At 31.1% G+C, this 57,671-nt stretch carries 62 protein-coding genes and 1 pseudogene (1 of these 63 running past the window's edge); 21 read left to right on the top strand and 42 right to left on the bottom strand.

What is annotated here, in order from left to right:
• The 14 genes from ssb to OWK30_RS04720 form a co-directional block, all read left to right on the top strand.
• A protein-coding gene (gene ssb / locus OWK30_RS04785; protein WP_423324095.1) for a single-stranded DNA-binding protein crosses the window boundary here: on the top strand, nucleotides 1-290 show its 3' portion. Its footprint begins 115 nt before the window's first position; only the last 290 of its 405 coding nucleotides appear in the window; its start codon lies beyond the left edge, outside the window; its stop codon occupies nucleotides 288-290.
• Nucleotides 291-317: 27 nt separating this feature from the next.
• Complete coding sequence (gene rpsR / locus OWK30_RS04780) at nucleotides 318-548, top strand: 30S ribosomal protein S18 (protein ID WP_423324093.1); 231 nt, start codon at nucleotides 318-320, stop codon at nucleotides 546-548.
• Nucleotides 549-581: 33 nt separating this feature from the next.
• Nucleotides 582-1,451 carry a DUF2232 domain-containing protein gene (locus OWK30_RS04775; protein WP_423324091.1) on the top strand — a complete coding sequence of 290 codons (870 nt, stop codon included), beginning with the start codon at nucleotides 582-584 and terminating at the stop codon, nucleotides 1,449-1,451.
• Nucleotides 1,444-1,713 (top strand): DUF1844 domain-containing protein, encoded by a 270-nt coding sequence (locus OWK30_RS04770; protein WP_423324089.1) that lies wholly within the window; start codon nucleotides 1,444-1,446, stop codon nucleotides 1,711-1,713. Before OWK30_RS04775 ends, OWK30_RS04770 begins: the two co-directional genes overlap by 8 nt.
• Nucleotides 1,706-2,620 carry a cation diffusion facilitator family transporter gene (locus tag OWK30_RS04765; RefSeq protein WP_423324087.1) on the top strand — a complete coding sequence of 305 codons (915 nt, stop codon included), beginning with the start codon at nucleotides 1,706-1,708 and terminating at the stop codon, nucleotides 2,618-2,620. Before OWK30_RS04770 ends, OWK30_RS04765 begins: the two co-directional genes overlap by 8 nt.
• Nucleotides 2,621-2,643: 23 nt before the next feature.
• Nucleotides 2,644-3,873, top strand: coding sequence for an LL-diaminopimelate aminotransferase (locus tag OWK30_RS04760; protein WP_423324085.1), 1,230 nt, complete (start codon nucleotides 2,644-2,646; stop codon nucleotides 3,871-3,873).
• A 47-nt stretch (nucleotides 3,874-3,920) separates the two neighbouring features.
• The gene (gene fmt, locus OWK30_RS04755) at nucleotides 3,921-4,853 is read left to right on the top strand and encodes a methionyl-tRNA formyltransferase (RefSeq protein ID WP_423324083.1); all 933 of its coding nucleotides are present in this window, start codon (nucleotides 3,921-3,923) and stop codon (nucleotides 4,851-4,853) included.
• Between the two features lie 68 nt (nucleotides 4,854-4,921).
• Nucleotides 4,922-5,779, top strand: coding sequence for a zinc metalloprotease HtpX (htpX, locus tag OWK30_RS04750; RefSeq protein ID WP_423324081.1), 858 nt, complete (start codon nucleotides 4,922-4,924; stop codon nucleotides 5,777-5,779).
• A complete protein-coding gene (locus tag OWK30_RS04745; RefSeq protein ID WP_423324079.1) occupies nucleotides 5,769-6,923 on the top strand; it encodes an RsmB/NOP family class I SAM-dependent RNA methyltransferase in 1,155 nt (384 codons plus the stop codon). The genes htpX and OWK30_RS04745 overlap by 11 nt, the downstream gene beginning before the upstream one ends.
• Nucleotides 6,924-6,993: 70 nt before the next feature.
• Nucleotides 6,994-7,242: a hypothetical protein gene (locus OWK30_RS04740; protein WP_423324077.1), complete on the top strand. Its 249-nt coding sequence runs from the start codon at nucleotides 6,994-6,996 to the stop codon at nucleotides 7,240-7,242.
• Nucleotides 7,229-7,891 carry an endonuclease III domain-containing protein gene (locus tag OWK30_RS04735; RefSeq protein ID WP_423324075.1) on the top strand — a complete coding sequence of 221 codons (663 nt, stop codon included), beginning with the start codon at nucleotides 7,229-7,231 and terminating at the stop codon, nucleotides 7,889-7,891. The genes OWK30_RS04740 and OWK30_RS04735 overlap by 14 nt, the downstream gene beginning before the upstream one ends.
• A gap of 2 nt (nucleotides 7,892-7,893) precedes the next feature.
• Entirely contained in the window at nucleotides 7,894-8,349 is a 456-nt protein-coding gene (locus tag OWK30_RS04730; RefSeq protein ID WP_423324073.1) for an Lrp/AsnC family transcriptional regulator, read from the top strand.
• Between the two features lie 38 nt (nucleotides 8,350-8,387).
• Entirely contained in the window at nucleotides 8,388-9,179 is a 792-nt protein-coding gene (locus tag OWK30_RS04725; RefSeq protein ID WP_423324232.1) for a glycosyltransferase family 2 protein, read from the top strand.
• Between the two features lie 15 nt (nucleotides 9,180-9,194).
• Nucleotides 9,195-10,787 (top strand): LysM peptidoglycan-binding domain-containing protein, encoded by a 1,593-nt coding sequence (locus OWK30_RS04720; protein ID WP_423324071.1) that lies wholly within the window; start codon nucleotides 9,195-9,197, stop codon nucleotides 10,785-10,787.
• A gap of 112 nt (nucleotides 10,788-10,899) precedes the next feature.
• Here OWK30_RS04720 and OWK30_RS04715 read toward each other — a convergent pair whose 3' ends face one another.
• The 12 genes from OWK30_RS04715 to nhaB all read right to left on the bottom strand — a co-directional run bounded on the left by OWK30_RS04715 (nucleotide 10,900) and on the right by nhaB (nucleotide 21,478).
• The gene (locus OWK30_RS04715) at nucleotides 10,900-11,262 is read right to left on the bottom strand and encodes a response regulator (RefSeq protein ID WP_423324069.1); all 363 of its coding nucleotides are present in this window, start codon (nucleotides 11,260-11,262) and stop codon (nucleotides 10,900-10,902) included.
• Nucleotides 11,252-12,079: a TatD family hydrolase gene (locus OWK30_RS04710; protein ID WP_423324067.1), complete on the bottom strand. Its 828-nt coding sequence runs from the start codon at nucleotides 12,077-12,079 to the stop codon at nucleotides 11,252-11,254. The genes OWK30_RS04715 and OWK30_RS04710 overlap by 11 nt, the downstream gene beginning before the upstream one ends.
• Nucleotides 12,076-13,998 (bottom strand): methionine--tRNA ligase, encoded by a 1,923-nt coding sequence (gene metG / locus OWK30_RS04705; protein WP_423324065.1) that lies wholly within the window; start codon nucleotides 13,996-13,998, stop codon nucleotides 12,076-12,078. Before metG ends, OWK30_RS04710 begins: the two co-directional genes overlap by 4 nt.
• A complete protein-coding gene (locus OWK30_RS04700) occupies nucleotides 13,995-14,702 on the bottom strand; it encodes a PSP1 domain-containing protein (protein ID WP_423324063.1) in 708 nt (235 codons plus the stop codon). The genes metG and OWK30_RS04700 overlap by 4 nt, the downstream gene beginning before the upstream one ends.
• Complete coding sequence (locus OWK30_RS04695; protein ID WP_423324061.1) at nucleotides 14,695-15,468, bottom strand: DNA polymerase III subunit; 774 nt, start codon at nucleotides 15,466-15,468, stop codon at nucleotides 14,695-14,697. The genes OWK30_RS04700 and OWK30_RS04695 overlap by 8 nt, the downstream gene beginning before the upstream one ends.
• A 21-nt stretch (nucleotides 15,469-15,489) precedes the next feature.
• Complete coding sequence (gene tmk, locus OWK30_RS04690; protein ID WP_423324059.1) at nucleotides 15,490-16,137, bottom strand: dTMP kinase; 648 nt, start codon at nucleotides 16,135-16,137, stop codon at nucleotides 15,490-15,492.
• Nucleotides 16,124-17,053, bottom strand: coding sequence for a molybdenum cofactor synthesis domain-containing protein (locus OWK30_RS04685; protein WP_423324057.1), 930 nt, complete (start codon nucleotides 17,051-17,053; stop codon nucleotides 16,124-16,126). Before OWK30_RS04685 ends, tmk begins: the two co-directional genes overlap by 14 nt.
• Before the next feature lie 231 nt (nucleotides 17,054-17,284).
• Nucleotides 17,285-18,187 carry an AEC family transporter gene (locus OWK30_RS04680; RefSeq protein WP_423324055.1) on the bottom strand — a complete coding sequence of 301 codons (903 nt, stop codon included), beginning with the start codon at nucleotides 18,185-18,187 and terminating at the stop codon, nucleotides 17,285-17,287.
• Complete coding sequence (locus OWK30_RS04675; protein ID WP_423324053.1) at nucleotides 18,188-18,838, bottom strand: hypothetical protein; 651 nt, start codon at nucleotides 18,836-18,838, stop codon at nucleotides 18,188-18,190.
• A gap of 14 nt (nucleotides 18,839-18,852) precedes the next feature.
• Complete coding sequence (locus tag OWK30_RS04670) at nucleotides 18,853-19,284, bottom strand: nucleoside recognition protein (RefSeq protein WP_423324051.1); 432 nt, start codon at nucleotides 19,282-19,284, stop codon at nucleotides 18,853-18,855.
• Nucleotides 19,266-19,700, bottom strand: a complete 435-nt coding sequence (locus OWK30_RS04665) for a nucleoside recognition domain-containing protein (protein ID WP_423324049.1) — start codon at nucleotides 19,698-19,700, stop codon at nucleotides 19,266-19,268. The genes OWK30_RS04670 and OWK30_RS04665 overlap by 19 nt, the downstream gene beginning before the upstream one ends.
• A gap of 236 nt (nucleotides 19,701-19,936) precedes the next feature.
• A complete protein-coding gene (nhaB, locus tag OWK30_RS04660) occupies nucleotides 19,937-21,478 on the bottom strand; it encodes a sodium/proton antiporter NhaB (protein ID WP_423324047.1) in 1,542 nt (513 codons plus the stop codon).
• A gap of 360 nt (nucleotides 21,479-21,838) precedes the next feature.
• On the opposite strand from nhaB, the gene OWK30_RS04655 reads away from it, so the two are divergent.
• Genes OWK30_RS04655 through OWK30_RS04645 form a run of 3 tightly spaced genes read left to right on the top strand, consistent with a single transcriptional unit; the run spans nucleotide 21,839 to nucleotide 24,546 of the window.
• The gene (locus OWK30_RS04655; protein ID WP_423324046.1) at nucleotides 21,839-22,606 is read left to right on the top strand and encodes an MBL fold metallo-hydrolase; all 768 of its coding nucleotides are present in this window, start codon (nucleotides 21,839-21,841) and stop codon (nucleotides 22,604-22,606) included.
• Nucleotides 22,607-22,621: 15 nt separating this feature from the next.
• Nucleotides 22,622-24,010: an ArsB/NhaD family transporter gene (locus tag OWK30_RS04650; RefSeq protein WP_423324044.1), complete on the top strand. Its 1,389-nt coding sequence runs from the start codon at nucleotides 22,622-22,624 to the stop codon at nucleotides 24,008-24,010.
• Between the two features lie 47 nt (nucleotides 24,011-24,057).
• Complete coding sequence (locus OWK30_RS04645) at nucleotides 24,058-24,546, top strand: DUF456 domain-containing protein (protein ID WP_423324042.1); 489 nt, start codon at nucleotides 24,058-24,060, stop codon at nucleotides 24,544-24,546.
• A 207-nt stretch (nucleotides 24,547-24,753) separates the two neighbouring features.
• Here the strand turns inward: OWK30_RS04645 and OWK30_RS04640 are convergent, their stop codons facing one another.
• Genes OWK30_RS04640 through OWK30_RS04625 form a run of 4 tightly spaced genes read right to left on the bottom strand, consistent with a single transcriptional unit; the run spans nucleotide 24,754 to nucleotide 28,088 of the window.
• Complete coding sequence (locus OWK30_RS04640) at nucleotides 24,754-26,019, bottom strand: nickel-dependent lactate racemase family protein (RefSeq protein WP_423324040.1); 1,266 nt, start codon at nucleotides 26,017-26,019, stop codon at nucleotides 24,754-24,756.
• Nucleotide 26,020: 1 nt separating this feature from the next.
• Nucleotides 26,021-27,010 (bottom strand): GTP 3',8-cyclase MoaA, encoded by a 990-nt coding sequence (moaA, locus tag OWK30_RS04635; protein WP_423324038.1) that lies wholly within the window; start codon nucleotides 27,008-27,010, stop codon nucleotides 26,021-26,023.
• Nucleotides 27,003-27,755 carry a twin-arginine translocase subunit TatC gene (gene tatC, locus OWK30_RS04630; protein ID WP_423324036.1) on the bottom strand — a complete coding sequence of 251 codons (753 nt, stop codon included), beginning with the start codon at nucleotides 27,753-27,755 and terminating at the stop codon, nucleotides 27,003-27,005. Before tatC ends, moaA begins: the two co-directional genes overlap by 8 nt.
• 15 nt (nucleotides 27,756-27,770) lie before the next feature.
• Nucleotides 27,771-28,088, bottom strand: a complete 318-nt coding sequence (locus OWK30_RS04625; protein ID WP_423324035.1) for a twin-arginine translocase TatA/TatE family subunit — start codon at nucleotides 28,086-28,088, stop codon at nucleotides 27,771-27,773.
• Nucleotides 28,089-28,396: 308 nt separating this feature from the next.
• On the opposite strand from OWK30_RS04625, the gene OWK30_RS04620 reads away from it, so the two are divergent.
• Genes OWK30_RS04620 through OWK30_RS04610 form a run of 3 tightly spaced genes read left to right on the top strand, consistent with a single transcriptional unit; the run spans nucleotide 28,397 to nucleotide 33,478 of the window.
• Nucleotides 28,397-29,503 (top strand): class II glutamine amidotransferase, encoded by a 1,107-nt coding sequence (locus OWK30_RS04620; protein WP_423324033.1) that lies wholly within the window; start codon nucleotides 28,397-28,399, stop codon nucleotides 29,501-29,503.
• Entirely contained in the window at nucleotides 29,491-31,131 is a 1,641-nt protein-coding gene (locus tag OWK30_RS04615; protein ID WP_423324031.1) for a glutamate synthase-related protein, read from the top strand. The genes OWK30_RS04620 and OWK30_RS04615 overlap by 13 nt, the downstream gene beginning before the upstream one ends.
• A 13-nt stretch (nucleotides 31,132-31,144) precedes the next feature.
• Nucleotides 31,145-33,478 (top strand): FAD-dependent oxidoreductase, encoded by a 2,334-nt coding sequence (locus tag OWK30_RS04610; protein ID WP_423324029.1) that lies wholly within the window; start codon nucleotides 31,145-31,147, stop codon nucleotides 33,476-33,478.
• Between the two features lie 232 nt (nucleotides 33,479-33,710).
• Here OWK30_RS04610 and OWK30_RS04605 read toward each other — a convergent pair whose 3' ends face one another.
• Together OWK30_RS04605 and OWK30_RS04600 are read right to left on the bottom strand one after the other, a co-directional pair.
• A complete protein-coding gene (locus tag OWK30_RS04605) occupies nucleotides 33,711-33,845 on the bottom strand; it encodes a hypothetical protein (RefSeq protein ID WP_423324027.1) in 135 nt (44 codons plus the stop codon).
• 24 nt (nucleotides 33,846-33,869) lie between these two features.
• Nucleotides 33,870-35,855 carry a hypothetical protein gene (locus OWK30_RS04600; RefSeq protein ID WP_423324026.1) on the bottom strand — a complete coding sequence of 662 codons (1,986 nt, stop codon included), beginning with the start codon at nucleotides 35,853-35,855 and terminating at the stop codon, nucleotides 33,870-33,872.
• A 235-nt stretch (nucleotides 35,856-36,090) separates the two neighbouring features.
• On the opposite strand from OWK30_RS04600, the gene OWK30_RS04595 reads away from it, so the two are divergent.
• Nucleotides 36,091-36,777, top strand: coding sequence for a DUF4412 domain-containing protein (locus OWK30_RS04595; protein ID WP_423324024.1), 687 nt, complete (start codon nucleotides 36,091-36,093; stop codon nucleotides 36,775-36,777).
• An 82-nt stretch (nucleotides 36,778-36,859) separates the two neighbouring features.
• On the opposite strand, the gene OWK30_RS04590 is transcribed toward OWK30_RS04595, so the two are convergent.
• From OWK30_RS04590 to OWK30_RS04470, 24 genes and pseudogenes are all read right to left on the bottom strand, one after another.
• Nucleotides 36,860-37,078, bottom strand: coding sequence for a hypothetical protein (locus tag OWK30_RS04590; protein WP_423324235.1), 219 nt, complete (start codon nucleotides 37,076-37,078; stop codon nucleotides 36,860-36,862).
• A 90-nt stretch (nucleotides 37,079-37,168) separates the two neighbouring features.
• On the bottom strand, nucleotides 37,169-37,813 hold the full coding sequence (locus tag OWK30_RS04585; RefSeq protein ID WP_423324022.1) for a nucleotidyl transferase AbiEii/AbiGii toxin family protein: 645 nt from the start codon (nucleotides 37,811-37,813) through the stop codon (nucleotides 37,169-37,171).
• Nucleotides 37,776-37,910, bottom strand: a complete 135-nt coding sequence (locus OWK30_RS04580) for a hypothetical protein (RefSeq protein WP_423324020.1) — start codon at nucleotides 37,908-37,910, stop codon at nucleotides 37,776-37,778. Before OWK30_RS04580 ends, OWK30_RS04585 begins: the two co-directional genes overlap by 38 nt.
• Before the next feature lie 557 nt (nucleotides 37,911-38,467).
• Complete coding sequence (locus tag OWK30_RS04575; protein WP_423324018.1) at nucleotides 38,468-38,740, bottom strand: AAA family ATPase; 273 nt, start codon at nucleotides 38,738-38,740, stop codon at nucleotides 38,468-38,470.
• An 86-nt stretch (nucleotides 38,741-38,826) separates the two neighbouring features.
• Nucleotides 38,827-40,143 carry an ATP-binding protein gene (locus OWK30_RS04570; RefSeq protein ID WP_423324016.1) on the bottom strand — a complete coding sequence of 439 codons (1,317 nt, stop codon included), beginning with the start codon at nucleotides 40,141-40,143 and terminating at the stop codon, nucleotides 38,827-38,829.
• 251 nt (nucleotides 40,144-40,394) lie between these two features.
• On the bottom strand, nucleotides 40,395-41,600 hold the full coding sequence (locus tag OWK30_RS04565; RefSeq protein ID WP_423324014.1) for an ATP-binding protein: 1,206 nt from the start codon (nucleotides 41,598-41,600) through the stop codon (nucleotides 40,395-40,397).
• 194 nt (nucleotides 41,601-41,794) lie between these two features.
• A complete protein-coding gene (locus OWK30_RS04560; protein WP_149266614.1) occupies nucleotides 41,795-42,925 on the bottom strand; it encodes an ATP-binding protein in 1,131 nt (376 codons plus the stop codon).
• A gap of 153 nt (nucleotides 42,926-43,078) precedes the next feature.
• Complete coding sequence (locus OWK30_RS04555; RefSeq protein ID WP_423324012.1) at nucleotides 43,079-44,293, bottom strand: ATP-binding protein; 1,215 nt, start codon at nucleotides 44,291-44,293, stop codon at nucleotides 43,079-43,081.
• A gap of 247 nt (nucleotides 44,294-44,540) precedes the next feature.
• Nucleotides 44,541-45,704 (bottom strand): ATP-binding protein, encoded by a 1,164-nt coding sequence (locus OWK30_RS04550; RefSeq protein ID WP_423324010.1) that lies wholly within the window; start codon nucleotides 45,702-45,704, stop codon nucleotides 44,541-44,543.
• A gap of 134 nt (nucleotides 45,705-45,838) precedes the next feature.
• The gene (locus OWK30_RS04545; RefSeq protein WP_423324008.1) at nucleotides 45,839-46,231 is read right to left on the bottom strand and encodes a four helix bundle protein; all 393 of its coding nucleotides are present in this window, start codon (nucleotides 46,229-46,231) and stop codon (nucleotides 45,839-45,841) included.
• A 69-nt stretch (nucleotides 46,232-46,300) separates the two neighbouring features.
• Nucleotides 46,301-48,472 carry a glycosyltransferase family 4 protein gene (locus OWK30_RS04540; protein ID WP_423324006.1) on the bottom strand — a complete coding sequence of 724 codons (2,172 nt, stop codon included), beginning with the start codon at nucleotides 48,470-48,472 and terminating at the stop codon, nucleotides 46,301-46,303.
• Nucleotides 48,473-48,796: 324 nt separating this feature from the next.
• Entirely contained in the window at nucleotides 48,797-49,210 is a 414-nt protein-coding gene (locus OWK30_RS04535; protein WP_423324005.1) for a putative toxin-antitoxin system toxin component, PIN family, read from the bottom strand.
• Nucleotides 49,201-49,419, bottom strand: coding sequence for a hypothetical protein (locus tag OWK30_RS04530; RefSeq protein ID WP_423324003.1), 219 nt, complete (start codon nucleotides 49,417-49,419; stop codon nucleotides 49,201-49,203). The genes OWK30_RS04535 and OWK30_RS04530 overlap by 10 nt, the downstream gene beginning before the upstream one ends.
• Before the next feature lie 503 nt (nucleotides 49,420-49,922).
• Nucleotides 49,923-50,255 (bottom strand): four helix bundle protein, encoded by a 333-nt coding sequence (locus OWK30_RS04525; RefSeq protein ID WP_423324001.1) that lies wholly within the window; start codon nucleotides 50,253-50,255, stop codon nucleotides 49,923-49,925.
• Nucleotides 50,256-50,366: 111 nt separating this feature from the next.
• Nucleotides 50,367-50,501: a hypothetical protein gene (locus OWK30_RS04520; protein WP_423324000.1), complete on the bottom strand. Its 135-nt coding sequence runs from the start codon at nucleotides 50,499-50,501 to the stop codon at nucleotides 50,367-50,369.
• A 63-nt stretch (nucleotides 50,502-50,564) separates the two neighbouring features.
• Nucleotides 50,565-51,308 carry a glycosyltransferase family 2 protein gene (locus OWK30_RS04515; RefSeq protein WP_423323998.1) on the bottom strand — a complete coding sequence of 248 codons (744 nt, stop codon included), beginning with the start codon at nucleotides 51,306-51,308 and terminating at the stop codon, nucleotides 50,565-50,567.
• The gene (locus tag OWK30_RS04510) at nucleotides 51,309-53,042 is read right to left on the bottom strand and encodes a carbamoyltransferase family protein (RefSeq protein WP_423323996.1); all 1,734 of its coding nucleotides are present in this window, start codon (nucleotides 53,040-53,042) and stop codon (nucleotides 51,309-51,311) included.
• Nucleotides 53,043-53,088: 46 nt separating this feature from the next.
• Nucleotides 53,089-53,562 carry a transposase gene (locus OWK30_RS04505; protein WP_423323995.1) on the bottom strand — a complete coding sequence of 158 codons (474 nt, stop codon included), beginning with the start codon at nucleotides 53,560-53,562 and terminating at the stop codon, nucleotides 53,089-53,091.
• Between the two features lie 84 nt (nucleotides 53,563-53,646).
• Nucleotides 53,647-53,748, bottom strand: a pseudogene (locus OWK30_RS04500) (glycosyltransferase); the annotation flags it as partial.
• Nucleotides 53,717-54,235, bottom strand: coding sequence for a glycosyltransferase (locus tag OWK30_RS04495; protein WP_479723458.1), 519 nt, complete (start codon nucleotides 54,233-54,235; stop codon nucleotides 53,717-53,719). The pseudogene OWK30_RS04500 and the gene OWK30_RS04495, both read right to left, overlap by 32 nt.
• Before the next feature lie 290 nt (nucleotides 54,236-54,525).
• Complete coding sequence (locus OWK30_RS04485; RefSeq protein ID WP_423323993.1) at nucleotides 54,526-54,939, bottom strand: glycosyltransferase family protein; 414 nt, start codon at nucleotides 54,937-54,939, stop codon at nucleotides 54,526-54,528.
• 109 nt (nucleotides 54,940-55,048) lie between these two features.
• A complete protein-coding gene (gene istB / locus OWK30_RS04480) occupies nucleotides 55,049-55,786 on the bottom strand; it encodes an IS21-like element helper ATPase IstB (protein ID WP_423323991.1) in 738 nt (245 codons plus the stop codon).
• On the bottom strand, nucleotides 55,786-57,336 hold the full coding sequence (istA, locus tag OWK30_RS04475) for an IS21 family transposase (RefSeq protein ID WP_423323989.1): 1,551 nt from the start codon (nucleotides 57,334-57,336) through the stop codon (nucleotides 55,786-55,788). The genes istB and istA overlap by 1 nt, the downstream gene beginning before the upstream one ends.
• Before the next feature lie 124 nt (nucleotides 57,337-57,460).
• Nucleotides 57,461-57,671 (bottom strand): AAA family ATPase (locus OWK30_RS04470; protein WP_423323987.1); only part of this gene is annotated, 211 nt, incomplete at its 5' end.

Raw genomic sequence — 57,671 nt, 5'->3', positions numbered from 1 at the left:
GATATAGACAGGGAGAAGAAACAAGAGAAGAAACCTGTTTTATAGATATAGTTGCTTTTTCAAAATTGGCTGAATTCGCTGGAGAGTATATTTCTAAAGGAATTTCAGTGCTTATAGAAGGGCGACTAACTTATCGTACCTGGGAACAAGATGGACAAAAAAGAAGCAAACATGAAATCGTAGCTGAAAACATACAACTTGTATGGAAAAAGGAAAAAGCTGCAAGCACATCAGATTTGCTTGATGACGTTACTGAAGATAGTTTCGACGAAGATGACATACCATTTTAAAAGAAGTATACAACAGGAGGTTAATAGATGGCTATTATCAGAAGAAGATTTCAAAGACATAAAGTTTGTAGATTTTGTACAGAAAATATTGAAATTGATTATAAAGATGCTAATCTTTTAAAGCAGTTTATCACAGAACGTGGTAAAATTATGCCAAGAAGGTTAACAGGTACCTGTGCAAAACACCAAAGAAGATTGGCAGATGCTATAAAAACAGCTCGTATTATGGCATTATTACCTTTTACATTAAATAAATAAGTTAAGGGGAATGTTTCCCCTTCTTTTTCATATATGGTAACTCCCATACCAATTTTACAACTTTTAATAAGTTTTATATTATTTACTTTTAATGTGTATAATCCATATTTTGGTTTATTCCTTGGATTAATTTCACCTATTTTTTTACTCTTTTATTTAAACACACTAAACAGATTCCCTTACGAACTTCTGATTGGCATTATTATTCATGCTTCTATATTCAAAATAGTCACTGTTTATTATATTTTCATGGTAGTTATACCATCATATGCTATCTTAGCAAAAAAAGACAAAGCTGAATTATTATCAGGTATACCAGCATTACTTGCTTCAATCACAATTTTATTATTATTACCAGACATAAAAACTTTACTAATAAAAAATTTAGAATTTAACCTCTCAAATTACTTAGAACTTTTAAGAAATAGTAGCTCAACAGAAAAATTATTTTATATTGAAAAAATTGAAAAAAATAAGACATATATAGCCACGCTTTTTGTATATCTGATGCCTTCACTCTCATATAGTTACATTTCTTTTATTACTTATATCAATAAAAGATTTTTTGATAAATCACAAAAAATTTCAAATACTCCCTTTCAAGTACCGCTTCAAATTATACCTATTTTTATAGTAGGTGGCTTTTTAATTTTAGCTAATTTTATTAGTGCCAAAATCATTTCATATAATACATTAATTATTTTCTTTACTCTATTTTTTATACAAGGCATTGAAATTCTTGAGTTTTGGTTAAAAAAAATAAACGTTCCTCCAATCTTTAAATATATAATTTTATTTTTCATTTTACTAGAACCTCCTCTTACTATAATCTTGAGTATCTTTGGACTTTTTGATATTTGGATAGATTTTAGAAAACTGAACAAAGGGGGAAAAAATGGATGAAAAAAAATATTTCGAATCCCTTTTCATCTCCCTAGTAGCAACTTTTGAAACAAATGCATTAATAGCAATGGGTAAACTCTCAAACCCTCTAAGTGGTAAACTAGAAAAAGATTTAAATTCTGCTAAAATGAACATCGATATCCTAAGGATGTTAAAAGAGAAAACTAATAATAATTTAAGTGAACAAGAATTAAAACATCTAACCTCTACTATAACAAATTTAGAACTAAATTATGTGGAAGAGATAAAAACTGATGGGTAAAGCAAATGCTCCAAAAGTATCTATAATAATCGCTACTATACTTGCCATAGTAAAAATAATTTTTGGATTATTTGTCAATTCAATGGCAATCATCGCTTCAGCAGCTGATTCAATCTTTGATATTATAGCCTCTGCTATAAACTTTGTGGCAATAAAAAAATCTGAAGAACCACCGGATGAAAAACATCCTTATGGGCATGCAAAATTTGAATCACTTGCTACTTACATCCAGTCATTGATCATACTTTTATCAGGAGGTTTTATTTTTTATAAAAGTATTATTAAAATTATTCGTAAAGAATCAGTAACAGATTTAAACACAGGGATCTACATAATGGCATTTTCATTAATAGTCACTTTTTTTCTGGTTATTTACTTAAACTACATGGCTAAAAAAACAAATTCCTCAGTTATAGAGGCAGACGCCTTACATTATAAGGTGGATTTATTAAGTAACGGTGGCGTCATATTAGCATTGGTTTTAATTAAATATACTAATTTACAGATAATCGACCCTATTATTTCTATTCTTACAGCATCCTATATAATTTATTCTGCAATAAAATTAAACTTAAACGTAAGTATGGAGCTTCTAGACACTGAGCTCCCCAGAGAAATAAAAAATGATATTATTAATGTATTAAAACAGTTTGATGAATATCATCTAAATACACATAGAATCAGAACAAGAAAAGCTGGTAATAAAAAATTTTTAGATATGCACATAACTCTTTGCAAAAATCTTACATTAGAAGATGCACACAAAGTTACTCAATTGATTGAAAATGCATTAAAAAAAGAAGTAAAAGACTTAGATGTTACTATTCATATGGATCCTTGTAATGAAAAAACATGTCCAGGATTTGAGGCTTGCAATAAAAATAAAATCCGTTTAGATAATAAATAAATCAAAGATTGAAGGAGGATGTGGTGAGAGATTTTATGGAAAATGTTATTGCTGAACGTTTAGGCGGAAAAATGTTTGGCAAAGATACGAAAATCTACAAATTTGAAAAAATAAAAAGAGCAAAAAGAGCTGCTTTAGAAGCAAATCCAGGGAAGGAACTTATAGATCTTGGAGTGGGTGAACCTGATGATATGGCAGATATGAGTATTGTAAAGGTACTGCAAGTTGAAGCCGAAAAAAAAGAAAACAGATTTTATGCAGACAATGGAATTCAAGAATTTAAAGATGCCGCTGCTGAATATATGAAAAAAAGATTTGGTGTCGATATAGATCCTGTTAAAGAAGTAAATCATGCAATTGGTTCAAAACCAGCCCTTGCAATGCTTCCATTCTGTCTAATTAATCCTGGTGATATTGCTTTAATGACAGTACCTGGCTATCCTGTTACAGGTACAATCACAAAATACCTTGGAGGAAGTGTATATAATTTACCTTTAACAAAAGAAAACAACTTTTTACCTGACTTAGACTCTATCCCTGAAGATGTTAGAAAAAAAGCAAAAATTCTGTATTTAAACTATCCAAACAACCCAACAGGAGTTCTTGCACCTAAAGAATTTTTCGAGAAAGTTGTAAAATTTGCTAAAGAAAACAATATAACAGTAATCCATGATGCAGCATATATTGAACTTACCTATGGAGAAAGGCAACCTTCCTTCTTAGAAATTGAAGGAGCAAAAGAAGTCGGCGTAGAAATTCATTCATTATCAAAATCGTATAATATGACAGGTTGGAGAATGGCCTTTGTATGCGGAAATGAGCTGCTCGTACAAGCATTTGCTACAGTAAAAGATAATAACGATTCAGGACAGTTTATACCAATACAGAAGGCAGCAACTTATGCCTTACAACATCCAGAATTAATAGATAACGTTAGAGAAAAATACCAAAGAAGATTACAAGCTTTGGCAAAAGTTTTAAAAGATCTTGGTTTTTACGTCAATGAACCCAAGGGAACATTTTATCTTTATTTTGAAATACCAAAAGGTACTAAAAGTGGCAAAGAATTCAAAAATGCTGAGGAATTTTGCGATTACTTAATTAGGGAAAAACTCATATCTTCTGTTCCTTGGGATGATGCAGGACATTATCTAAGATTTACTGTAACTTTTGAAGCTAAAAACATTGATGATGAAAAAAGAATAATTGATGAAGTAGCAAAAAGGTTATCAGAAGAAGAATATATTTTTTAGAGCCTATTAGGCTCTTCTTCTCTTGAATTTCAACGGAGTGTAGTATTATGAATATCGTTTTTATGGGAACACCAGAAATAGCTGTACCTACCCTTGCGAAACTTTTAGAAACAGGATTCAATGTTAATCTTGTTGTTTGTCAACCAGATAAACCCAAAGGAAGGGGGAAAAAACTCAAAGCCCCCCCAACAAAAGAGTTTGCCCTCAAACATGGTATTGAAGTATTTCAACCAGAAAAACTTAAAAATAATGAAGAAGCATTTTACAAGATTGCAGAAAAAAAACCGGATTTTTTAGTAGTTGTAGCTTACGGTAAAATTTTGCCAGATAAAATATTAAACATTCCTAGCAAAGCACCAATAAACGTTCATTTTTCTCTTTTACCAAAATATAGAGGCGCTGCACCTGTTAATTGGGCAATTATTAATGGAGAAGAGAAAACTGGTGTAACCACCATGTTGATGGATACAGGACTTGATACTGGAGATATTCTTTTGACGGATGAAACAGCTATTGACAAAAAGAATGCTGTAGAACTTTCAAAAGAATTAGCTGATACTGGAGCAAACTTGCTCATTGAAACAATAACAAATTTTGAATATATCACTCCTAAAAAACAAGACCACTCTGCAGCAACCTATGCACCCATATTAAAAAAAGAAGATGGATTGATTGACTTCAATGAATCAGCTGAGGTAATAGAACGAAAAATAAGAGGATTACAACCTTGGCCTACTGCATTTACGTATTATAATGGAAAACTAGTAAAATTTTTTAAAGCAGATGTTACAAATGATGAAAAGGACATAGTTAAAGGTACAATTTTTGATGTTACAAAGAAACATTTTAAAGTAAAATGTGGCAGTGGTTCACTTATTGTTAAAGAAATTCAGTTTGAAGGGAAAAAAAGAATGCCTGTTGTTTCATTTCTTGCAGGATTTTCAATTAAAGAAGGTGATAAATTCGAACCGAAAATTTGAACCAAACCCTTGAAAAATTATCTATCTCGTAGATATTATAAAAAAATGACTAATGGAGGTTTAACCATATGAATTTAAACACTTTAAAAACAGCCTTTCTACTTGGGTTGTTAACTCTCCTTTTCATATTTATTGGAGGATTATTAGGTGGTAGAACAGGAATGATGTTAGCTTTTATATTTGCTCTAGGAATGAATTTTATATCTTATTGGTTTAGTGATAAGATAGTACTAGCAATGTATAGAGCTAAAGAAGTAACCGAAACAGAAGCACCAATGCTATATTCAATAGTAAGAAGGCTTACTCAAAAAGCTGGCATGCCTATGCCAAAAGTATACATTATTGACAATCCCACTCCTAACGCTTTTGCTACAGGAAGAAATCCAAACCATGCAGCAGTAGCTGTAACTACAGGAATACTAAATTTATTAAATGAAGATGAATTGGAAGGAGTATTGGGGCACGAGCTAGCTCATATTTACGGCAGAGATATTCTTATTTCAACAATTGCTGCATCCGTAGCTAGTGCAGTTATGTTGTTAGCAGATTGGGCTAGATGGGCATTTATTTTTGGAGGATTTAGATCTGATGATGATGAAAATGCCGGTGGTGCCATTGGAGCTTTTATTGCAATGTTAATAGCCCCTATTGCAGCCATTCTAATTCAAATGGCTATATCTCGATCAAGAGAATATCTTGCTGATGAACGGGGTGCTAAACTTTCTGGAAAACCATTAGCTCTTGCAAGTGCACTTGAAAAAATAGCTTATGGTGTACAAGCGGTACCAATGAATGCTAACCCTGCTACAGCACACATGTTCATTATGAATCCATTACGTGGTAAAAGTATCTTATCACTATTTTCCACTCACCCCCCAATAGAAGAACGAATTAAAAGACTTAGAAAATTAGCATATGGCGGATAAAACAAGGAGAAGGCTTTACAACCTTCTCCTTAATTTTTTTAATGGTCAAATAAAAGAAGATTTTTTCACTGACAATCCATACAAAAAGTTTTACAGAAAAATATATTTTGAGATTTTCAGACATTTTGGGTTTATTCAATACATTTTAACAAAATACCTTAAAAAGGATACTCCCATAGAATCTATGGCTGCTCTTACATTGGGGGCAGCACAAATACTCTTTTTAAATGATATCCCAGATTATGCTGCAGTAAATGAATCTGTAGAGTTAACCCCTAAAAAGCAAAAACCTCTTGTCAATGCGGTTTTAAGAAACATAGTAAAAAATAAAATAAATCTGTTAAAAGAATACCACATATATTATGACTTTCCCCATTATTTTTTTGACAGGTGGCAAAAAAGATTTAAAAACAAAAATGAATTTGAACTTTTCTTACAATCTTTACACAAAATTCCAAAATATTATTTAGTATCTACCAGTAACTTATCTATATATGAATATAAAAACGGGTATGATGATAGTATCTATTATCCTATGGATATTAACTCTTTCAAAATTCCACTATTAAAAAAATTACAAAATGTACAAAACATCCTAGATTGCTGTGCAGCACCAGGAGGAAAAACTATCTTGCTATCAAAACGTTATCCTAATGCTAAAATAATAGCTATTGAAAAAAATCCTGATAGACTAAAAGTTTTATCGCAAAATTTAAGAAAATATAATTGCAACAATGTAAAAGTAATTAAATCTGATTTTTTTCACTTCAATGACAATACGTTGTATGATTTCATACTTCTTGATGCTCCATGCACAGCTCTTGGAACTATTAGAAAACACCCTGAAGTTTTGTGGTTAAAAAATGATAGAGATATTAACAAAATGTCAAACTATCAAAAAAGATTTTTAGAAAAAGGGGTGTCACTTTTAAAAAAAGGTGGATATTTAATTTATAGTGTTTGTTCTCTAGAACCTGAAGAAGGTTTTGAAAATATCCATTGGCTTTTAAACAAATATGATAACATTAAACTTATCTCACCAGAGATAGATAAAAGTCTTGTACAAGATAACTGCTTTTATACATTACCTCACAAATCAGAGGGGGATGGATTTTTTGCTGCAATCTTACATAAAAAAGATTAACTAACTTTTATTGTAATATTATCTTAAGAATATTGTTGAAATTTTGTAAAATATTTGTAAAACACAAAACATGAAAGATAAACGTAAATTAATAAAAGAATTAGAGGAAATAGCATACAAACTAAATATTTCTGTACGATATGAAGCCACTAAGGCAAAAGGTGGACTTTGCAGAGTGAAAGATAAATATTATATTATTATAGATAAAAAATCTACACCTGAATACAAAATTTCAATACTGGTAAAATCATTAAGAAAGCTTGATCTGAATAATATCCACATAAAACCAAAGTTGAGAGAATTCATTGAAAACTACTGACAAAGTAGACAAAATTTATCAGACACTTAAAGATATCTATAAAACCTTATCTGAACCCTCTGTAACTAAAATATCTAAAGAGACAAAAAATGATCCTTTTAAGGTGCTGATCAGTTGCCTAATTTCATTAAGAACCAAAGATGATGTTACTATTGCTGCCTCCAAGAGGCTCTTTTCTGTTGCAGATTCCCCACAGAAATTGTACAAACTTGAAGAAGCAAAAATTGCATCTTTAATATATCCCGCAGGATTCTACAAAAAAAAGGCAATAACTATAAAGGAAATTTCAAAAACTATCGTAAATAAATATGGTGGCCGTGTACCTAATACTTTAGATGAACTTTTAAAATTAAAAGGGGTAGGTAGAAAAACTGCAAATCTTGTTCTTGTAGAAGGGTTCAACAAATATGGCATTTGTGTAGATACACATGTTCATAGAATTTGTAATAGACTTGGTCTAGTTAAAACAAATACACCAGAAAAAACAGAAATGGAATTACGTAAAATTTTGCCAAAGAGTTACTGGAAAAAATGGAACGAAATGCTGGTAAGCTTTGGTCAGAAGATATGCACCCCAATTTCTCCAAAGTGTTCAACTTGCAAACTATACAAATTGTGTGATAGAATATCCGTAGAAAAATGGAGGTAAAAATGAAATTTATAGACGAAGTTGACAAGCAAATAATAAATATTCTAATTAAAGACGGAAGAACTTCTTATGCAGACATATCAAAAGCTGTGGGAATGAAGCCACCTTCAGTTATTGAAAGGATAAAGAAACTTGAAAAAGAAGGTATCATAAAACAGTACACCACCAAAATTGACTATAAAAAATTAGGATATGATATATTAGCTTTTATAGGAATCTCCATCGATAACGCTCAACATATAGAAGACTTCGAAGTAACACTAGCGAATTTTGACGAAGATATCATAGAATGTCATCATGTAACAGGTGATTTTACAATGATTTTAAAAGTTGTTACAAAAAATACTGAAACTCTTTCTCAGTTAATAAAAAAAATAAGAAATATTACAGGTGTTAGGCAAACCAACACAATACTAGTCTTTTCCACAATTATGGATAACCTAAGAAATGTAGATTGATTATTTTTTAGATATTTTCGAACGTTGGTTTAGTGACAATGGTATCAGTAATTATACCAGTATATAATCGTATTACTGTCTTAAAAGATGCAATAGAATCTGTTCTTTGTCAGACATTTAAAAATGTTGAAATCATTATAGTTGATGACGGTTCCAGTGTAGACATTGCCATAGCGATAAAACCTTATAGAAATTTAGTAAAATACGTTCGCTTTGAAAATAACAAAGGTGTCAGTGCAGCAAGAAATGTAGGAATACGACTCGCAAAAGGTGAATACATAGCTTTTTTGGACTCTGACGATATTTGGCTACCTTTCAAACTTGAAAGACAAATAAGTTTTATGAAACAAAACAACTTTAATGTATGCCACACTGATGAATTCTGGTACAAAAATGGTGTATTTATCAATCAGGGTAAAAAGCATAAAAAGTTTGGAGGAAAAATTTTAACAAAAATACTTGACCATTGTAGAATCAGCCCTTCAAGTTTCATCGCAAAAAAAGAAGTTTTTAACAAGGCAGGAATTTTTAACGAATCATTACCTATTGCGGAAGATTATGATCTTTGGCTACGAGTTGCACTATTTTACCAAATAGGATTTTTAAACCTAAAAACCATTATAAAAAGATTTTTTTTAAATGACCATCTCAGCCATTGTGTTAAAAATATAGAATATTACAGATTACTTGCCTTACTAAAATTTTATAGTAAATACAAAACACATTTTAATCATGAAGAAAAACTAAAAATTATTCAAACAATTAATAAAAAAGAAAATATTGTAGCTTCAGGTTTATCCAAAAAAAGATTGAAAGAAAAGAACATTTAGTTTACTATGCCCACCATGAAAAAGCTATTGTTATTGTTTTTTTTATCTCTTTTATTCATTTCATGTTCACTTATTGATTTAAAAACGCAAACAAAACAAAATATTCACAATATTCAAAGCAATCCTCCTGTAAAAAAAGTTGAAATAGTAAAAAAACCTATTGTATCGCCACTAAAAAATGATGAATTTAAACTTTTCTCACCCAATACCAACTTTGAAACCTCCTTACTTTTCGATAAATCGTTAACCCTTAATTTAACTTCAGAAACTTTCAACCAAAAAGATTACGACATTCCAATTGTGGTTAATGCAAGGGTTAAATATTTCATAAAACGGTACACAAAACTTTATCCTATCACCTTTCAAAGGTGGTTAAACAATGCAAATAAGTATATCTACATTGTAAAAGATATTTTTAGAAGAATGGACCTGCCCACAGATCTTGCTTGTTTACCTTTTGCTGAAAGTGGTTTTGATGTATATGCTTATTCCTGGGCCGGGGCTGGTGGAATGTGGCAATTTATGGAATCCACAGGGAAAATTTATGGTTTAAAAAACAACTTCTGGGTAGATGAAAGACGGGATTTTGAAAAGGCTACTATTGCAGCTGCAAAATACTTAAAATATTTACATAAATACTTTAATGACTGGTACTTAGCCATTGCAGCTTATAATGGTGGTTTTTATAAAGTATTAAAAGCAACACAAAGATACAAAACTAAAAACTTTTTTAAAATATCTAAATATAGATTTTTAAAGCAAGAAACTAAAGATTATGTCCCAAAATTTATCGCCTTAACTATAATTTATAAAAATTACCTAGAATATGGTTTTGAACCCCCACAAACTGATCCATTAATCTTTGATAAAATCAAACTCAACCAACCAGTGAATTTATACGTAATAGCTGATTTGCTCAACACTGATTTCAAAAAACTCAAAGAACTTAATCCGTCCTTAAAAAAACCAATTACCCCCCCAAATGATAATTTTGAACTACGAATACCTTATGGAACAAAAATGTTTTTAGAGAAAAAAATAGCTGAGTTGTCACCAGAAGAACTATTACAGGTAAAAATCTACTATGCAAAGAAAAAAGAAAAACTTTATAAAATCGCAAGAAAATTCAGAGTTTCTGTTGCATCTATTAAAAAGTTAAACAATTTACGGTATGATTTTATACTCTTTTCGGGTCCTATTTTTATTCCTTTAAAAAAATATGCAAAATCTCTCGCAATGCAAAATTTTGCAAATGATATCAACGCAGTAACACCAAGAATCTACATAGTCAGAAAAGGTGATACTCTATATAACATAGCACATAAATATGGATTATCCGTTTATGAACTCATAAAACTCAATAAAGGAATTAATCCAAGGCTTATTAGACCAGGTGATCCCATTATTGTCTCAAAAAAATATAACTACAAAAAGAAAAGATATAAAAGATATACCCTTACAAAAAGTAGAAAATACCTTATTAGAAAAGGTGATACACTATGGAGTATTGCAAATAAGTTTAACACCTCAGTAGAAAAAATAAAAATAACAAACAAATTGAAAACTACACTTTTAATTCCTGGTACATATATAAAAATCCCAAATTAATTTTCACTAGCAAATTACAATTTGAGAGACATTACAATCTATACACATCATGATAAAAACTCATAAGATGATACAATCATGAATTTGCAGAAACCTTTACGATTATAACGCCTTAAATTGACAAAACCTTTTTAATACATCTTAACAAATCATCAGGATCAAAAGGTTTTTCAATAAATTCTACAGCTCCTAAATCAAATGCTATAACCATATTTTCTATATTACTATACGCAGTAATTACAATCACCAACATATCTTCATTCAACTTTCTTATCTTACTGAGAAAATTTAGACCATCCATAAAAGGCATATTAATATCTGTAATTACTACAGAGTAATCACCATCTTGTAGCAAGATATACGCATCTTTTCCATTATCCGCAATATCTACACAGAAACCTTCATTCTCAAGAAAAGTCTTTAACCCATGCAAAGTATTAAGATCATCCTCAACAAGTAATACCTTACAAGGCATTTAACCTTCCAAACAACCTTGAAATATTATTTTCAGTAATTTTTGCCAGCTCATTAAGCGTAATCCCATACAATTCTGCTAAAAATTTTGCAGTGTATATAGTATATGATGGCTCATTTGTTTTACCTCTTTTTGGTACAGGGGCTAAATACGGTGAATCTGTTTCCACCAAAACACTGGTAAGAGGTATATCTTTAGCTGCAATCCTTATTTCAACTGCACTTTTATATGTCACAGAACCAGCAAACGATATAAGAAATCCATTGTCCAATGCCCATTTTAAAATAGTTCTATCTCCATTAAAACAATGGATAATCCCTTTTAATTTTCCATTATTATTCATTTCATTCAAAATCTTTACAATATCTTCACTTGACTCTCTGTTATGTATAATAACTGGTTTATCAAGAGATAATGCAAAATCAAGAAATATCCTATAAACATTTTTTTGAATATCAGCAGGAGCATAGTTTCTATAATAATCAAGTCCTATTTCGCCTATTGCCAAAACTTTCTCATCTTGAATAAGCTCCTCAAAATATCCAAGATCTTCTATTCTAAAATCTGCAGAATCATGAGGATGCACACCCACAGCAGCATAAATAAAAGGATATTTCTTTGCAACAGTCAAAGCTCTTTTTGAATCATTGAGGTTAATACCAATATTTATTATTCTACCAATACAGTTTCTTTTACAATTTTCAATAACTTTATCAAGTTTTGAACTCAACGGTTCAAAATGGATATGAGCATGAGTATCTGTAAAATACAGCTTCTCTTTTTTTAACTGCTCAATTGATGTTTCCAAATCAATCATTTAATTACACTCCCAGCAGGTACCTCATCAGCCAACTCAACCACCACATGTTTATCACCAACCCAAGCAGCAAGTATCATACCTTCTGATTTCACTCCCATAAGCTTTGCAGGCTTTAAATTGGAAACAACAGCAACCGTCTTACCCACAAGTGCACCTGGCTCATAACTTTTTGCCACACCTGCCACAATCTGTCTGATATCACCATTTCCTAAATCAACTTTTAATTTTAATAATTTCTCAGATTTCCCAATTTTTTCTGCTTCAAGTATCTTCCCTGCTTTAATTATCACTTTTGAAAAATCATTAATCGTTATCTCTTCCACTACCTTTTCTGGCTCACTCTTCTTATTCTCAGCTGTAACCCTGTCAAGGAATTCTTTCTCGTCAATTCTTGGAAAAAGTTGCTTTACCTCACCTATTTTATTGCCAGATTTAAGTAGTTTCACTTTCTTTAGATCTTCAAAACTTTCTTTAAATATATCTATTTTAATATTAAGTTGATTTCTAATCTCTTCTGAAGTTTTAGGCATAAAAGGATAAATCAGTAGAGACAAAATGCGAATCCCGTCAAGTACTACATATAATACCGTTTCAAGTCTATCTCTTTGACTATCATCCTTTGCAAGCATCCATGGTGCATTTTTATCAATATATTTGTTTAACTCTGCCACAAGTGTCCAGATACTCATAAGAGCCTTATTAAATGCGATTGAATCAATGTGTTTATCTACTTCATTAAATACTTCTTCCACTTTCTTAAACAGCTCAATATCTGTTTCATCTTCTACCTTGTATTCAGGAATAATACCTTTGAAATATCTTTTTACCATCCCAAGAGTCCTATTCAAAAGATTACCTAAATCATTTGCCAAATCACCGTTTATCCTATGAATAAGAGCTTTAAATGAAAAATCTCCATCAAGTCCAAAAGGTACCTCTCTCAACAAAAAGTACCTAATAGCATCCACACCAAAAGTATCCACAAGCCAGTTTGGATCTATAGCATTACCAAGAGACTTGCTCATTTTTTGCCCTTCTACTGTCCACCAACCATGAGCAAAAACCTTTTTAGGTAAAGGTAAGCCGGCACTCATCAACATTGTAGGCCAATATACAGTATGAAATCTCAAAATATCCTTTCCTACAAGATGAACATCAGCTGGCCAAAACTTTTTAAATTCCTCGTTTTCATCAACATAACCAATTCCAGAAATATAATTAGTAAGAGCATCTATCCATACATAAATCACATGTTTATCATCGCCAGGTACAGGGATACCCCATTTAAATGATACACGACTTACAGATAAATCTTTCAGTCCTTCCTTAATAAAAGATACTATCTCATTTTTCCTTGAGGGTGGCTGTATAAAGTCAGGATTTTCTTCAATATATTTCAATAGAGTATCTTGATATTTAGACATCCTAAAAAAATAGCTTGGCTCTTTCAATTTTTGCGTCTCTCTGCCACAAGATGGACAATTATTACCATCAAGGAGTTGAGTCTCTGTCCAGTAAGTCTCACAAGGTGTACAATACCAACCTTCATATTCACCTAAATATATGTCACCGTTTTCCTGCATTTTCTTAAAAATCTTCTGCACAGCTTTCTTGTGAGATTCATCAGTGGTTCTGATAAATTTATCATTTGAAATATTAAGCTTAACCCACAAGCTTTTAAAGCGTTCCACTACAGAGTCTGCTAGTTCTTTAGGAGTAATCCCTTTTTTTAAGGCAGCCTGTTCGATCTTTTGTCCATGTTCATCTGTACCTGTAAGAAAAAAAACGTCATAACCACACATTCTTTTGTATCTAGCCAAAACATCTGCCGCCACAGTTGTATATGCATGCCCAATATGAGGAACATCATTTACATAGTAAATAGGGGTTGTAACATAAAATGTTTGTTTACTCATATTTTTCCTCCGCTTTGTTCGTCCAAAATATCTTGAAATTCTATAAATTCACCTTCCATCAAATCATCTTCATATGTTTCGTACATAAGACAACACATTAATCTACCACAAACACCCGAAATCTTTGACGGATTCAAAATAAGATTTTGATCTTTAGCCATCTTAATAGATATATTTTGAAAAGTTCTTAAAAAGGATGCGCAACAAAGCTCTCTGCCACAAACACCAATTCCACCTAATATTTTTGTAGCATCCCTCACACCAACCTGTCGCATTTCTATTCTAGTTCTAAAAACTCTTGCAAGATCTTTCACAAGCTCTCTAAAATCTATCCTTCCATCAGCTGTAAAATAAAAGGTTAATTTCTTTCTATCCAATGTGTATTCAGCTTTTAAAAGCTTCATATCATGTTTATGTTTTTTTACAAATTTCTTACATATAGCCAACGCTTTTATTTCATCTCTTCTATTTTGTGCCAGCTGTTCAAGATCCTCGCTAGTGGCAGCTCTTAAAACCTTCTTCATTACAGATATATCTTCTATTTGAATTTTTCTATCAGGAATAACAACAGTAGCTATATCTTCACCTTTCTCCGATTCTACAACAACAAAATCACCCCTTTTTGCATCCACATTATTAGTTAAAAAATCATAAATTTTCCCAGCTCTTTTAAAAGCCACACCTATCGCATTTATCTCAATCACTTGCTACCTCAATAATTTTTGTAATTAAATACCCTTTTGCTATATCAAGATTTATATTATAGTCAACACTTTTCAAAATATCCAGCAGATAATCAGAACAATAAAGATATTTTTCATTTAAACTCTTAAAATATAATTTTTTGAAATCTTCATAAATTTTTTTTAAAATTATCTTAAATTCATCTCTCTCTTTAATCTTGCTTACAAGATTTATAAACTCTAAAAGATCAAAATATTCAAAATCAATATTATAAGTTTCTTCTTCATCTTTTACAACATTATACACCTGCCTCATCTCGTTTGAACTCAATGGATGGAACATAATTTTGATACTCCGAGACAATATCGTAGGAATTACCATTTCATAATTATGTGTTATCAAAATAAATGTAGTATCCAAAGGAGATTCTTCGAGAGTTTTTAGCATAGCATTGGCAGCTTCTCTTTTTATTTTATGGAAATTGTCCAAAATAAAAAATTTTCGTTTTCCCGTAAAAGAGGATAAAAAAGCTTTCTCATTAATTTCTCTAATATTATCAATCTTTAGCTCATCCTCTTCTAAAATCACAACATCAGGATGACTTTTATTATCAATCTGTTTACAACTTCTACAACCGCAATCCTCAAAAAATATTCCATTTTCACAGTGAACACTTTTTGCAAGATAAAGAGCAAATAACCTTTTACCTATTCCTTCATTGCCATAAAATATATACGAAGTATGAAATGTATTGTTTTCAGCTATAACCTTAAAGTACTCTTTCAAGTGATTGTGTCCAAACAACATCTATAACCTAGCCTTTATTTCGTATTTGATACTTTCAAATATATCATTAATACTTTTGTTACCATCAATAACAACTACATTTTTAAAATTCTTAGCATACCATAAAAAACCTTCTCTAACTTTTCGATAAAATTCAATACCAGATTTTTCGAATTTACCCTCTTTCTCAACTTTTCCAGCCATCTTTAATCTCTCTAAAGCCCTATTTAAAGCAATTTCAGGTTTAATATCAATAATAAAGGTGATATCTGGCCACCACATGACACTAATTTTCTCTAACATTTTAAGTACATCAATACTTAATCCTCTTCCAAATATTTGATAAGCATAAGTTGATGATATGAACCTATCACACACAACTATATTTCCATTTAAAATATTTGGTCCAATAACCATTTTTTGATGTTCAAGCCTATCGGCACTATACAATAATAGCTCTGTTTCAGAAGTCATCTCAAATTCAGTAGAAAGAAGGATATTTCTTAAAACCTTACCAATCGACGTTCCACCAGGCTCTTTTGTTAACAATACATTTTTACCTAAAGACTTTAAGTAATCCACAACCAACTGAGTTTGTGTAGTCTTCCCACATCCATCGATACCATCAATAACTAAAAACAGTCCTTTTTTTAAATCAGTTTCTTGCACAATCCTCTTTGTCCCCTTGTAACTTTTTGATTGTATGAGGGATAGCATCTATTACCACTTCCAGGTTTTCAATAGCCCCTTTTGGGCTACCAGGTAAATTTAAAATTAAAGTATCTCTCCTTGTACCAGCAAGAGCCCTTGAAATAATAGCGTGTGAAGTTTTTTGAAAACTTGCCATTCTCATAGCTTCACCAAACCCAGGCAATTCATTATCAATAACTTTCTTAGTAACATTTGGTGCTATATCCCTAGGAGAAATACCTGTTGAACCGTTTGTTATAACAAGGTCAAAACATTGTAAATCACAAAAATCTACAAGCATATTTTCAAGCATCACCTTCTCATCGGGTATCATCTCATACCTGATAAATGAAATATTCATTTTCTCTTGCAAGTATTCTTTAATTCTTAAACCTGTAATATCTTCCCTTTCCCCTTTGCTACCCTTGTCACTCAAAGTTATTATTGCAACACTAAAACCATCTTTAGGCATAATCTCTATTTCATCACCCACTTGAATGTCACCATCATTCTTAACAACAGCAAATATTCCTTCTTTTGGCATAATGCAGTCACCAGCTTGATAATAAATCGCACATCTATGATGACAAACTTTCCCTATCTGAGATATCACAAACTCTACACCACTTATTATTATTCGCTCACCAACCTTCATCCTACAGAGCTCTACACCTTGAGTAGTTATATTTTCAGCGAAATCACCACTTTTCACATCAAGACCAAGCTTTCTCATTTTTTCAATACTTTCTATAGCCAAAAAACTCACCTGTCTGTGCCAATCTCCTGCATGAGCATCTCCCACTATTCCATGCCCCTTTTTAATCTGAACTTTATCAACATTACTTTTTCTTGTACCTTTTTTCTCACTTATAGAAATTGCATAAACTTTTCCCATACAACACCTCTCTTTTGAAAACTTTTATAAGATTTTACCTCCAAAGTCAAATAGTAGGATTTCTGCAATTTCTCCAATTTTCCACAACTCTTCACAATGTTTATCGAAACCCCAACAATTGCCGCAAAAGATTGCTTTGTAGCATCCATCCATCAAAATAATGTAAAAAGACTATCTTTGAGTATATCAGTGAGATAATCAATTGTTTACCACAAAATTAGTTTCTTTTTTTTAGCTAAAACTAATTAAAACAGTTAATGTAAAACCTGACAAAAGTGTCGAAAGAAAAATTGCTGTAGATAAAAACTCAGGTGATTTATTAAATTTGATAGCATACATCAATGGTAATAAAGCGCTTGGCGCTGATGTTTGAACCACAGCTACATTTTTTTCCACTCCCTTTATCCCCAGTAAGTAAACTATAAAAAGAGCAATCACCGGTGAAATCACCAGTCTTAAAAAAGAAGCTATTAATGCTGGCTTTAAAAACCTAACAGAAATTTTTATGCTAGAAAGCTGTAACCCAAGAATAAAGATTAAAAGTGGGATTGCAGCCATAGACAACAGTCCAACAGTTTTATCTAAAAAATTTGGCAATTGTATGTTAAATATAGAAAACAATATAGCCACAATAAATGCATGAATGAGTGGAATTTTTAATACATCCTTAATAGCATAAAAAAAATTTTTTTCATTAGATGAAAGCATTATAGCAAGTGTTGATAATGGAATATTGAAAACAACAAAATAGATTATGGAATAAAAAACCCCCTTCTCACCAAAAGCAAAACTAATCAAAGGAAGCCCAAAATTTCCTACATTTATCATTGAAACAGAAAGTATAAATGGGATTTTATACTGTTCATCAATTCGCAACAGTTTAAACACAACAATAGCTACAAAAATAAGAATTATAACAAGCAATACCATAAAAACGAATGGCCTATAAAGTAACTCTATAGAAACCTTATTTGTAGTTAAAGAATGGAAAACAAAAAGGGGGGCAAATATAGTCAATGTAACATCTGTTAAAGATTTAAGCTCGATATGCTTGAATCTGTTATAGATAAAAGCCACCAATATGATAATGAATATTGGTAGCACACTTTTTAAGAAAATGAAAAAAAGATTCATCTACTCACAAATTTTTTTGATTTCTTCTTTTGTAAGCCCAATCTCTTTCATTTTCAATATTTTATCCACACTACACTTGTTTTCACTAATACTCTTCTTTTCTGTTTCCTCATTTCTAATTTTTTCAAACACGCCAGGCTCTTCTTGATACTGCATTAATAAAAAGCTCAAAGCTTTAGCAAAGTGCTTTGCATCACTTTTGTTGTTAAAAGGAATCTTTATAGACTGATCACAACCTTTCCTATCAAAAATATTCCAATCAACTTTTATCTCTTTAAAACCTATTTCTGGTTCATTAACAGATGTCCCATAACACCCATAAACAGTTCCTCCAGAAATCTTTACAAAATACTTTCCAAAAGTTTTAATTATATAAATTTTTGGTTTTTTCCCATAAACTTCAGCAGTTTTTATATAAAACTTATCTTTTTTCTTATGAACCCAAACGAATGCTAACAGTCTAAAATTATCAGAGTAAATGGTTTTATAATATTTATAATCTTGCGAAGGAGAATTCTTATTTAACGTTTCTTTGATAATTTCCAAGCTCTTATCAATTGAGTTTATATCACTACTACCGACAACAATCCTTTTTGTACACCCTACAACAAATAAAATCAGAATAAACAAAAACATTAGCAACCTTTTCATAGAAATATCCTCCATTACAATTTTATATACCTTGTTATTATTAAAGCAACAGCTACAGCCAGAAAAATTCTTGTACCAAGTATAATAACACCGTTTCCACCAATAGCAACAAAAAGAAGAGTGTCTTCAAAAACTGCATGACAAACAGACAAAAAAAGGCTTGACAACAAAACTTCCTTACTACTCATCTTACCACTCATTGCATTCCTTACTAAAATTCCAGCTCCATAGGCTATCCCCAAAACTAATCCCACAACCATTGTTATGGAAGAGTTTGGAGTAAACCCTACTTTTCCTAGAGGTCTTTCCAAAAAAGATTGTAATTTTATATATAACTTTGAATTTTCAAAAAACTCATAGAAAATCATCAACAGAGTTATTACCAAGATTAACTTAAAAGACAATTTTGCCGCATTTATGAAAGAATCTAAAAAAGAAAATTCCATATGATATTAACCCCTATCCCTGTCATAATTGCCAACATCAATCTAAATAATACCGTAATATAAATTTTTACCCCCGACTTTGATAAAACAATCCCTTCTATTACTAAATTATGAGCAATACCCAAAACTATCCCTATTATTGTAATCTGCTTTACAGTTAACTCCATAGCAGCCATGGATGCAATAGCAGGATAAAGATTTATCAAAAAACCAGAGAGAAGAATAACTGTAGCTTCACCTGGTAATCCCATCAAAGCTGTTATAGGCTCAAAAAAATCACCAATTCTGACAAGGAAACCGCTTTGCTTCAATAAATCTATGAGAATATAGAAAGGAAACGTATAAATTACAATTTTACCACTAATATTTATCCCTTTTCTAAGACCTTCTAAAACATGCTTTATAAAAATATTCATCCCTTGTTAATAATTTAAATTATCAAAATTTTCAACCAAAACAATAAGAACGTTCTAACGTTTTAACGTTCACACGTTTATTAAATTGTAAAGCGTAAACCGTGAAATAACTATAAATAACAACAAATATTCATTTTCCCCTTCCCCTCAACCTCAACCTTAACCTTTTTCAAACATTGAACTTTGAGCTAAAAAGAGTTCAGGTGTAAATTAACACCTGAACTCCAATATCTTAATTATAAGAAATATATAGTGGCCAAAAGACCGGTTATAGTCATTGTAACAGTATATGGAAACGCAAGTTTTACCATTTCCATATAAGATAACCTAATCACCGGTGCAAGAGCAGATGTTAGAAGAAATAAAAACGCTGCCTGCCCATTTGGTGTAGCCACTGAGGGTATATTTGTCCCCATATTTATTGAAACAGCAAGTTTCCATAATTGTTTAATCTTTTCAAGCTGCTCAGGTGTAGCTTTGTGTAAGTTTTCCCCAATCAAAGGGATTACATCTTTAAAATAATTCACAGTTTCACTCATATAAACTGTTGCCACAAAAACATTATCACTAATTGCCGATAATGCACCATTTGCCAAATAATATGCAGCAAGCTGTTTTGTCCCCTCAAGTCCAAGCACATAATCTATAATTGGCTGAAAAAGATGATTAGTATGAATAACTGCAACAATTGTAAAAAATACTACCAACAGCGCTGTAAAAGGTAAAGCTTCCTCAAAGGCATGCCCGATTTGATGCTCATCAATAATACCATTAAAAGCAGTAAGGAGCACTATCACCATCAAACCGATTAATCCTACCTCTGCTAAATGCAACGCCAAAGCTATAACAAGTATTACACCAGTAATTGCTTGGACAATAAGTCTCATTTTCATTTTCGTATCAAAACTTTTATTCTGCTCTTCCACATAATCTACAAGAATTTTTCTAACATTTTCAGGCATCTTATGTCCATATCCCAATATTTTAAATTTCTCCAATAAAAAACATGTTGTAATACCAACAATCAATACAGGGATAGACACAGGAGCACAGTTTATAAAAAAATCTTTAAAATGCCATCCCACCATATTACCGATTAAAAGATTTTGTGGCTCACCCACTAAAGTTGTGGCTCCTCCAAGAGCAGTACCAACCGCTCCATGCATCATAATATTCCTTAAAAAAGCTCTAAACTCTTCTAAATCTTTTCTATGCTCATCTTTAACCTGCACATCATCTTTTATATTAGATTCATCATTAAAATGTTTTCCTGAAGCAACTTTATGATATATATTATAAAAACCGTATGCTACGGTAATTATAACCGCTGTCACTGTTAAAGCATCCAAAAAAGCCGATAAAAAAGCCCCTAAGAATGAAAAAAGTAATGAAATAGCTATTTTTGAGCGTATTTTTGTTAATAGTCTTGAAAATAAAAAAAGTAAACCTTCACGCATAAAATAGATACCAGCTACCATAAACATCAACAATAAAATCACAGGAAAATTAAGAACTACTTCTTTATATACAGATTTAGGATCAGTCATTCCAATTACGACAGCTTCTAAAGCTAAAAGACCACCCGCAGGTAGAGGATAACATTTAAGCGCCATTGCTAGAGTAAAAATAAATTCAAGAATCAATAGCCATCCCGTAATAAAATGTCCTACTGTGTAATACAATATTGGATTAATCACAAGAAACACCAATATAGTATTTTTGTACCAGCGCGGGGCATGTCCTAAAAAGTTATTCGTAAAAGCCTTACTTAAATTCATTTTTTCCTCCTTCTGATTTTTGGCTATATCATATAACCCAACATTCAATCTAATTCAATTAAAACAATATTTTAAAAGTAATTTTTTATGTTTCTTTACTACATTACATTAAGATGATAAATACAATTGTTACTTAGTCAGCAGGTTAACATATTGGCAACAAATAAGATTAATTTTCAATTAATACTTTTGACCTGTGATAACAACAGACTTATCACTAGCAAACATTACCAAACAATATCCTGTTAATCATATATATACATATTCACAGACATGGAGTCACAAACATCTTGCAAAATAGAGCAACTTAAAGCCATAATAAATGTTGATTTTCAATAAATTTCAAATTAATATCATCTCATGGCAATTTTGAACGTAATTTCATCTGGTAGCAGAGGAAATTGTTACCTTATAGAACACAACAAGATTGCAATCATTGTTGATATAGGTGTAAGTAAATCAAAATACGAATCTTTTTTTCAAAAAATTTTCTCAAAATCAAATGAAATATTTCTTTTTATAACTCATGAACATCACGACCATACAAAAGGATTAAAAACTTTTTTAACCAATTATCACGCAAAAATTTTTTGCAGTATGGGAACTGCATTGCAGATTTCAAAAAAATATGATTTAGACGTATCAGATTTTTATATATTAGAAGATAAAAAAATTTATCAAATAGATGGATTTGAAGTAGCACCGTTCAAAGTTATTCATGATGGTGCTGAACCATTTGGCTTTCATTTTATTTTTGAAGGAAAAGGATTAACTTTTACTACCGATTTAGGTGTTGTCACCGATAATATCATCGACTTCTTAAAAAGCTCAAAAGTAGCCATATTAGAAGCAAACTATGAAGATAATTTGCTTAAAAACGGTAGCTATCCAAAATTTTTAAAAAAAAGAATCGAATCCATCAGAGGACATTTATCCAACAAACAAGCCATAAACACACTTAATATGCTTGATAATTCTGAATTAGAAACAGTTTTATTGGGTCATATAAGTGAAGAAAATAATACCTACGAAATTGTGGAAAAATATGTATCATACTGTAATACCCATCTCCCATTCTCTACTAAATATCTGAAACAACAAGAAACAATATATGGAATTAAAATTTAGCATGAGGAGGATTTTATGGATGCTCAAGTAGCTCACGAAGCTGTAAGTGGAGGAAACCAGTTAATTGTTGCATCAATCATATTTTTTTCTGCATATGCAATTATAGTATCAGAAAAAATCCACAGGACAATTGTGGCGCTTCTTGGTGCTGGTCTTATGATTTTCCTAGGAATATTACATCAGGAAGAAGCCATTTACGGACTTCTCCAAACAGATGCAGCTGGCAATATCCATAGAAGTGGTGGAGTAGATTTTAATACTTTAGGTCTTCTTACAGGGATGATGATAATTGTAGCGATTACTAAAAAAACAGGTGTATTTCAATATACAGCAATAAGAGTAGCAAAATGGGCAAAAGGGGAACCCTGGAAAATATTAGTAGGCCTTTCTGTAGTAACGGCAGTTTTTTCTGCTTTTCTTGACAACGTTACAACTGTTTTATTGATTGCACCAGTGAGTTTATTGATTGCAGACGAACTAGAAATTGATCCATTCCCAATCTTATTTGCAGAAGTGCTTGCATCTAATATTGGTGGCACCGCAACACTAATTGGTGACCCGCCAAACATTATGATTGGTAGTGCCACACACCTCACTTTTAACGACTTTATCTTAATGCTTACACCTGTAGTCGTTGTAATTTTTATTGTAACAATTTTTCTTTTAAAACTAATCTTTAAAAAGAAAATGAGTGTTAAAGAAGAAAACAGACAGCGTATACTTGCTATGAATGAAAAAGAATCTATAACTGACTCAACCCTTTTAAAAAAGTGTGGAGCTGTTTTAGGGCTTGTAATATTAGGATTTGTAATTGCCCACCCTTTAGGTGTTGAACCAGCAACTATTGCCATTACAGGAGCTGCACTTCTCTTTCTTATTATGCATGCAGAAGGAGAAGACATGCATCACATCTTTGGAGAAGTAGAATGGGTCACCATTTTCTTCTTTTTAGGGCTTTTTATTCTAGTTACAGGTATCGAAAAAGCTGGTTTGATTCGATTAATGGCTGAAAAAGTACTTGAATTTACTCAAGGAAGTAAAACCATTGCCGGTATTCTCATTCTTTGGGTTTCAGCTGTAGCTAGTGCTATAGTGGATAATATTCCATTTGTGGCCACAATGATACCTCTTATCAAAAATCTTGCTCCTCATCTTCAAGGAGCCCCCACTGATCCGGAGCAGTTCAAGCTATGGACAGAAGGCCTTTGGTGGGCATTATCTTTAGGTGCTTGTCTTGGAGGTAACGGTTCTCTAGTAGGTGCAAGTGCAAATCTAATCGTGGCAGGCTTTGCTGAAAGAGCTGGTAGACCTATAACTTTTATGAAGTTTACAAAACTTGCTTTCCCTTTAATGATTGTATCAATTATCATTTCTACGGTTTACTTATTGATATTTTTCTTATAAAAGAATGTCAGGGGTTACCCCTGATATTCTTTAAAATAAGAATTTAGATGTTTTTATTTAAATTATTAATTATCATCTTTCAGAGCATTGCTGTTTTGACTAACTTCTTTGGGTTGCCAGGAAATATCATTTCATTTATCTTTCCACTAATTGCATACTTGTTTCATTGGATAGAATTTAAAATACTTGCCATTATTACGATTTTCATAATTTTTGGTGAAATCATTGAGTTTATTGTTGGATATTTTAGTACCAAATCTGAAGGGCTTGAAAAAGGAACATTCACTGTATCTCTGATTGTTAGCATTATCTTCAGTATTATTATGGCTCCTATATTTTTTGGATTAGGAGCCTTAATAGGAGCGTTTTTAGGAGCTTTTGTAGGAGCTGTAATATACGAATATATTAGACATGCTGATTTCAAAAAATCATTAAAAAGAGGGATTATAGTTTTTAAAGGCAGATTATTGGGTACTGTATTTAAACTTTTGATAGGAATTAGTACAATCGTAATCAATGCTATTAATCTATTTTAAAATTTACTTTAAGAGTATATTGATCACAAGGATATTTTACTTCCAAACAACTCATAAATGTGATTTTATGATAACATTAGATTGTTTAGCCAGTGTTCAGAGTAGCGAAACCACAAATATTATTGCAAAAAAGGATAACCGTGAAATAATCTTTTAATCATTAATACGCTATGTGTAAGATTTAAATCTATGAAAAAATCAAAATGTTTACATTTGAGATTCAATATCAAAAAATACACTATAAGCATCTGGAACAACAGCAATCTTGCTACTCTTTTCCACTAACTCATCTATTTGTGACAAATCGTTTAGCTTCTTAAATCCCATTCTTTTACAATCAGTTTCAGCAAATTTAGAATAAAGAAACACGTTAAATTTTTCCGTATTAACCCTTAATGAATAAGCAGTTTGTCTATTTATTTGATAATCATCTACCAATTTTTGAAACATATCACTTGTATTTTCTATATCAAAAAATTTCTCAAAATAATCGTTTCCATAACCATCCTGGCATTCTGCAAAAAAGATAAGACTTGCTCCATCCTCAGTAATACTCGTCACCCTATCCAAAGATTTTTGGGCTTGTACCATATTTATATCTTTTGGAAACCCTCCACAGGAAACAAAAAGCAAATCATATTTTTTATTCACTTTTATCAATGTATATTTTTTCAACAACTCTGTAGCAGTTATATGTGACATAAAAAGATCTCCACAAGTAAGATCTATTATTTCTCCTTTGTCATTTAAAATAGTATTTACAGCAAAAAATATTTTTCCCCTTCTTGCTATCATCACCGCTTCCACAATATCATCATTTACAGGATTCTGTTTTAAATTACCGGATGTAGCTAAAGGATGCTTTCGCCCATTCCTAATATCAAGTACTAACTTATGATTGTTTAGCGCACTCTTTCTGGAAGCAATACCCGGCAAAATCATCTTTCTACCGCCACCAAAACCTGCAAAATAATGATAACTCACTGAAGCAATGGGAATAACTGTATCATGCTCTAAATAAGCCTTATTCAACAATATCGGTGTTCCATTCTTTGTTTTTCCAAAATACTCCAACTTTTGAGGATCATCAGGATCATGATCTATCAGTCTATCTTTATATTTGTCATAAACCTCCTCGGTAATTATCCATTTTTTCTCTTCTTCAGTTACTTTTCTATGCGTACCTGTGGCAAAAATTATTGAAAAACTAACCCCTGCCTTTTCAACATACTTTATCAATTGCGGGAAAAAAAAGTTTAAACCGGATTTTCTAGTAATATCAGGTACAATAAAAAGGATTTTTCTGGCATTTTCTAAAACTCTGCTAAAACCTTCACTATAAACAGGTGCCTCTTCTAATTTTAAAAATATTTCATCTATACTCAAAGGCTCTTTATCGATACTTATATTTAAAAGATCGAAATCTTTCTTTATATTTATATCCACATAGGACTTACCGTAAGGTAATTTCATATTATCCTCCAATTTCAGACATATGCCTGCCAAACCTTTTGTTTGCAAGGTCACAATCCACTGGATGTTTTTCAGCCTTTAAATGTAAAGAATCCTGAATAAGTTTTAAAAGCAATTTTGCATCAGAATTAATTATGGCAGGTTTTAAATTAATTTCATAATCACTAAGTAAACATGGTCTCAATTTACCATCTGCCGTTAATCTAAGCTTATCACATGTAGCACAAAAATGGTTAGAAATCGGTGTAATAATACCAATTTTCGCACCATTGGATAAAAGATAATTATCCGATGGACCAGAAAGGTTCTCTTTTTCAAGATGTTTTAACTCGTATTTTTTAGAAATTATTTCTAAAATTTCTTTTCCAGTAATTATATTTTCTTTTTTCCATTCCATAGAGCTTTCTAAAGGCATAAATTCGATAAATCTCACATTCAGACTATTTTCTGCAGAAAATTCACAAAAATCTATAATTTCATCATCATTAAACCCTTTTATTGCAACCACATTAATCTTTATTGGATCAAACCCTATCTCTTTTGCATATTTTATCGATTCAATTATATCTTCCAAATCAAAACCACCGGTAATAAACTCGTACCTATCCTTTTTCAAAGAATCTAAACTAATATTTATACGTCTTACACCAGCATCATAAATTCCTTTGGCAAACTTCTTTAAAAGTGAACCATTTGTTGTTAGCGTAATATCTTGGATACCTTCTATTTTCCCTAATTCTTTAAAAAGATAAGTTATATTTTTTCTAACCAGAGGTTCACCACCTGTAACTCGTACTTTTTTAATCCCTACATCAGCAAGAGTTTTTACCACGAATAGAATATCCTCATAACTTAAAATATCATTGTGGGTCAGCATTTTAAAACTATGCTGTGGCATACAATATTTGCACCTAAAATTACATCTATCAGTTACAGAAATTCTCAAATACTGATATCGTCTACCGTATTTATCCAACAATATATTATTCATAAATGTCTTCTTTCTTTATTTCTTCTTTTCTACCAAAAATCTTAGCAACAAATATACTTATCTCATAAAGAAGAATAAGTGGACCAGCCATCATCAGCTGAGTAAAAACATCAGGAGGAGTAAGTATTGCAGCTGCTATAAAAATTACCACAATAGCATATCTTCTATACTTTTTCATCATTGAGGCTGTAACAATCCCCATTTTTGCAAGAAATAAAGTGAAAACAGGTAGTTCAAAAATTATCCCAAACCCCATAATCAATCTCACAACAAAAGATAGATACCACTGTATAGAAAGATTAGCTATTACATACCCTTTCGCATAACTTAAAAAAAACTGAAAACCAAAAGGGAATACTACATAGTATGCAAAAACAGCACCTGTAAAAAACAAAATAGATGACACAATAACAAAAGAAACCACATATCTTCTCTCATGAGCATAAAGACCAGGAGCTACAAATTTCCATAATTGATATAAAATAAAAGGCATACTGAAAAACAACGCTGCCATCAAAGAAAGTTTAAGCTCTGTGAAAAAACCCTCCGTAAGCTTAATCATTGCAAGAGAAGATTTTTCTGGTAACACTTTTATCAAAGGTGCTGTTACAAAATCAAAGATATATTTACTCTGGGAATAACACACGATAAAAACTAATACTATAACAATGATACTTTTGATAAGCCTGCTTCTAAGCTCTTCAAGATGGGCTGTTAAAGGTAATTTTTCATCCACATTTGCCATAATCAACCTAATTTATTATGAATTTTTTGTTTCATCATTATTTTTTTCTTCGTCTATAGATGTATTATCAGAAGAATAAACTTTCCCATCATCTAAAATTACTTCTTCCCATTTTGATTTATAAATTTCTGTCAGAGATTCCTTTTTATTTGATTGTGTACCTGTTTCTTCTAAGTCAATATTAACAGCTTCTTTAAACTCGTTTAATGCTTTTTTAAATTCAGCATAACCTTTTCCAAGGGCTTTTGCTACCTCAGGCAATTTCTTTGGCCCAATAACTATTAAAGCTATCACCATAATCAAAATCAGCTCAGACATCCCAAAACCAAACATTTACCACCCTATAAAAAATTTTTATCTTTTTAAAAATACTATATTTTTCAAATAAAAAAATCAAGAATATAATTGAGATCTGGTATCACCCCATTTTTTGTAAGACCTTATTTAAAATTGTTTGCGGAAAAACACTGTTAGTTGTACCTTAATTTAACCTATTTTAACATCGAACATAGAACCTCAATAATCAGCATTTACAGCATACTAATCCATCTAAATTAGGCAACAAAAAAATATTTCATTAAAAAATTAGGCTTGACATGAGTTTTATCTAATATTATAAGGTTTATCAGGAGGTGTATACAATGTGCAGAATTGGAGCCATCAAATCAAAAAACTATCTACACCCTTCTAAGGCATTGTATTTAATGCGATCTCAACAAAAAGGGCATGATAATTCAGGCTTTGCCATGGTTATGCAAGATCTCGGGGGAGTATTTGAGAATTATAAAGACTTACCCATTCTTTCTCTTGCCTGTACAGATAGAGGTATGAAAATAGCTGATGATATACTTCATGAAGCCGGATTCGTAAGAATGATGCAATGGACACCCGAAGTAACCCCACAACCTGGTCTTAAAATTGAACCTATGCCAAACTATATTTTTGAAGTAGTCCAATACCCAAAAAGTTATAAATATGCACCCAAAGACGAAAAAGAAGAACTACTTGTAGATATGCGCCTTAAAATCAGGCAAGCATTGGAAGAAAATAGTGAAGGATATGTCTATTCTTTCTGGCCAGATGTAATAACACTTAAAGAAATAGGTGACCCTACAGATATTGGTGAATATTTTGGTCTTTGGGAAGAAAATGATGAATTAAAAGCAAAAATTATTACTGCTCAATGTAGGCAAAACACAAACTATGACATAGTAAGGTACGCCGCACATCCTTTCTTTCTACAAGGATATACAGCATTAGCAAACGGAGAGAACACATTTTATGAAAAAAATAAAAACTTCCAAGAAAAACTCTACAAAGGATATATCGGCTTTGAATCAGATTCACAATGTTTTCTATACACATTACATTATATTCACAAGATTTTAAAATGGCCTTTAATTTATTACAAACATGTTATTACACCCCTACCATTTGAAGATATTGAAAAGCGCGAAGATAGAGAAGTTTTGAAGAAAATAAGAGCTTCATTAGCTCATCTTGAAATAAACGGTCCAAATACAATCATTGGAGTATTGCCAGATGGTACACTTTTTACTTGTTGTGACTCAAAAAAATTACGACCTGTAGTTGTAGGACACACAGACGACACAGCAATAATAACCTCCGAAGTAACTGGAATAAATGAGCTTTTACCAGATAGGGATTGGGAAAAAGATATCTATCCACATGAAAGAGAAATGGTGGTGATTAACAACAATCTGGAGGTTGAAAGATGGCAACAATGAAAGTAAATGAACTAGCAAAAGATGATCTTTTCTGGCAAATAGAATATAAGCACGACAGATGCACTCTTTGTGGTAAATGTGTTGCATCATGCCCTTTTAGAGCCATAGAAGCTGGAGTTGAACGTAGACGAAAGGTAGTAAGTGATGATATTACTCCAAATCCAAAAGTAATTTTTCAAACTATTCCTGTAATAAAACAGGTTGTAAACGAATATAATTTTTGCCGTGGTTGTGGTATATGTGAAAAAGTATGCCCCAATGATGCGATCAGACCAGTCAGAAATCCAGATCATAGATTTCAAGCAAAATATAGATCCGTTACAGGTGATCCATTTAAAAGAGGCGGAAGAAACAACCTTGTAACATCTGCCAGAACACTTGATAGAATTAAAATCGGACGTATATCTCAAATGACAGACCCTTCCCTCGATGCTCAAAGACATACTTTTGACCTGCTTGCACCTTTTGGTAGAGTGTTACCTCCTCAGGAGATACCATTCGAAATAAAAAATGGTAAGCTCGTGGAGAGAGAATACACCCCACCCGTAAGATGGATATATCCCATTATAATCGGGGATATGTCCATCGGGGCTCTCTCCTGGAGAATGTGGGAAGCTCTTGCCATTGCCACCGCATATTTAAATGAAGAAGCAGGTATCCCTATTCGTATGTGTACTGGTGAAGGCGGAGTACCTGTAAGACTTTTGAAGTCCCGTTATTTAAAATATATGATTTTACAAATAGCATCAGGTCACTTTGGATGGAATAGAATAATCAATGCTATGCCAGAAATGGTAGAAGATCCAGCCGGGATACTCATAAAAATAGGTCAAGGTGCAAAACCTGGGGACGGTGGTTTACTTCAAGCTAAAAAGGTGGCTAAACACATTCAAGAAATTAGAGGAGTACCAAAAGCAGATCTGTTAAGCCCTCCAAACCATCAGGGGCTATATTCTATAGAAGAAAGTGTGCAAAAAATGTTCTTATCTTTTAATGCTGCCTTTAAATTTAAAGTCCCTGTTGCAATAAAAGTTGCTGCGAGCGCCACCAGTGTATCTGTTTATAACAACTTATTGAGAGATCCATACAATATTGTAGGCGGATTCTTCCTAGATGGCATTGATGGTGGTACAGGCGCTGCCCATGAAATTTCACTAGACCACACAGGACACCCTATTGTCTCAAAGTTAAGAGACTGCTATCTTGCTGCGGTACACCAAGGAAAACAAGGACAAATCCCTCTCTGGGCAGCTGGTGGTATGGGTAAAGGTTGGAATCTTGCTGCTGATGCTTTTAAAATGATATGTCTTGGAGCAAACGGTATTTTTACAGGAAAGCTCATGCTCCAGCTTGCTGGATGCGTAGGAAATGATAATGGAAAATGTAATGCCTGCAATACAGGTTTATGCCCAGTAGGTATATGTACGCAAAACCCAATACTTGTAAAACGTCTTGATATAGATAAAGTGGCAGAAAATATAGTAAACTATTTTCTCTCAGTTGATCACGAATTGAAAAAACTTATGGCTCCTATCGGAAACAGCTCTTTACCTGTTGGTCGCTCAGATGCCCTCATTGCCACAGATAAAGCTGTAGCAGACAGACTAAAGATTCAGTATGCATGTTAAAAAGGGGGGAATTATGAGTAAAGTGGCTAAAATAAATGGAATAGTTAACGGCAAAAGAATATCTACCCAAAAATTACTTCAAGAAATATACAAAAAACTAGATGAAGGATATACAGAGTTTGAGGTCCTTGGCTGCGGTCATCATGATATTGGTGGACCACTCTGGGACAATGAAGGTCGCCCTTTAAAATTTAAAATTACCAATCCAGGCCAACGTGTGGGCTCAATGGGGATGCTAGGAACTCAAATCATAATAGAAGGTTCGGCTCCCGCTGATGTGGGATGGTTAAATGCAGGTGCAGAAATCATCCTAAAAGGTGATGGTGGTGATACCACAGCACATTGTGCAGCCACAGGTAAAATATACGTTGCTGGACGCGTGGGAACACGCTCTGGTGCTTTGATGAAACACGACCCTAAGTTTCCCCCACCAGAATTTTGGGTTTTGAAAAACACAGGTTCGTTTAGCTTTGAATTCATGGGTGGAGGTATAGCTGTCGTATGTGGTTACGACTGTGAAGAATACGAATCCGTTTTAGGAAAAAGAAGTTGCGTAGGTATGGTAGGTGGCACTGTTTATGTAAGAGGTCCTGTAAAAGACTTAAGTGATGATGTTTGGCTAATGGATTTGAACGACGCAGATATAGATTTTTTGAGCAAAGGTCTCAAAGATTTTCTGTCAAAAATTGACAGAATGGAACTTTACAGTGAACTGACCGACTTCTCAAAATGGCAAAAAATTGTCGCAAAATCATATGAAGAACGTCAATTAAAACTTCTCATCCCTGTAAAAGATTTTAGAGAACATAAATGGGTAGAAGGCGGGATTTTCGGTGACCTTATAGACGAAGATTATTACGTGGCTGATTTTGTAGAAAAAGGAGATTTAAGATTAAAATACCCAGAATGGAGAAATGCAAAATATTCAGCTCCATGTGAGTACAATTGTCCAACATATATACCTACACAAAAAAGAATTTCGCTTCTCAGACAAGGAAAAACCAAAGAAGCACTTGAGCTAATTCTTGATTATAGTCCATTCCCAGCTTCTGTTTGTGGACAAGTTTGTCCAAATCTTTGTATGGATGAATGTACTAGAAAGTATGTTGACGTTCCTGTTAGAATAAAAGAGCTCGGATTACTCAGTAAAGATGTGGGTTTTGATTTAACACCAGCAGAGGAAAAAGATAAAAGAGTAGCTATAATCGGCTCTGGTGTAGGTGGTCTTACCGCTGCATGGCATTTAAGAAAAATGGGTTATAAAGTGGATATCTATGAAAAAGATAAAGTGATCGGTGGAAAACTTAAGCAGGTTATTCCTTCAGACAGACTAAATCAAGAAATACTAGAGACCGAATTAAAAAGAATCTTGAGCACCGGTGTCAATGTAAAAACTGAAATAGATGTAGACAAAAAGCTTTTTGAAAAACTCACAAAGGAATACGATGCTGTAATAGTCGCTGTAGGTGCACACAATCCAGTTATTTTGCCTGTGGAAGGCAAAGAACGTCTTGTTAAAGGTCTAGATTTCTTAAAAGCTGTAAATAGAGGAGAAACACCAAAAGTTGGTAAAAAGGTAGTTGTTATAGGTGCTGGTAATGCAGGGATGGATGTAGTACTCACAGCTTATAAACTTGGTGCAGAAAAAGTGGTAGCGTTAGATATCCAAAAACCAGCTGCTTTTGAAAAAGAGATAGAGCATGCCAAAAAATTAGGTGCTAAGATTTTATGGCCAGCATATACTGAAAAAATCGATGAAAAAGGGGTTTACCTAAAGGATGGAAGATTTATTGAGGCAGATATGGTCATTGTATCCATTGGAGATAGACCAGATTTCTCATTCCTCCCTTCAGAATATCTTGATGAAAAAGGAAAAGTAAGACTAAACCAATATCTACAATCAGAGGTAAATGAAAAAGTTTTTATAGCTGGCGATGCTATAAAACTTGGTCTTTTCACTCATGCCATAGGAGATGGTAGAAAGGTAGCACTAAATATAGATAGATTGTTTAACGGTTTACCTCTTGATGACTTCAAAAAATCACCAATGATACCTCAAGACAAAGTTAAAAAAGAATATTACTCTCTTTTTAATCCAATGGCAGTAATGGAAAAAGAACCAGAATTTGAAAAAGATAGATGCATGAGCTGTGGTTTCTGTAGAGATTGTGAAATGTGCAAAGATGTTTGCCCAGAGCAAGCCATTGCTAGAATTCAAAACAAAGATGGTACTTTTGAATACTACAGTGACCCAACCAAATGTATAGGGTGTGGAATCTGTGCAGGAATTTGTCCATGTGGCATCTGGACAATGATTGATAATGTAGAAAAATACCTAGAAGCCTGAACGGGGTTTAATGTTTAATGTTTAATGTTCAACGTTCGATTAAAGGTTCAATGTTTGAATAATTAAAACCGCTCAAGGCTTTTTATGAGGCCTTGGGCGGTTCACTTTAGCATGATCTTGATGAGTTTCTTAAGTATTTAATAAACCCATTATCTAAATTTGCTATTTTATTACAATGAGTGAATAAAATCTTTATTCTAATGTCTATCAAACCCCTCAGCAATATTAGACATTATTGAAACAGCAGCTCGCTGTATTTGACTTTAAAACCATAGTCTTTAATATCTTTAAAATTCTCATAAACTATTTTCGCAAGTTCTCTTGCCTCTTCCCACGCTTTAATATCTTCTAACCTTTCAATCTTCATATTTTACTAACCTTGAACATTGAACTATTTCCTTACTCGAAAAACTCTTGCAAAAGGAAAATTATTGTACACCTCTTCAAATAGTTTTTTATCATAATTACCCAAAATATACATTTGGTTAAAGTTAGAATTATAAAATTTATCATCTCCAACAATCAAATAATATATCATCTTATCTCTTACCACAAGCTCTGCATTCAACCCTTTATTAAACGGAAAACTTTTTCTTTGCACAGCTTTACCATTTACCGTAACTACAAACTGTTTTAGTGGAACTCTATCGTTCACCAACCCCTTTTCAGTATCTATTCTATTACCATCACAAAAAAACAATCCCCTTTCCATTTTCTGGCAACTCATAAGAGCTAAAACAACTTTTTCTGGCTGTTTAGTTTGAAAATTATAAGATCCGATAAAGTTAAATGCTGAAAACTTAGAAATCATATCTTGAGTATAAAGTAAATAATTATTCTCTCTGACAGGTTTTCCGTCAAAAGAATCTACTTTCTTCACTATTTCTAGAGCTGAAATATTGTCTTCAATCATTTTTTTTATCTCTTCCATTCCATAATTATCAAAATAAGATACATATTTATAAAGTTTTGATTGATTGTCCGTTATAAAGCTTTTCGCAACAAAATAAGTTTTTGGTGACCCTTGTGAGCCTCCATCATGATAAACAGGAAAACCTACAATATCTTCTATAGCATATCCATAATCCCACCAGGACCAAATTGCCCCCTGAGGAAGTTTCTTATTCATATCTATAAACGATTTAATAATATTTGAATTTATTGATGGCTTTGGCACATAGCTAATAGCTGTCAAGTTTTGTACAAACATAGTCATAAAAACAAACAACGATAATACCCCAATACCAACATATTGTTTTTTATCTTTAAACTTCTCTGAACCAATTTTATAAAAATAATCAATTAAAACACCTAAGCCAGCACCCGCAAAAGGTGCAAGAAACATTGAAAACCTATTTGAACTTTTAAAAGAAAGTAATCCCAGCAAAAATAGTGGCACAACAGCGAAAAACCTTTTCCAGTTCAATATTCCAACTATTAGAAATAAAATCAAACCGATAACTGTTAACGCAGGAGAAGTCATAACATATTTTAATACTTCCTCAATAGGCTTTTGCTGAGCTTCCGTGATTGTCTGCAATATATTTGGAAAACCAATTACATTCTCTTTTGATATTGTAAAATAATTTTTAATAAAACCAAATAAGTTGAAAATCCCATAAAAGAAATATATAGGGTTACTGAAAATAAAATAAATAATTGCACTGTAGATTATTACTTTTCTTTGTTTTTTATAAACAAAAAGTAAAGCAATCAATACAACAAAGTATATTAATGTAAAACCTGGATGGTAATACCACCAGTAGAAAAGAAACATTGTAAATCCGGATAAAGCGACGAAAATATAAGTCTTCTTATCATTTTCTGTTTTTCCTGCCAAATAGATAAACAATGATGCTAAAGCAGGGAAAAATATATTCAAAAGGTCAGTATCAACTCGACCTATAGAGCTTCTAACAAAATACATATAACTAAAAGTTCCAACAAAACTACCCACAAGTCCTGCAAAGGGAAAGCCTGCAAAATAAAAATATACAGAAAAAGGTATTATAAAAAGTGATGCAAGAATAGGAATCAAAAAAAGACCAGCATAATAGTAATTACCACCTGTAAACGATGAAAATTTAGCAACCAAAAAACTAAGCATAGGAACAGGCTTCGGCCTTTTTTGACTGTCTGGATAATAACGCAAAGTATCATTGTCACTTTTGTAGTATACACCTCTATCGTGCTCTTTCGCATATCTCAGCCAATAATATGCATCAAGGGTAGTCATAGCAGGATAATTTTCTACAAAGTACAAATCTTTATTCTTTTTCCATTCACTATACTGATTATATCTCACGAACACCGAGTAAAAAAATACAGTAACAACAAGCAATAAAAAAAGAAACAACATCCTTCTTTTTTCATTCACTTTCCACCCCCAACAGTATTTGAATATTATACCATTTTTTACACAATCTACAATAAATAAAAAAATAAAAAGATGTAATGGTTGTTTATAAGGGGTTTATAGCTATAATGGTTAAAGAATTGGATTTAATAACTCATCTCAACATTGAAAAATGTTTTTAGGAATGCTGATTTTTTTGCATTACATCTTTATTTTTGTTATAATATATAAAGTAGACTTAAAACAGGGGGGATTTATGAAAAAGGTCATGGGTTTAATAATTTTTATCATCTTATCAAATAGCGTTATTGCTGGAGTAATCATTGACTCAGTAAATAATGGTACTCCTTCAAAAACTTTTATCGAAGGAAAACTTCTTAAATTTAAAACTAAAGATTTTGAGTTAATATACAACGGAAAAAGTAAAGAATTTTATCAAATCAATCATTCTCAAAAACAGGTGATGGTAATTACAAAACAAGATATAAACAACTTTAAAGCTATGATGGGTAATTTCATAGCAAATCAACAAACAAAAACTGAACATTATACTTATAAAAATATTGGTCGAAAAAAAATTGCTGGTTGCACATGTAAGGGAATTAAAGTTTTAAAAAACGGTATAGCTACTGAAGAAATTTATTTTTGCAATGACAAAAAGTTATTAAAATATATTGATAAAAATTTGTTAAAAGATTTTGAAGAAATGACTAGTTTCGGCTCTCACGAAAAATCTAAAGAAATGTATAACTCAAAATTGTTAATAAAATACGGATACCCATTTTACATTAAAAACTTACAAAATGGACGAATTGAATTCAAAGTAAATAAAGTGCATTATAAAAAGCTTGGAAAAAACTTATTTACATATCCAACATCATATGAAAAACGCTCAATTATGAACATGTTTAATAACATCCCTATATCAAATTTTGGACAATAACTCTTGTTACTTTTAAAATATTACTGGCATCATCCTCAGCACATATAATGAAAATCGCTATAAGTATGCAGATGAGAATATTTTAACGATTCAAAGTCAACACATCAAATCCAACAATGTTCCTCTCACTTCTGCTAAACTCTATACCTATTAGGTAGATATCCTTAACCTTACCAACATACTTCTCATAGTATCTCTTCTCAAGAGTATTGCACAATAAAAAACGTTTCAAGTGTGTAAGTTTATGATAAACAAGAGATTGCTTCGCTGACGCTCGCAAAAACGACTCATTTCTGGTCATCGTATGGAGTGACCCCTAATTTTGGTCGCTCAATCGTATCTTTCATAATTAACACAGGTTTTCCAAGCTATAGTGCTTATTCTTGAAAAACTATAATTCTAACTCACTTTCCTTCAAAACTTTTTTTAATTCCTCTTCAAAAAACTTCTGAATCTCTTTTAATGATAATTTTTTAATTGGTTCTAAATGATCAATGTTTTCATCATCTATATCGTCAATATAAAGCAATGCAGCTGCAAATAATTTAAAATTGATTCCTTCAATTACATCTTTTGACATTTCAAATATGCTTCTAACCCCAAATTTTTTTACTAAAAAATATAAATCATAATAGTCTCTATATTTTGCTAAAAATAAAACATTTGTTTTCATAATAGCTAGCTGACTTAATGTTGCAAGGTTAAAATTTTGTATCTTTTTCGGTCTTAAAAAAAACCATTTTGCATCAAAAAAAGTTACTTTCACTCCATCTATTAAAACATCAACTTGCTCACCTGATATATTTATAACTTTTCCCTCAAATCTCTCTACTATCTTTCTTATTTTCTTAATCTCAAATCTATCTTTTTGAAATGTAAAAAAATCTAAATCTTCGCTTTTTCTATGTTGAATATGTAATGCTAATGCACTACCACCAACTAATACAAAATTAGACATATATTCCTCTTTAATAAGTTTGAGTAAAACTTTCTTAGTTTTAGGAAGTAAAAAGTTTAAGTTTTTCAAATCTTTCATTTTTTGCCTTTTTTAATTCTTCTAAATCTATATCAATATCTAAAAACACTCTTGCAATAAGAAAACTAACTTTTATAAATCTATTGTCTCCCTTCATACTTTCTTCCCATACTTTTTTTACTTTTCTTTTACCAAAAAGAGCAAATAATTTTTTTATATCATCAAAATCACCATATTTTAAAACATGCTCAATAAAAATATCCTCACTAATATCCTCATATTTAACACTTTTATCATAACTCCAAAATAATCCTTCTTTTTTTAACTTTTCAAATAATTCCTTTTTCTGTAAAAAAACTTTCTTTATTTTCGAAACTGATACGACTGAAAGGTTTAAAAATCTTGCAATTTCAGCTTGACTATACCCTTCCTCTTAGGCTTTGAAAACCGCCCCTTCCCTTTCAAACTTTTCAAATAAATATTCAAGAGGCTTTTTTTCTGTTTTCACTTCAAACATCTTAACTTTATTTTTTTGCAAAATTTCCACATTTAGGACTTCGTTAATAGTTAATCATACTTTTTTTAGTAAAAAAGTAAAGTCTCGACCCCACATATGATTAAAATGCAATTTGTAACATATCTGATCATAAATCGAGATTGCTTCGCTGACACTCGGTGTTGACAAATAATATGTTGTTAATGTCAACATAAAAATTAACACAATATCAAATCTAAATCTTGCTGGGTCATCTCAAGTCTTTCATCTTCAAAGTTAAGATAAAGGCATCTCTTTTTATCAACTCCCCTATTTAATAGGGTCTCTATGGTCTTAAACAGAAGATAAGTCTTTCCTGCCCTTCTTGAACCTACAACAGATACAATTTTGCTTGAATTTAAAGGCAGCTCAATCTCTCTATCAATAACTGAAGGCAAATCCCAGGAGTGAAACTCAACTATAATTGACTTCAACACATCTTTCTTTTTCATAAAGATGAACTAACCTATACCTTTCTTTATTTCAAGGAAATTTTCGCAATGCATCACTTCAAATAACGTTTCAAGGTTCACACGTTCTAACGTTTCAACATTTCTCCAACATCTTCAACTGATAAAATTTTATAATCTGTTTTGAAAGCATTATATTGCTCAGTTAATTTTCTGGACTTCAAAATTAATTCATTTAAATTTGCTCTTTTTTTGTTAAATTTCACTTCAGCAAATAAGATTTTCTTATTTTTTTCATCTATTGCTACAATATCAATTTCATTCTTATTTCCTCTTTCCCAATATCTTCCAATTTTAGTCCATTTTTGTTGTAATTTTAAAATATCAACAAAAAGTTTTTCTAAAAATTTTCCTTGATAAGTAGAAAAGTCTCTAATAATTATCTCTTTTAAAGCTTCAAAATTTTCTGCTTCAATTAATGATTGATATTTATAAATAAATCTAAACCAAAAATTTAAAAAATTATCTATTATTTCATATTTTTGAAGTTTTGAGTTTGGTTTTGCATTTATAGGTTTTACTGGTTTTATAATATTATAATCTTTTTCTAGTCTTTCCAGATATCCTGAGATATTTTTTTGTAAGACACTCTCAATTTCGCTTCTTGATGTTTTAGAAGATGCAATTAAAGAAAGAATAGAAAAATAAACAGAATAATCTTTGCCAAACTCTTCTATAAGTCTATTTTTACCTTCATCTAAAAACAGGCTATAAGGCGAAATTATTTTCTCTATCATTGATTTCAAATCAAATGCCTCATATAAAACCAGAAGTTCTATATATTTAGCAAGCCCACCGGTAATCGTATAAAGATCAAGTAAATTTTTACTATTAAAAGCATTATAATCTTCTAAAATTTGCTTTAATACTTTTACATTCAATTCCTTTAGTTTAATCTTAAAATCTGCTCTTCCAAAAAGAGGCTCTTTAGAATCTTCAAAAATTTTTTTCATAAGAGAATAAACAGACCCACAAATAATCAAATGCAAGTGTGCCGTATTTTTATTTAAATCCCAAATCTTTTGAAGAGAAGAAAATATGGACGGATTTATTTTATAAAAATTTTGAAATTCATCAATTATCAAAGTAATAGGCTTTGTTTTACTTAAATCAACAATGTATTCAAATAATTCTCCAAACTTCTCAAATTTTCCATAAATCTTAAATCCATTTTTCTGAAGCTCTTCACAAAACTCTTCACAAAGCAACGCTTCACTTTTTTTTGATACAAAAAAATACAAACTATCTTCTTTTACTTTTAAAGCCAGAGTAGTTTTCCCAACCCTTCTTCTTCCTACAATTATAGATAAAATTGATCTTTTATATTTTAAGCTATCAGCCTTTTTTAAAATCTCCAGCTCGCTCTCTCTATTGTAAAATTTCATTATAATAACCCCCATTATGATAACAGCGGTTATTATAACTAAATAAATTTTTTATTCAACCGCTTTTATATGAGTAACAAGTGGAAGAGTAGATAAGCAGATGGGTAAATGGATAGATGGGTGAATGAGTAAATGGGTGGATGGGGATGTTCAACGTTTACACGTTTTTATACTTCGTAAAACGTAAGACGTAAATCGTAAAACGATTTTTTCATCTTTCGATTTCCGCTTCCCGATTCATGTTTCCCGTTTCAATACAAAAACCCAAAAAGCCACAAAGGTATTTTTCGTTCAAACCCCATCTCAATATCATCAATTGCGAGGTAACTATTTCTATTATTTTTAACTTGCGAAAAATCTTTATTTTTCCCACCCACTTTAAAGAGATATTTTTCATTTATCAAGAAATCCACTTTATTTGAATAATATAGCGAATGCCTGTATCGCAGCATTGAAGCAAAAAACGTTTCTCTCATCGTCCCTTTTTTAGCATTTAAACATAAGGCATTTAACAAATTGGTATTTGCTAAATATAGTTTATCCGGCTTTCTAATCGACTTAAACCGTTTGGCTTCATTTTGTATGTACATTATAAGTTCAGCCCTGGAAAGATAATCTATATATTTATATAATGTAGCTTTTGAAATACCTGTCACACTTGCGATATTTTCAACAGATAATTCTAAAGGTTCTGAAACAGCAATTGTTGTTAACAATTTTTTTAATGTTACTATTTTTTCAGGGTGAATATTATATAACTCAGCTAAATCAGTGTACAAAGTGGCATTTATAGAATCAGACAACCTATCTTTAAATTTCTTTTTATCTTCTAAATAAAAAGGGTATACCCCATATTCTAGATAATCACCAAAAAGTTTTAGGATTTTTTCTTTATTCAATTCTCTTATAATTTCTAATGCTACATCCTGGTGATTTTTTATTATCTCTTCTAAAAGATAATTTTTCAATGAAATATTTAGTTCTAACTCAATAAATTCCCTTAATGAAAGTGCAGGAAGCCTGTACATAGAAAACCTGCGAGTAAAATCAGGATTTGCCATCTGAACAACAGAAGAACCAGAAAATATAACCTTAATATCTAAAAAATCATAAGTGGATTTAAGATGTGCTTGAAATTCTGGTGCTTTGTGAACTTCATCAACAAATGCAATTTTCCCCCCTTTTTTACTAAACTCCTCAAGAAAATCAAACAAAGAAACACCTGAAAATACAGGATGATCACAGGAAATATAAATAGTCTCACGCAAAGGTAGGTTCAAATCTCTTAGAAGCTGTATCATAAGTGTCGTTTTACCCACTCCCCTGGCACCATAAATTCCGATGATTTTAGATTCACTTTTCTTTATGTCATAAAACAAAAATCGCTTATAATCTGGAATCTGCTGAGTTAACTTATTCGCAGAAAGATTAACAGCTATCTCAAGCAAACTGCTCATTAGTATACTCCATTAAACTATATTAACCAGTTTTAGTTTAATCTATTACACTAAAACTACATTTCCTGTCAAATGATAAAAAACGTTCTAACGTTTCAACGTCATAAAACTCGTAAATCGTAAAACGATTTTTTCATCTTTCGATTTACGATTCCCGACTCACGATTTACGATTCCCGCTTCCCGTTTCCCGCTTCACGCTCTATAAATCACATCTAAAAAATTCTCCTTATTTACAACAATAAACTCGTTATTTGGATATAACTCATTAAACATGTTAGGCAACTTTGATCTATCCTTTTTCCATTTTATTTCAAAAGCATAAATTTTATCATTTCCAAATTCTAGATAATCAACTTCTTGTTTATAAATATTACGCCAGAAGAAATAACTCTTATTTACAAGATGGTTCCTCAAATACTTAATTCTTTCAATTATCACAAAATTTTCCCACAACGCTCCCCAATCCTGCCTCAAATAAGATGGGTTAAAATTATTAATCAAAGCATTCCTTATTCCTGTATCATAAAAGTAAATTTTTCTTAATTTCTTGAGCTCTTTTCTTAAGTTACTACTAAATGGATTTAACCTGAAAATAATAAATGCTTGCTCGAGGATATTTATATATGACTCAACAGTTTTTTTATCAATACCTAAAAGCTTTGACAGCTCTGTGTATGATACTTCATTACCTATTTGCAACGCAAGCGCCTGCAGTAACCTTCGTAAGATATCAGGATTTTTAATATTTTGATACATCAATATATCTTTAAACAAGTAAGAATCCGCAAGGGATTTCAAATTTATTTCTCTATCTTCACAATTCAAAACAGTCTCAGGATACATCCCATAAATTATCAAATTTTCCAATATTCTATTTAGCTCTATATCAGAGTAAATTTCTCGCAATTCTTCTATTGAAAATGGAGGCAAAAAAAACTCATATTTTCTACCGGTAAGCGGTTCGGAAATGTCATTCGATAGGTCAAAAGAAGATGATCCAGTAGCAATAACTTGAATTTCCCTAAAATTGTCCACTATAAGTTTTAGCGTAAGTCCAACATCTTTCACCCTTTGTGCTTCATCAATTATAACCAATTTTTTATTGCCTATAAGATGTTTTAGTTCTGTTGATGTTTTATTAAAAAGCTTATCTCTAATATCCGGCTCATCACAATTTAAATAAATACTCTCATCCTTGTATTTATTCGCAATTTGTTTTACAAGCGTAGTCTTCCCTACTTGCCTTGCACCATATATTATAACAGCTTTTCCTTTAAATAACCTTTTCTCTATTTCTTCTTGAATGATTCTCCTAATTAACATAATTTTAGTGAACCCACTCCCCTTTTTTATATTAAATTAGACCTCGATTTCTGAATGTCAATAGTAAATCGTAAAACGATTTTTCCATCTTTCGATTCACGATTCCCGATTCACGCTTCACGTTTCCCGATTTACGATTTACGTTTACACGTTTCAATACAAAAACCCAAACAACCACAACGGTATCTTGTTCTTAAATCCAATTTCTATATTATCAGCTACTATATATGAGTTCGGTATCTCTTTTATCTGTTTATAACCCTTTCTTTTCCCTCCTAACTCAAAAGTCTTTCCATTAATCAAAAAATCACCACTTTTGGATAAAACAAAATCTTCTCTTAATAAAGAGACTTTATTAAAAAAATAAGAAATAACCTGATTCACAAAAAAAGTTTCTCTTTCATTTCCTGTGTTTGTTCTGTAGGTTATAGCTCGCATAAGGTTAGAGTTATTCAAATAAATTTTATCTGGCTTCTGCAATTTTGAATATCCTCTCGAATGATAATGCATATTTATCAAAAGCTCTGCTTTCTCCAAAAGATAAATATACTCCAATACGCTTGGTCTTGAGATACCTGTGTTTTGTGAAAGCTCACTAATATTGGGTGTAAAGGGTACCGATGTGGCAAGTATATAAAGTAACTTTTTTAATTTATCAATATTATAATATGCTATGTTGGTTACGTAAGGAAGGTCAACTTCGAGAATGTGATTTATTATATTTATCAATTTTGCTTTATAAGTATCCACTCCCTCAACTATAAAAGGATACGCGCCATATTCAAGATATTCTTTAAAAAGCTTTAATGGTTTTATTTTAGAAATTATATCATTTGCAATTTCGACATGCTTTGAAACAATTTCTTCTAAAGAATAAGATGGAAAATTATACCTTTTCAGCTCAAGATATTCTCTAAAAGACATGTTTGGCACTTTTATAGTTACAATTCGTCTGCTTAAATCTGCATTATTTTTATAAATCTGAAGTAGAGAAGATCCCGAAATTATGACATTTAAATCAGTAGAATCATAAATTGCCTTTAAATGAGAACCAAAGTCTTTATACTTGTGAATCTCATCTATAAATAAAAACTTTCCACCATATTTTTCAAACTCTTTAGCAAAATCATACAATGAAGCACTTGCAAAATAAGGATTATCCACACTTATATAAAGCACACTATCATTATATGCAAATTTCTCCTTCAAAATCTGCAACATTATAGTGGTTTTCCCAACCCCTCGTTGACCTAATAAAGCGATAAATCTATTTTTTAGATTTATCTTGCTATATAAACTACGTTTAAAAGATAAATTTATTTTCTGTAACAATTTTTGCTGTTCTGCGAAAAAGATTGAAAAATCCATTTACTATTTTATCTCCATTTTTGTTAATTCTGTTTTACAAAAATAACTCCTATCTGTCAATCATGATCTACAACTCATACTTCAACGTTCTAACGTTTCAACGCCATAAAACTCGTAAGTCGTAAATCGTAAAACGTAAATCGGAAAATGATTTTTCTACCTTCCACTTGACTCACAATTTCCGATTCCCGATTTACGATTCACGATTCACGATTCACTACGTTTTACGATTCACGATCCAACGTTTTTAATAAATAAGTCCCAATATCCACAGCGGAATCCTATTTCTAACTGGGACATCAATATCATCACTTATTACAAAATCCGCATTTTTCTTTTTTTTATTTTTTCCACCCACCTCTATTTTAAAATTATCTACTATAAAATCGCAATCTTTTTCATCTTTGCTTGCAAAAATATTATTAAACTTCTCTTTTAAACACATCACAACAAATGCTTCTCTCACACTTCCTATGTTACCTTTAAAACAGCTATAAATAGAAGGATCAGAAATAAAAATTTTAGAACCTTTTGTGTAAACAGATTTGCCAGGCTTTCTAATGATATTTATCAATTCTGATTGTTCCATAACATAAAGCAAGTTATAAAGCTTTTCTTTCCCTAAGCCCCATTCACTGCACATCCCAGAAATATTTATCGTTGGGACAGGTGCATTTATTAAATGTCCTATAATGGCATTTATAACTCTTAAATGATTATCCTGTATTGAAGAAACATAAAATGGTATATCATAATAAATGGATTTTTCTAAAAGCCCTTTCAACCTTAAGCAATACTCTCCCTCACTAAAAATAGGTCTTATACCAGTATTGATGTAATCATTAAATAATTTTAAAATATTTATATTTTTTAACTTTCTAAAGAGATTCTTATTTATATTAAAAAAATCAACTGTATCAATCAAAATATTTTGGGTAAGAAAAAGGTATTCTCTAAAAGACATCAAAGGTATTCGAAACTGTACAAACCGTCTGGATAAATCCGCCACTCCTCTTTTCAGTATTATATTACTACTATCACTTATCCATATAGTACTACCTGGATAATCATCATAAAGAGCCTTTACATGCACACTCCACTTGTTGGCATAATGAACCTCATCAATAACTACTCCATCATACCCCCTTTTAAAAATTGCACTTACAATATCATAGAGTGGCAAAGATGAAATTATAGGGGTATCAGCACTTAAATATAAAAAATTCCTTTTAGAATTGACGATTTTATCAATCAAAAAGGTAGTTTTCCCAACCCCTCTCAAACCATATACAAGAGCACCCCGAATATTATCTATTTGTATATTATTATAAAATAAACGCTTGCGCTCTGGGATATAATTCTTTATCCTTTCAAAAGTAAGCTCAATTTGATCAATAATTTCTTCTATCATAGCTCTAGTATAGCATTATAGATATTCAACGTCAATATTTAAGTTCTGGAACAAAACTATTTTTGCTTGTTTTGGTTCTAAAGCAGAACTTTAGCGCTAATATTTTATTCAAACATTCCAACGTTCTAACTTTCTTAAGATGTTGTAGAAGGTATAGAAGCTTTAGAGGATTTAGAGGTTAGGGATTTGATGAGCTGGTTGAGAAGATAGCTTATTTCTGTTAATTTATCTTCAAAATATTCATAATCTATATCGGTTATATAACCTAAATCTCTTGAAAGTAAAAGAAAGTATCTTAGCTCTTCCAAAGAACCACGAGCAATAAAAAGATATCTTAAAAATTCCTTTTTTGTATTTTTTGAATGGCCTTCTACGATATTGGCAGGCACTGAATAGGCTGCTCTTTTGATTTGATCCACTAAGGAATAAGTTTCTGAATTTGGAAAGTCTTTTGTCAATTTGTAAATCTCTAATACTATATCATGGCTTTTCTGCCACACTATCAAATTTTTCCATCCATTACCCATCCTTCACCCTCTACACCATCTACAACTTTTACCACCTCTACAACCCTTACAACCTCTATTTATAACCTCTCACGATTTACCCTTTACGATTTCCTCAAACAACATAGCAACCTTTAAACACTTTTCACTTTTTGTTTTGTACCCTTTTATTTCCATGTTCTTTGCAACCCTCATTAACGACTGCACATATGTTCTAACTATTTTCTCAATTGAATTATTACCGATAAATATAGTACCAGCATCCTTAATTTTTATATTTTTCAGATTTGCAAAGACTGGTCTCAATATTTCATAAAAATCAATAACTGTTTCTGGAAACATCTCTAAATATTCCTCAAAATATTTGTTAGAAGTTTCCAGATCTCCCTTAAACAAATATTTTACAACTAATCTGGAATAAACTGCAGCACTTTCCGCCTTCAACATATCTCTAAATTTCCACATAGGTTGTAATCTATATGCTCTCAATAAAATATTTCTTGCTTTTAACAAATCACCATTTTGGCGAAAATACTTCGCAGATTTAATATAATATGGAAAATAAGCGCTATTAACTAAATTTTTTTCATTTGCATAATGATTTAATGCAATATCATTATAAAGTTTTTTATAAAAATTTAAGGGAAATAAAAAAATAAAAAATACAATTATATAAACGTATGATTTAAATCCTCGGAAATCTCTTGTGAAATACACTTTATTTGCATAATACATTACAAAACTTAAACCAAAAACAAATAGAAACTTTTTTAAATCAATATCCACTATTTCATAAACCAAAAATCCACAAAATAATATCATTATCTCCATAGGGTTTGAAATAAACAAATCTATTCTTTTTCTTAAAATTACCTTTAATAAAACAACAACCAACAAAATTATATACAATGATCTTATAACAACAAAGTTCGAATCATTGAGATTAAAAATAAATAAATAATATGTCACATAAAAGAAAACCCAAAAAAATACAAAAGCTATAAACTCATTTCTAATGTGATATAAACCTCTATATAATAAAATGATTAATACAGAAGTTAAAAACAGATAACTTATTAAAAACTCTTTATAACTCCAAAATTGCTTTGAGGTAATGAATATTAAAAAGACCAAAATTGTTATTAAAACAATTAAACCATTTAATATCTTTACTCGAACATCTTTTTTCTTACTATCTTCTGATATTCTCTTAGCAACCCTTCTTAACAAAATATTCAATAATCTAATTTTATCGCCAACATCAAATAGATGAAATAACTTTAGCATTAATAAAAAAACATATAAAATTACAAAAGTGAAAATAATACTATAGATAACATTCTTCTGAATAGTAAATATCGTAACTAAACTTAAAGAAGCAGATATAACATAAAATATTATTAAAGCTTGAGTTGTAGAAAAATTAAACTCCAAAAGTTTATGATGCAAATGCTCTTTATCTGGAGAAAATGGGCTTTTGCCTTTCTTTAACCTTCTAAAAATTGCTAAAAAGGTATCAAAAACAGGAAGGGAAATAAAAAGAAATGGAATTAAAACAGATAATACTGTTCCGGTTTTATGAGAAACAAGTAACGAAAGCACTGCTATGTTAAAACCAAGAAAAAGACTACCAGTATCACCCATAAATACTTTTGCAGGAGGGATATTATACCTCAAAAATCCAAGAGTTGCTCCCATCAAACTAACTGCCATAATAGAATATAACTCAAACCCCTTTTGGAGTGCTATTACACTCAATGTTCCAAATGCTATAAAAGAAATTCCTCCGGCTAAACCATCCATACCATCTATTAAATTGACAGCATTTGTAACCCCAACAATCCATAAATAAGCTATAACTACACTTACTACTTCTCCATTTAACCATCGTAATGGTTCATAGCTTATATTAAAGCTTATTTTACTCATAAATATTATTATCGTTGCAGCTAAAAACTGTCCTAAAAATTTCAACTTTGGAGTAAGATTTCTACTATCATCCAAAATACCTGTAAGCACTATTATAAAATTTGCAGTTAAATACCAAATAATCTTGTTAGAAAATTCTCCAACAATGAATAAAACAATCAAATAACCTGTTATAATCCCAAGTCCACCAAGCCTTGGAATTTTCCCAGAATGAATTTTTCTCTCATCAGGTAAATCAACAATATTTAAAGCTACCGCAAGATTAGTAAACAAAGGAACTGTTATTAAGCTAATAATATAAGCTATTAAAAAATATATCAAAATATCAATCATAATCTAATTATAACACAAGTGTAAGTATAAGTGTAGGTGTAAGTGTGAACGATAGAAAAATTCAATGTTCAACCCGTATAATAAAGCTATCAACTAACTCATGTAAGTCTAATAATATCAAAAATGCCGATAGTGGAATTGCAACCATTTTTTAGACACAAAGTTTAAGCAATCATTTCATTTAACTTATAAAACTCTGATATTTCTCATCAGGTGTCAAATAACCTATTCCAGAATGTAATCTTTTTCGGTTATAAAAACATTAAAATATTTGAAAACTACTTCTTCAACATCAATTAAATGCTCCTCAAGTATTTAATTTTGTTACTTTACCTCAAACTCCTTCATCAATTGTTCAAATGTTTTATATGTAACAATGGTTATACCCTTATACGGGTTTAAAACAAGTAAATCTTTATCTCCTGTTACAATAATATCTACTTTTCCCTTTAAAGCAGTTTCAAGGATAAAATTATCTTTCCTGTCTCTGCAATCAAAAATTGTATGCTCAATAGTAACTATTTCAGAAACTTTCTGAAGGAGAGACAAAAGTTCTTGAATGTCTTCTTCAGAAAAATATTTCTTAAATTTTGGTCTATTAATAACTGAAATGATTTCTTGAAGTTGCTCGTCTGAAGTGACGATTTTAATCTCTTTATTTAGATACTTTTCCAGACCCCAAAGGGCTTTACCTATAAGAAAACTTATCCAGATATTTGTATCTATTACTACTCGCAAATATACCTCTTTTCCCTTTCTTTCTCTACTTCTTCAGTAATATCTTCTATTGTCAAAGGTATATTTTTCTTTTTATTTATAAAATCCATAAAGCGCTTTTCTAATGTTAAGTCATCTAAATATTTGGCAAGCTCTTTCCTTTCTTCAGCACTCAATTGGCATATCAAGTCTTTAATCTGGTTTATATCTATTTTTATTACCGCTGGCATGTAAAATGCCTCCTTTAAAAGATTTTAATTCTATTCCGTTTTACTTCATTTATTTCCATCTAATTTTCAATATTGTCTATTATTTTCTATCTGTCAAGATTGTAACAAGAGTCATGCAAAATTTATAAAATTTATTTTTTCCACTATTACATTTTTTTAATCGTTTATTTTTCTCAAAACATTATACCTAACTATGTTGCACAACAGATAAACAAATACTGCGGGACCATTACTAAATGTTTAGCACTTTGGTAATAAAGAGACTATTTTCGATTCACTCATAATAACAAGAAGGGGCCGCCTGCGAAAAGCGATAGCGACAAAATGATCTTTTATTTACCATAAAGTTATATACTTGAGACGTTTTATACTGTGCAATACCCTCAATTCTGCATTAAAATTTTTAAATAAACGTTCTAACTTTCTTAAGATGTTGTAGAAGGTATAGAAGCTTTAGAGGGTTTAGAGGTTTTAGAGGTTGTAGAGGTTAGGGATTTGATGAGTTAGTTGAGAAGATAGCTTATTTCTGTTAATTTATCTTCAAAATATTCATAATTTATATCGGTTATATAACCTAAATCTCTTGAAAGTAAAAGGAAGTATCTTAGCTCTTCCAAAGAACCACGAGCAATAAAAAGATATCTTAAAAATTCCTTTTTTGTATTTTTTGAATGGCCTTCTACGATATTGGCAGGCACTGAATAGGCTGCCCTTTTGATTTGATCCACTAAGGAATAAGTTTCTGAATTTGGAAAGTCTTTTGTCAATTTGTAAATCTCTAATACTATATCATGGCTTTTCTGCCACACTATCAAATTTTTCCATCCATTACCCATCCTTCACCCTCTACACCATCTACAACTTTTACCACCTCTACAACCCTTACAACTTCTATCTATAACCTCTCACGTTTCCCGATTCACGATTCACGATTTCCGATTCCCCTTCTAACGCATTCCATAATTTTTATTTATCCATTTCATATACTCTCCAGATTTCATATTCCTTACCCATTCTTGATTTTCTATATACCAGTCCACTGTCTTGCTCAAACCTTCTTCAAAACTGACACTTTGCTTCATACCAAACACATTTTTTATTTTAAATTATTGTAAACCTACTATTATGTCCTAACCTATTAAGCATTAGAAATATTGAAAAATTTTAGATAAAGGTTTTTTGATACCCAATAAGAGTGGAGGTTGTAATTTATTAATCTTCCATGCCTTATAACATTCAATATTTGCTCTTATAATATTTTTAATACTCCTATTACTTTCTCCTCCTACTCTCATTTTAACCATAACTTCAGGTAAATAAGCAGTAGTAATTTTATACTTTTCTAAAAATCTAAGCATCAATTCATAATCTGCTGCAATTTTAAAATCAAGATTAAACATTCCATATTTCTCATACACTTCTCTTTTTACAAAAAAAGTAGGATGGGCTGGATGCCATCCTTTTTTAAAAAGTCCTTCTTTGTATTCTCTTGATTTCCAATATCTAACAATTTTGTCTATATTGTCTTTATTAACATAAACTAAATCTCCATATAAACTATCACAATTATTATTTTCAAACACATCAACAACTTTTTCAATAACTCTATTATCTACATAAAAATCATCACTATTTAAAATTCCTACTATATCACCACTTGCTAATTTTATACCTTTATTCATTGCATCATAAATACCGTTATCTTTTTCACTTATAAACTTATCTATTTTATCGCCATAATTTCTTATAATATCAACTGTCCCATCAGTTGAAGCCCCATCAATTATGATATACTCAATATTTTTATAAGTTTGACTTAAAACTGATTCTATTGCATCTTTTATTGTATCTTTATTGTTATAAACTACTGTTATTATTGAAACTTTCATTTATCTCTCTGTAACAACAATATTTCCCATAACTAACATATCCATTTTTGTTCTGTAAAAACAATCATAGGCTTCTTTTGGAGTATTTACTATTGGTTCATTTTCATTAAAAGATGTATTTAAAATAATTGGCACTCCTGTTTTTTTATAAAAAGTTTCAATTAAAGCATAATATTTTGGTTCAACTTCTTTATCTACAGTTTGAAGTCTTCCAGTCCCATCTACATGGACAACTGCTGGAACTAATTTTCTTTTTTCTTCTTTAAATTTAAATACTTTTTCCATAAAAGGCACTTCATCAACTTTTTCAAACCATTCAGCTACATACTCTTTCAAAATAGACGGAGCAAATGGTCTAAATGGTTCTCTTTTTTTTATTTTAAGATTTAAAATTTCTTTTGCATCTGCTCTTCTTGGATCAGCTATAATACTTCTATGTCCAAGTGCTCTTGGACCAAATTCTGCTCTACCTTGAAACCATCCTACTACACCACCATCAATCAGACAATCAGTAACTAACTCAAATAATTCCTCATCGCTATATTTTTTATAAGGAATACCATTATCTTTGCAAAATCTTTCTATTTCTTCATCACTAAACTTACTTCCAAAATAACTATGCTTTTGTGGCTTAATTCTTGGATTATCTTTTATTTGATTATAAAGCCATAATGCACTTCCAATAGCTGTCCCCGCATCATGTCCTGCTGATGGAATATATACATTTTCAAAAGGAGTATTATCAGTTATCTTACCATTAGCTACAGAATTTTGTGCAACACCTCCTGCTATACATATATTTTTAAGACCGGTTCTTTTTTGCAAATGATTTAAAATATGAAAAATAGTCTCTTCTGTAATTTTTTGAATACCATAAGCTAAATTTTTATGATATTCTGTTAATTCTTCATCTTTTTTTCTTGGTGCACCAAAAACTTCTATTAAATATTCACTATAAAGAGGCTCAATATATGGTATACCATTTTCCCAACTCATACTAACACCCTCTTTTGGATGTCTAAAATATCTTTTATTAATTTCAAATAAACCATTGTCTTTTAAAATGATTACATCTTTTAACTTTTTCATAATTTCTTTATCTTCTTTTCCATAAGGACTAAGTCCCATGACTTTGTATTCATCACCATAATTCATAAACCCTAAAAACTGTGTAAATGTAGTATAAAAAACTCCCAATGAATGTGGATATATTACCCGATCAAAAATTTCTATTTTATTACCTTTTCCAACTCCTATCATTGTAGAAGTAAAATCACCAAAACCATCGATAGATAATATGGCACTCTCTTCATATGGACTTGCAAAAAATGCACTTGCCATATGCGCTCTATGATGTTCAACATTTACAATTTCTGCTTTGATTTTTTCTTCATCAATTCCAAAAACTTTTGATAACTCCTCTTTTATAGAAGCCACTTTTTTTGTATTTGCCAACCTGTCTTTTATAGCTTTAAAACTCACAAGATTTTTTACACTATGAGTTATTTTTTTATACAAACTTGCTGATGGGTCTCTTGAAATTGCAATATAATCCACATCTTCTATTCCAATTCCAAGTTCATCTAAACAAAACTTAATAGCTTCACTTGGAAATCCAGCCCAATGCTTAATTCTTCTAATTCTTTCTTCTTCTATTGCAGCTATCAATTCACCATCTTTAAAAATACATGCACTACTATCACCATGATATGTGTTTAATCCTAAAATATACATTTTAACCTCCCTTTCTAAATATTTATATCAAACCCAAGAGTATTTCTTACATAGAATTCCATGATTGAATAATCCAATCATATCCACAAAGTTTTTTAACACTTTCTTTATCTAACATATAATTTGTTAAGGCTTTATCAATTAATTTTTCTTGATTTTCAATACTTTCAAATATTTGATTTGCTGTAACTTTTCTTATTTCTCCATAAAATCTTTCAACTGGATTTAACTCTGGAGAATATGATGGTAAAAAGATTATTGTTAAATCTTCATCTTCTAATTTCTTGCTTTTATGAAATGAAGCATTATCCCAAACTATTATTAAATGATAATCTTTAAAATACTCTTTTAATTCATCTAAAAAAGTTTTTGTTGTTAATGTATTTACATCAGGCATTTTATACATATGATAATTACCTCCATTAATTGGGTCTATTGCTGAATATAAATATCTATTTACATATTCTTGTTGACTATCTATTATTGTTCTCTTACAACCTGTAGCTACAATAGTAGACATATCCAAAATTTTGTGTCTGTAAAATTATAACATAAGAAAGTATCATCTAATAACTCCTTCACCAAATTTAATAACAAATAATTTGATATACTCAATATTTTTATAAGTTTGACTTAAAACTGATTCTATTGCATCTTTTATTGTATCTTTATTGTTATAAACTACTGTTATTATTGAAACTTTCATATATTTCCCTATATAAATTTATATATTCTTCAAATCTTTTATTTTTATCAAATTTCTTACTTTGTTTTATACAAAACTCACTAAAATAATTTTTACCTTGTTTCTTAACTTCTAAGATTTTTTTATACAACTCTTTAAAATCCCCTTTTTTAATAACATAGCCACATTTTTCATCTAAACATTCAGGACTTCCTCCACTATCAAAAGTTATCACAGGAGTTCCACAAGCTAAACTTTCTATATTTGTAGTTGGAAAATTATCCTCTAATGTAGGATTGACAAAAACATCAGCACTACTATAAATTTCTACTAATTCTTCAAATTTGCTCGTCCTTTTAATTCCAATTACATTTTTTGGTAAAAGTTTTAACTGCTTATCATTAAGCCCTACTAAAACTATTACTTCATCATCACTCAATCTTTGAGATAACTTAATAAAATAATCAAATCCTTTTCTTTGCACCCAAACATTTGCAACTCCTAAAATAATAAATTTATTCTCAATATTAAACTTTTTTCTAAAATCACTTTTTCTTGGTTTAAAAACTTCTAAATCTATACCATTATAAATAACTTGAATATCATAATTTTTAAAAAAACTTTTTTTAACTTCATTTTTTAGCCAATTTGAAGGAGTTATAATTATTAAATTTTTTATACCTGTAAAATACTTTTTTTTAAGCTCAAAATTATTATAAGAATAATCAAATAATACACTTTTAGGATAACGATTTTTTTGTGGACAATTATTGCAATGATTTTGCCACTTATCGCATCCTACATATTCATAATGACTACAATGACCTGTAAAAGCCCAACAATCATGAAAAGTCCATACAACAGGTTTGTTTTTTTCTTTAAATAATCAAATAATATTTTATAATTGATATAATAACCATGAATATTGTGTAAATGAAAAACATCAATATCTAATTTATCTATTTTTTCAATAAAATTTTTTGTTACACTTGTAGAAAACAATCCATGTCTATCAAAAACTCTTGTTCCTAAGGCATGTAAATAAAAATCAAATTTATTTGAAATTTTAATCACATTATCTTCATCCCAATCTCCCCTACCATAAGCGACAAAACTTTCAAATCCACTCTTTCTTAAAAGATTATGTATATTACACACTATATTACCTGTACTTCCCTGCTTATAATCTATATTAATTTGTAAAACTTTCATTTTGCCCGTATCGCTTTATTCGGACACCCGTATCGCTATCGGACACTTTAGACACTAATTTTAAGACCCCTTCTATGCAAAACTAACCTCACGGTATTTTTTAGTATCACTAAACTATATTCTCCTCTGATTTCAGTTTCCTAACACTTTCTCCGCTAAGTTTTATCTTATGACTGCTATGTACCAATCTGTCAAGTATTGCATTTGCCACAGTGGCATTCTTTAGACAATCATACCAGTTATCAATTGGTAATTGAGAAGTAACTATTGTTGAATTCACACCAACTCTATCCTCTATTACTTCTAATAAATCATTAGCTTCATCAGCCTCAAACGCACTGATACCAAAATCATCTAAAATGAGAAGATTAAACCTTGCAAGACGGGAAAGCATTTTTATATAATCACCTTCTAACCTTGCCAGTTTTAATTCTTCCATTAATCTGGGAACCCTGTAATATCTCGCAGTATAACCATCAAGAATTGCTCTGTTTGCCAGTGCTTGAGCTATATAGCTCTTACCCGTACCAGTAGGCCCAGTAATAATTATGTTCTGTTTTCTTCTCAAATAATCACCTCCTATCAGAGAAGTCATTATACTTTTATTCAATCCCCGTTGAATACCGTAATCGATATCTTCCACCCTTGCCATCTTCTCTTTCAGTTTTGCGGCAGCCAAGTTCCTTTTAATCTTTCGATTCAGCCTTTCCGATAGTTCGGCTTGAAGTAACTGAATTAATCTTTCTTCAAAGGGCATTTCGTTGTAAACTGGGTTTTCTTGTTGTTTGCTAAGTGCAGCACTAAACCCTTTTAAACTTAATTGTGATAAAAGATTATCAAGTTCCATTACTTTTCCTCCTTCTCTTCCTTGTAGTATTGTTTACCCCTTATATTCTCATGCTTATTTAAAGGGGTGATATCTTTTTTCGGTCTTTGCTGATAAGATTTGGTCTTCAAGATAGTTTTTACGCTTTTTACTGTAAACGCTCCTATTGAAATCGCTTTTTGACAGCTTAATTCCAATTCCTTTGCAGAGTATTCATCGGATAATTTTAATATCGCAATACAGGTTCTATAAGCATTTACAGGGTGATTCCTTGATTCCATTATCATTTTCATCAACTTAGTCGTATTTAAGCCTATTTTAGATGCCCAAAAAAATATTCTTTTTGGACTCCATCTTTCTTTACTCAATACGTGGTTAGGTGGCATATGTTCATCCAAAGTAGAAGCTTGACCTTTAATAAATAACCTGGGATGAACTGATATTAATTTACCTTTGAAAAATATTTCTACGGTAGTGTTGGAATACCATACATCAACCTTTGATTTTATATATTGATAAGGAACAGAATAATAATTACCTGCAACTTCCACATGATAATCTAAATGAACCATTCGTAATAAGTGCTCTCTATATTGGTAACGCTTCTTAGGTAATGGTAGCAATTCTTGACGCTCTAACTCCTCTAACAGCTCAAACCTACTCTTACCTATACCCCTTATCTTTTTTTCATTGTATTGCTCCATAAGAGGCTTTATAGCAGCATTTATCTCTTCTACTCCGTAAAACACCCTATTCCTCAATTTGGCTAATATCCAGCGCTGTATCCCCTGAACTGCCTGCTCCACTTTCGCTTTATCCTTTGGATGGTTAGGTCTCGCTGGAATTATTACTGTATTGTAATATCTTGCCATATCTAAATAGCTGGAATTCAATTCAAGGGTTTTTCGAGTATTCTTTATTACTGCCGATTTTAAATTATCAGGAATTATTTGTCTCGGAACTCCTCCAAAATATTCAAAAGCCAACGTATGAGACAATATAAACGAAGACTGCTTTTGATTAGGAGTCGCATGAACAAATACCGCACCCGAGGCTCCAAGTACTGCTACAAATATTTGAACTGCTTTCTCCTCTCCTGTACTTGCATCAACCATATTCATCGTTAATCCTGAATAATCAACAAACATCGTCTCTCCAGCATGGTATATCTGACGCATTGTTGGGGATAATCTTTGAATATAATCTTGGCAATATTTCTTAAACTGAGTATAGTTGTAACCTTCCGGATGTCTTTCTTTGTATTCCTGCCATAATAGTAACCATGTGACACCTTTTTTGCGTATCTCTTCAGCTATGTATGCAAAATCAGGTAATGGACGGTTGTTTCTTGACTTTGCTTTACGCTCTGGGAATAGCTTATCTTCAAGCTCATTATCCAAAAGCTTTAGCCCTTCTTCTATCGATAAACCCGTTATTTGAAAACGTGTACAGTAATCTAATACCGTTGATTTGGGAACTCCTAAAGAACGGCTAATTGCCCGATACGATAACTTATTTTGAAATCTTAAACGTAAAACATCTTTTACCATAGACATAGCTAACCTCTTCATTTTTACTCCCCCTTTGTTTACTTTATGGGGAGTTTAGAGATTAGTTTCGCTTAACTCAAGGTGTCCGAATAGTAGCGCTATGGTGTCCGAATGTTTCCGATACGGTGTCCGAATAAAAACGATATCACTGTCCGAATGTCAGCGATACAGGCACAATAATCTCTATCTCAACCTCTCCTGCACTTCCAAGTGCATTTTTTATAAGAGAATTTTTATATTTATCATCACTATTTTTTAAAGCTTCAAGTCCTAATCCCCACCTTAATAGCTCAATGATAGTTGATTTTCCACTTCCTCTTACACCTATTAAACAATTTAAAGAGTTATTAAAATCA

This window comes from Deferribacter abyssi (genome assembly GCF_049472655.1).
In the GTDB taxonomy this organism is placed as follows: domain Bacteria; phylum Chrysiogenota; class Deferribacteres; order Deferribacterales; family Deferribacteraceae; genus Deferribacter; species Deferribacter abyssi.
Note: the sequence above shows the minus strand (reverse complement) of the source record. Positions and strands in the feature narration are given on the sequence as shown.

What these genes read in the sequence shown, in the direction of transcription:
- OWK30_RS04555 (WP_423324012.1), bottom strand. Translation starts at nt 44,293, where the DNA reads ATGGATTTTTCAATCTTTTTCGCAGAACAGCAAAAATTGTTACAGAAA.
- OWK30_RS04665 (WP_423324049.1), bottom strand. Translation starts at nt 19,700, where the DNA reads ATGAATATTTTTATAAAGCATGTTTTAGAAGGTCTTAGAAAAGGGATA.
- tatC (WP_423324036.1), bottom strand. Translation starts at nt 27,755, where the DNA reads ATGGCAAATGTGGATGAAAAATTACCTTTAACAGCCCATCTTGAAGAG.
- OWK30_RS04570 (WP_423324016.1), bottom strand. Translation starts at nt 40,143, where the DNA reads ATGAAATTTTACAATAGAGAGAGCGAGCTGGAGATTTTAAAAAAGGCT.
- OWK30_RS04525 (WP_423324001.1), bottom strand. Translation starts at nt 50,255, where the DNA reads ATGGGTAATGGATGGAAAAATTTGATAGTGTGGCAGAAAAGCCATGAT.
- OWK30_RS04590 (WP_423324235.1), bottom strand. Translation starts at nt 37,078, where the DNA reads ATGACCAGAAATGAGTCGTTTTTGCGAGCGTCAGCGAAGCAATCTCTT.
- OWK30_RS04625 (WP_423324035.1), bottom strand. Translation starts at nt 28,088, where the DNA reads ATGTTTGGTTTTGGGATGTCTGAGCTGATTTTGATTATGGTGATAGCT.
- OWK30_RS04720 (WP_423324071.1), top strand. Translation starts at nt 9,195, where the DNA reads ATGAAAAAGCTATTGTTATTGTTTTTTTTATCTCTTTTATTCATTTCA.
- OWK30_RS04620 (WP_423324033.1), top strand. Translation starts at nt 28,397, where the DNA reads ATGTGCAGAATTGGAGCCATCAAATCAAAAAACTATCTACACCCTTCT.
- OWK30_RS04545 (WP_423324008.1), bottom strand. Translation starts at nt 46,231, where the DNA reads ATGGGTAATGGATGGAAAAATTTGATAGTGTGGCAGAAAAGCCATGAT.
- OWK30_RS04715 (WP_423324069.1), bottom strand. Translation starts at nt 11,262, where the DNA reads ATGCCTTGTAAGGTATTACTTGTTGAGGATGATCTTAATACTTTGCAT.
- OWK30_RS04605 (WP_423324027.1), bottom strand. Translation starts at nt 33,845, where the DNA reads ATGAAGATTGAAAGGTTAGAAGATATTAAAGCGTGGGAAGAGGCAAGA.
- OWK30_RS04670 (WP_423324051.1), bottom strand. Translation starts at nt 19,284, where the DNA reads ATGGAATTTTCTTTTTTAGATTCTTTCATAAATGCGGCAAAATTGTCT.
- OWK30_RS04770 (WP_423324089.1), top strand. Translation starts at nt 1,444, where the DNA reads ATGGATGAAAAAAAATATTTCGAATCCCTTTTCATCTCCCTAGTAGCA.
- OWK30_RS04595 (WP_423324024.1), top strand. Translation starts at nt 36,091, where the DNA reads ATGAAAAAGGTCATGGGTTTAATAATTTTTATCATCTTATCAAATAGC.
- nhaB (WP_423324047.1), bottom strand. Translation starts at nt 21,478, where the DNA reads ATGAATTTAAGTAAGGCTTTTACGAATAACTTTTTAGGACATGCCCCG.
- istB (WP_423323991.1), bottom strand. Translation starts at nt 55,786, where the DNA reads ATGGAACTTGATAATCTTTTATCACAATTAAGTTTAAAAGGGTTTAGT.
- istA (WP_423323989.1), bottom strand. Translation starts at nt 57,336, where the DNA reads ATGAAGAGGTTAGCTATGTCTATGGTAAAAGATGTTTTACGTTTAAGA.
- OWK30_RS04550 (WP_423324010.1), bottom strand. Translation starts at nt 45,704, where the DNA reads ATGATAGAAGAAATTATTGATCAAATTGAGCTTACTTTTGAAAGGATA.
- OWK30_RS04565 (WP_423324014.1), bottom strand. Translation starts at nt 41,600, where the DNA reads ATGAGCAGTTTGCTTGAGATAGCTGTTAATCTTTCTGCGAATAAGTTA.
- OWK30_RS04775 (WP_423324091.1), top strand. Translation starts at nt 582, where the DNA reads ATGGTAACTCCCATACCAATTTTACAACTTTTAATAAGTTTTATATTA.
- OWK30_RS04675 (WP_423324053.1), bottom strand. Translation starts at nt 18,838, where the DNA reads ATGAAAAGGTTGCTAATGTTTTTGTTTATTCTGATTTTATTTGTTGTA.
- OWK30_RS04745 (WP_423324079.1), top strand. Translation starts at nt 5,769, where the DNA reads ATGGCGGATAAAACAAGGAGAAGGCTTTACAACCTTCTCCTTAATTTT.
- OWK30_RS04710 (WP_423324067.1), bottom strand. Translation starts at nt 12,079, where the DNA reads ATGATTGATTTGGAAACATCAATTGAGCAGTTAAAAAAAGAGAAGCTG.
- OWK30_RS04505 (WP_423323995.1), bottom strand. Translation starts at nt 53,562, where the DNA reads ATGTCTACTATTGTAGCTACAGGTTGTAAGAGAACAATAATAGATAGT.
- OWK30_RS04530 (WP_423324003.1), bottom strand. Translation starts at nt 49,419, where the DNA reads ATGCCAGCGGTAATAAAAATAGATATAAACCAGATTAAAGACTTGATA.
- OWK30_RS04645 (WP_423324042.1), top strand. Translation starts at nt 24,058, where the DNA reads ATGTTTTTATTTAAATTATTAATTATCATCTTTCAGAGCATTGCTGTT.
- OWK30_RS04580 (WP_423324020.1), bottom strand. Translation starts at nt 37,910, where the DNA reads ATGAAGGGAGACAATAGATTTATAAAAGTTAGTTTTCTTATTGCAAGA.
- OWK30_RS04685 (WP_423324057.1), bottom strand. Translation starts at nt 17,053, where the DNA reads ATGGGAAAAGTTTATGCAATTTCTATAAGTGAGAAAAAAGGTACAAGA.
- OWK30_RS04610 (WP_423324029.1), top strand. Translation starts at nt 31,145, where the DNA reads ATGAGTAAAGTGGCTAAAATAAATGGAATAGTTAACGGCAAAAGAATA.
- OWK30_RS04725 (WP_423324232.1), top strand. Translation starts at nt 8,388, where the DNA reads ATGGTATCAGTAATTATACCAGTATATAATCGTATTACTGTCTTAAAA.
- OWK30_RS04485 (WP_423323993.1), bottom strand. Translation starts at nt 54,939, where the DNA reads ATGAAAGTTTTACAAATTAATATAGATTATAAGCAGGGAAGTACAGGT.
- OWK30_RS04510 (WP_423323996.1), bottom strand. Translation starts at nt 53,042, where the DNA reads ATGTATATTTTAGGATTAAACACATATCATGGTGATAGTAGTGCATGT.
- OWK30_RS04765 (WP_423324087.1), top strand. Translation starts at nt 1,706, where the DNA reads ATGGGTAAAGCAAATGCTCCAAAAGTATCTATAATAATCGCTACTATA.
- OWK30_RS04520 (WP_423324000.1), bottom strand. Translation starts at nt 50,501, where the DNA reads ATGAAGCAAAGTGTCAGTTTTGAAGAAGGTTTGAGCAAGACAGTGGAC.
- OWK30_RS04615 (WP_423324031.1), top strand. Translation starts at nt 29,491, where the DNA reads ATGGCAACAATGAAAGTAAATGAACTAGCAAAAGATGATCTTTTCTGG.
- OWK30_RS04650 (WP_423324044.1), top strand. Translation starts at nt 22,622, where the DNA reads ATGGATGCTCAAGTAGCTCACGAAGCTGTAAGTGGAGGAAACCAGTTA.
- OWK30_RS04740 (WP_423324077.1), top strand. Translation starts at nt 6,994, where the DNA reads ATGAAAGATAAACGTAAATTAATAAAAGAATTAGAGGAAATAGCATAC.
- OWK30_RS04640 (WP_423324040.1), bottom strand. Translation starts at nt 26,019, where the DNA reads ATGAAATTACCTTACGGTAAGTCCTATGTGGATATAAATATAAAGAAA.
- OWK30_RS04730 (WP_423324073.1), top strand. Translation starts at nt 7,894, where the DNA reads ATGAAATTTATAGACGAAGTTGACAAGCAAATAATAAATATTCTAATT.
- OWK30_RS04585 (WP_423324022.1), bottom strand. Translation starts at nt 37,813, where the DNA reads ATGAAAGATTTGAAAAACTTAAACTTTTTACTTCCTAAAACTAAGAAA.
- fmt (WP_423324083.1), top strand. Translation starts at nt 3,921, where the DNA reads ATGAATATCGTTTTTATGGGAACACCAGAAATAGCTGTACCTACCCTT.
- moaA (WP_423324038.1), bottom strand. Translation starts at nt 27,010, where the DNA reads ATGAATAATATATTGTTGGATAAATACGGTAGACGATATCAGTATTTG.
- htpX (WP_423324081.1), top strand. Translation starts at nt 4,922, where the DNA reads ATGAATTTAAACACTTTAAAAACAGCCTTTCTACTTGGGTTGTTAACT.
- metG (WP_423324065.1), bottom strand. Translation starts at nt 13,998, where the DNA reads ATGAGTAAACAAACATTTTATGTTACAACCCCTATTTACTATGTAAAT.
- OWK30_RS04655 (WP_423324046.1), top strand. Translation starts at nt 21,839, where the DNA reads ATGGCAATTTTGAACGTAATTTCATCTGGTAGCAGAGGAAATTGTTAC.
- OWK30_RS04515 (WP_423323998.1), bottom strand. Translation starts at nt 51,308, where the DNA reads ATGAAAGTTTCAATAATAACAGTAGTTTATAACAATAAAGATACAATA.
- OWK30_RS04560 (WP_149266614.1), bottom strand. Translation starts at nt 42,925, where the DNA reads ATGTTAATTAGGAGAATCATTCAAGAAGAAATAGAGAAAAGGTTATTT.
- rpsR (WP_423324093.1), top strand. Translation starts at nt 318, where the DNA reads ATGGCTATTATCAGAAGAAGATTTCAAAGACATAAAGTTTGTAGATTT.
- OWK30_RS04540 (WP_423324006.1), bottom strand. Translation starts at nt 48,472, where the DNA reads ATGATTGATATTTTGATATATTTTTTAATAGCTTATATTATTAGCTTA.
- OWK30_RS04575 (WP_423324018.1), bottom strand. Translation starts at nt 38,740, where the DNA reads ATGAAAAAGAAAGATGTGTTGAAGTCAATTATAGTTGAGTTTCACTCC.
- OWK30_RS04680 (WP_423324055.1), bottom strand. Translation starts at nt 18,187, where the DNA reads ATGAATCTTTTTTTCATTTTCTTAAAAAGTGTGCTACCAATATTCATT.